Below are 45,062 nucleotides of genomic sequence, written 5' to 3'. Positions count from 1 at the left end.
CGGTGATGCATGAGTACCTGTATTGCCTGAAGGAACGGCGCCAGGACAGGTTGCCGGCGATAGGGCCGTCACAGCCAATACAAAATCTGCCTATACCACTATCACCGGCTTTTGCCTTAAAGCCACAGAACCTTCGCACAGCCTTCCTAGCATGGTCCCATCTCTTCGATGAGGCCCTGCCATGAACCACACCACCCCCGGCGCGCAGATGAAAGTGCGCAACATCCACAAGCGCTTCGGTGCCTTTACGGCGCTCAACGATGTCTCGCTGGACATCGCCGCCGGCGAACTGGTGTGCCTGCTCGGCCCGTCCGGCTGTGGCAAGACCACGCTGCTGCGCTGCATCGCCGGCCTGGAGCGCCAGGACCGCGGCACGCTGTATATCGGCGAGCGCGATATCTCCGAGCTGCCGCCCCAGGCCCGTGACTACGGCATCCTGTTCCAGTCCTACGCGCTGTTCCCCAACCTTACCGTCGAAGCCAACATCGCCTACGGCCTGACCGGCAGTGGCCGCGAGCAGGCCCGCCAGCGGGTGGCTGAAATGCTCGAACTGGTAGGCCTCTCTGGCAGCGAGAAGAAATACCCAGGCCAGCTCTCCGGTGGCCAGCAGCAACGTGTGGCCCTGGCCCGTGCGCTGGCGCCGTCGCCATCCCTGCTACTGCTCGACGAGCCGATGTCGGCGCTGGACGCCCGGGTCCGCGAGCACCTGTGCACCGAGCTGCGCCAGCTGCAACGCCAGCTGGGCATCACCACCCTGATGGTGACCCACAACCAGGACGAAGCCATGCTGATGGCCGACCGTATTGCGGTGATGAACAACGGCCAGGTCGAGCAGTACGCCACCCCGCAGGAAATCTACGACCAACCGGCCACGCCGTTCGTTGCCGAGTTCGTCGGCCAGGGTAACTGGCTGCCATTCCAGCGAAGCGGCGACAGCCATGCCCAGGTTGGCGACATGAACATGCGCCTGGCGCCGGGGTCGGCCCAGGCCAGCAGCGGCCGGCTGTTCTGTCGCCCGGAGGCGATCACGGTCAACCCGGTGGTACACGAAGAAAACCTGTTCCCGGCCATGGTCCGCGAAATCACCTTTCTCGGTAACCGCTGCCGCATGAGTTTTGAACTCAAGGCCCTGCCAGGCCATGCCCTGCTGGCCGAGGTGGCCCCCGAGGCCATGCCGCGCCTGGGTTCGCAGGACATCTGGGTGGCATTGCCACCGCAGAGCCTGCAGGTGTTTGCCTAAGATGGCCGCGCCAATGTCCCTGCCGCTGAGCCAGGCCAAAGCCGCGCCGCGTGCTGGCGTTGCGGTGGGCGATCGGTTGTTCGTCGTCGGCGGCAAGAGCCTGCTGCTGATCCTGTTGGTGCTGGCCGTGCTGATGCCGCTGCTGGCGATCTTCTGGCGTGGCTTCAGCGCAGACGCGGGCCAGGGTGGCGGCTTGCTGGCAGCCCAGGAGCTGTTCGCCAGCGACAACTTCCACTGGTTGCTGGGCAACAGCCTGTCGGTGGCTTTCACCGTCGCGGCCATCGTGGTGCCGTTGGCCTACCTGTTTGCCTATGCCCTGCAACGTACGTTGATCCCGGCCAAGGGCCTGTGGCGGGGGATTTCGCTGCTGCCGCTGCTGGCGCCTTCGATGCTGCCGGCCATCGCCCTGGTCTACCTGTTCGGTAACCAGGGGCTGTTACGCGGGTTGCTCAGCGACAACATCTACGGCTTCTGGGGCATCGTGCTGGGGGAGGCCATCTACACCTTCCCGCATGCGCTGATGATCCTGCTATCGGCGCTGTCGCTGGCCGATGCTCGGCTGTTCGATGCTGCCTCCAGCATGGGCGCTGGCCCAGGTCGGGCGTTCACCAGCATCACCTGGCCGGCCACGCGCCAGGCGGTGTTTGCGGCGTTCTGCCTGGTGTTCACCCTGACCATCACCGACTTCGGTGTGCCGGTGGTGGTCGGTGGCGACTATCAGGTGCTGGCGCTGGAGGCCTACAAGGCGGTGGTCGGCCAGCAACAGTTCGGCCGTGGTGCACTGATCGGCATGGTGCTGCTGTTGCCGGCCCTGTTCAGCTTCAGCGTCGACGCCTGGCTGCGCCGGCGCCAGGGCGAGGCCATGAGCGGCCGCGCCCAGGTGTTCGAACCCAAGCCATCGCGTGGCCGCGATGCCTGCTTCCTGGCCCTCGTGCTGCTGGTGTGCGCGGCATTGCTGCTGGTGATTGGCATGGCGGTGTATTCGTCGCTGGTCACTTTCTGGCCATACAACCTGTCGTTGTCGCTGCGTCACTACATGTTCGAAGACACCGCCGGTGGCGGCTGGCTGGCCTACCGCAACAGCGTGACCATGGCCATCGGCACCGCGCTGATCGGCAGCATCGTGATTTTCACCGGTGCCTACCTGATGGAGAAAACCCAGGGCCAACGCCTGCTCAACCAGGCGCTGCGCCTGCTCAGCTTCATCCCCATGGCCGTGCCGGGCCTGGTGCTGGGCCTGGGCTACGTCTTCTTCTTCAACCTGAACGGCAACCCGCTGCATGTGCTGTACGGCAGCATGGGGCTGTTGGTGGTGTGCACCATCGCCCATTACCTGACCACCGCGCAGATGACCGCAACCACCGCGCTGCGCCAGCTTGATGGCGAGTTCGAGGCCGCTGCGCTGTCGTTGAAGGCGCCGCTGTACAAGCACTTCCTGCGGGTGACCGTGCCGATCTGCCTGCCGGCGCTGCTGGACATCATCCGCTACCTGTTCGTTTCGGCCATGACTACTGTGTCGGCGGCGATCTTCCTGTACAGCCCCGACACCATCCTGGCGGCCGTTGCCGTGCTGAACATGGACGATGCCGGCAACGTTGGCGGTGCTGCTGCCATGTCCACCTTGATCCTGCTGACCAGTGCCGGCGCTTCACTGCTGCTGGCCGCAGCCTCACGCGGCCTGCTGCGCCGCTCCCAAGCCTGGCGCCAACGCGCCGCGACCGTCTGACCTGTAAGGAACCTACCCATGTACAAGCACCTTGCACTTGCCGCTGCCGTTTCTGCCGTATTCAGCCTGCAGGCTTCGGCCGCGGGTACCCAGCTGACGGTCTACACCGCGCTGGAAGCCGAGCAGCTCAAGAGCTACAAGCAGGCCTTCGAGAAGGCCAACCCGGACATCGAGATCAAGTGGGTACGCGATTCCACCGGCATCATCACCGCCAAGCTGCTGGCCGAAAAAGACCGCCCGCAAGCCGACGCGGTGTGGGGCCTGGCGGCGTCCAGCCTGGCCATTCTTGACCAGAATGGCATGCTCGAAGCCTATGCACCCAAGGACTTGGGCAAGATTTCCGGCAACTACCGCGACGCTGCCAACCCACCAGCCTGGGTGGGTATGGACGTGTGGGCCGCGACCATCTGCTTCAATACCATCGAGGCCGAGAAGCAGGGCCTGAGCAAGCCGGTGAGCTGGCAGGACCTGACCAAGCCGGAGTACAAAGGCAAGATCGTCATGCCGAACCCGGCCTCGTCGGGTACCGGCTTCCTTGACGTGAGCGCCTGGCTGCAGACCTTTGGCGAGCCGCAAGGCTGGGCCTACATGGACGCGCTGCACCAGAACATCGGCCAGTACGTTCACTCCGGCTCCAAGCCATGCAAGCTGGCGGCTGCGGGCGAGTTCCCGATCGGTATCTCGTTCGAATACCCGGCTGTGCAATTGAAGCGCCAGGGCGCGCCGCTGGACATCGTGTTGCCGAAGGAAGGCCTGGGCTGGGAGATCGAGGCGACTGCTGTGATCAAAGGCTCGCCCAAGGCGGATGCAGCCAAGCGCCTGGCTGATTTCTCGGCCAGCCCGGCGGCGATGGAGCTGTACAAGGAAAACTTCGCCGTGCTGGCCGCGCCGGGCATTGCCAAGCCACAGACCGAGCTGCCGGCGGACTATGAACAGCGCCTGATCAAGAACGACTTTGCCTGGGCATCGAAGAACCGTGACCAGATTCTGGCCGAGTGGCGCAAGCGCTACGACGGCAAGTCGGAGAAGGTTGCCCAGCAGTAACCTGTACCGGCCGCTTCGCAGCGCAAGGCTGCTCCTACAGGGCGCGCGATACCTGTAGGAGCAGCCTTGTGCTGCGAAGAAGCCAACTCATCATCAAGCCAGGATCAGCTACCGATGCCCACCCCAGCACAGATCGTCGACAGCACCTTCGCCCTGTACGCGCGCCATGGCAGCGACGACTACATCGGCGAAGCCATCACCCAGCTCGAACACATGTCACAGGCCGCGCAACTGGCCATGGCCGAAGGCTTCGACGATGAGGTGGTGCTGGCGGCGTTCTTCCACGACATCGGCCACCTGTGTGGCGGTGAGGCCAGCATGGGCGGCTACGGCGTGGTCAGCCATGAACGCATCGGCGCCGAGTATCTGCGCCGTTGCGGCTTTGGCGAGCGCATGGCGCAACTGGTGGAGTATCACGTGGAGGCCAAGCGTTACCTGACGTTGCGCCAGGCGGGGTATTACCAGCGCCTGAGCGAGGCGAGCCGGCGGACCCTGGAGTATCAGGGGGGTGTAATGGGTATCGCGTCCGCCTGTAGGAGCAGCCTTGTGCTGCGAAGAGGCCAGGCCTGCTGACTCAAAATTGTGAAACCAGTGCCTCCAGCTGTTCCTGCCGCTCAGCCTGATTCAGCTTTGCCCCTGGGTTGAGCGTCGACCATTGCGGATGCGCCCGCGCCTTCACCAGTGCCTCTGGCAACTTGCCCTCGCGCCAGGCCTTCTCATCCAGCTCACCCAGCCTGATGCTGTCTTGCGCCGCATGCCCGCGGTTATCCAGCGCCACCATCAACTGCTGCTGACGCAACGCCAGCAGGCGCAATACCGTGTCGTCCACGGTCAGCTCGCGTTTGCCCTTGAGCTTGCCCATCAACCGTGAGCCGTAGTTACGCGCCGTCTGCAGCGCACCGCCGGCAATCGCCCCGGCCAGCGCTGCCGCGCCGAGGGTAAGCCCGCCGACCAGCAGATCGACCCCGGCCCCGGCTGCAGCGCCGGCCGCCACGCCGCTGCCCAGGCGCACGCCCAGCAGCTTCAGGGTTTCAGGATTGAACAGGTCATCGCCCCAGCGGCCATCCAGCAACGGCAGGTCGCTGGCATGGGCATCCTCGCGGCGGAAGGCATACAGCTTGAGCAAGGCTTCGACGCAACGCTGTTCACGTTGGCGTATGTCCCGGCGCAGCGCCTCTATGGCCTTGGCTTCGGCCGCTGGCTCGGCCTCGACGCTACGCCGGCAGGCGGCGCAGTCCAGCAGCAACTCGGCAATCAGCCGCTTGCCACTGTGCTGGCGGGCCAGGCGCTGTGCCTGCTGGTCGTCGATCAGCCGCTGCAGGGCCGGGCGGGCGTCCTCCAGCAGCAGGGCCAGGCTTTCGTACAACCGGCGCTCGCCATCCTCGGGCGGGGCCACGCTGTCGAACCGCACCAACGCGTGAAGCCCAAGCCGGGCAAGGGCTTCACGCCATTGCGGCTCGCGGTGCTGGTGGCTGGCGACGAAGTTGAGCACCGGCAGCAACGGCTTGCCGCAGCTGGCCAGCACTTCCAGTTCATCGCGATACTTGGCCAGCACCGGCTCGCGCGCGTCGATCACGTACAGGCCGGCATTGCTGGCCAGCAACTGGCGCAGCACCTTGGCCTCCTGCTCGAAACGCTGGCGCGCTTCGCTGCCCTGCAGAAAGCGCTCCAGGCGGGCCGGGCCATCCAGGCGCTCGCCCGGGCGTTCCAGGCGTTCGAGGTAGTCGAGCAACGCGATGGCGTCCTCCAGGCCTGGGGTGTCGTACAGCTCCAGCAAGGGTTCGCCGTCCACCGACAAGCGCGCACCTTCTACATGGCGGGTGGTGCTGGGGCGGTGGGACACTTCGCCAAAGCCAACGTCGCGGGTCAGCGTGCGCAGCAGCGAGGTCTTGCCGACGTTGGTATGGCCGACCACGGCCAGTTTCAGTGGCTCAGTCATGGCCATGCTCCAGCCAGGTCAGCGGTGAGGTGTCGGCATGCTGCAGGCCAAGGCGGTCAAGGGCTTCGTGCCAATCGCCGAGGCGCTGGGCATCGACGGCCTGGCCCGGTGCAGCCTGCAGCAGCCAGATACGGGTTGCGCCGGCATTGCGCGCCAGTTCGGCGAGCAACGCCAGGCTGCCGCGGTCGGGCGAGCGCCGGGGGTCGCAGGCGATGGCCAGGCGTGCCGGGGGGAAGCGGCTGAGTTGTTCGAGCAGCCGGTTGCGCGACTCGCGGCTGTCGAGCACGCCAGCATTGATCACGCTTTTCGGCAAGGCGGGCGGCCAGGGGCGCTGGTCGTCCAGTTCCAGGCCCACCAGCAGGGCACCGCTGCTGCCGCTTTCCAGCTGGCCGGCGGCAAACTGTGGCAGGGCCTCGGGTGCGGCATCCTGCACGCCGATGCGTTCGCTGCGCGGCATCAGTGCATCACGCAGTTGCGCGTAGCCGGGCAGGCTCAAGTCCAGTGCCAGGCGCTCGCGGCCCTGGCACCAGCGCCACAGGCACAATGCGGCCAGTACCAGGCGTGGTAACAGGCCATACACCAGCACCACCCCCAGCAACCAGCTGGCCCAGGCCTGCCGGGCTTGCTCCAGGGCCGGCAAGGTGTCGCCGCTGGCGCGGATCATGGCTTCGTCAGGCACGGCAAAGCCCAGCAGCGAAGGCAGGGCGCCCAGGGCTTGGGTCAGGTGGATGAACGGGTCGGCGGCGAGCAGCGTGGTTTCCCAGACAAAGCCATAGCGCCGGGTCGCCAGCAAGGCCAGCAGCATGCCCAGGGCGGTGAGCATGGCCAGCAGCCACAGGCCATGCACCAGCAGGCCGAGCAGCCAGCGGTTCAGGCGTTGGCGTTGCAGCAGCACCAGCAGCGCAGGTGCCAGGTGTGCGGCCTTGGCATCGCGGGCAAAGCGTTCACTCAGCCATAGCCACAAGCGGCCCAGCCCTGCGCCATGCTCGCCGCTTACGGCAAAACCGATGGCCCAGCCCAGCAGCATCAGCAGGTTCAGCCCGAGCAGGCTGCCCAGGGCCCAGAACACGTTCACCGGCCGCTGCCCGTCGCCCAGGGCGGCCAGGGCCAAGCCCGCGCCGCTGAGCACGGCCATCAGCAGCAAGGCCAGCAGCGCCAGGCGCGCGCCTTGCTTCCAGTGGCGCAGGGCGGTGCTCATGCCATCGCGTTCGGCCAGGAACAGTGCACGGGTTTCGATGCGGGCCGCCAGGTCGCCGCCCAATTGGCGGGCGCGACGGTTGGCTTCCTGGTCTTCCAGGGGGCCGGCGTGTTCCTCGCGCAGGCGTACCGCTTCGGTGAGCCAGCGCTTGTCCAGTGGAGTCGGTTCAGTCACATGGTCTTCCATTGCACAGGTCAGGGCAGAAGCATAACCCACACGCCCGGTGCTATCCTCGCTGGCATGAATACATCACTCCCCCTCAGCCTGATCGCGGCGTACGCCGAGAACCGCGTGATCGGCATCGACAATTCCATGCCCTGGCATTTGCCGGGGGACTTCAAGTACTTCAAGGCCACCACCCTGGGCAAGCCGATCATCATGGGGCGCAAGACCTGGGACTCGCTAGGGCGGCCGCTGCCTGGGCGGTTGAATATCGTCGTCAGCCGCCAGCCGGGCCTTGAGCTGGCGGGTGCCGAGGTGTTTGCGTCGCTTGAAGAGGCGCTGCTGCGGGCCGAGCAGTGGGCGCACGAGCAGGGCGTTGAAGAGCTGATGCTGATTGGCGGCGCGCAGCTGTATGGGCAGGCGCTGGAGAAGGGGCTGGTCAGCCGCATGTACCTGACGCGGGTGGAAATGGCGCCGGAAGGGGATGCCTGGTTCCCTGCGTTTGATGAGGCGCATTGGACGCTGGAGTCGAGTGAGGCACAGGTTGAGGAAGGTAAGCCTGCTTATCACTTCGAGGTTTGGGACAAGGTTTGAGATTGTCGGGGGGCGCGAAGCGCCCCCGGCGATCTGTCAGGAGTGGCTCAATTCGGCATGTTCATCGCCGGCCAGCACATCCTTGTCGGTCTCTTTCAACAACTGGCTGGTCACCACGCCCGCCGTCATCGAACCGTTCACGTTCAACGCGGTACGCCCCATGTCGATCAGCGGCTCTACGGAAATCAGCAACGCCACCAGCTCCACCGGCAAGCCCATGGCCGGCAGCACGATCAGCGCGGCAAAGGTGGCACCGCCACCCACGCCGGCAACCCCAGCGGAACTCAGCGTGACGATGGCCACCAGGGTAGCGATCCACAGCGGGTCGAAGGTGTCGATGCCCACCGCTGGCGCCACCATCACCGCCAGCATGGCGGGATAGAGGCCGGCGCAGCCGTTCTGGCCAATGGTGGTGCCGAACGATGCGCTGAAGCTGGCAATCGACTGCGGCACACCCAGGCGGCGGGTTTGCGCTTCGATGTTCAGCGGAATGCTGGCGGCGCTGGAGCGGCTGGTGAAGGCGAAGGTCAGCACCGGCCACACCTTGCGGAAGAAGCGCAGCGGGCTCACACCGGTCGCCGCCAGGATGAGGGCATGCACCACGAACATCAGCCCCAGGCCCAGGTACGACACCACTACGAAGCTGCCCAGCTTGAGGATGTCTTCCATGTTCGAGCTGGCAACCACCTTGGTCATCAACGCAAGCACGCCATACGGGGTCAGTTTCATTACTACCCGCACCAGGCGCATCACCCAGGCTTGCAGGGTGTCGATGGCCGACAGGGCGCGCTCGCCTTTCTCGGCATCGTCCTTGATCAGCTGCAGCGCGGCCAGGCCGACGAACACGGCGAAGATCACCACGCTGATGATCGACGTCGGCTTGGCCCGCGCCAGGTCACCCACCGGGTTGCTGGGGATGAACGACAGCAGCAGCTGCGGGATGTTGAGGTCGGCGACCTTGCCGGCGTAGTCGCTGTGGATAACCTGCATGCGGGCGCTTTCCTGCACACCGGCCACCAGGCCTTCTGCACTCAGGCCGAACAGGTTGGTCAGCACGATGCCGATCAGCGCGGCAATGGCGGTGGTCAGCAGCAGGGTGCCGATGCTCAGCACGCTGATGCGGCCCAGCGACGAGGCATTGTGCAGGCGCGCCACGGCACTGAGGATCGAGGCGAAGATCAGCGGCATGACAATCATCTGCAGCAGGCCGACATAGCCGTTGCCGACCAGGTCGAGCCAAGCGATGGTGGCCTTGAGCACCGGGTGGCCGGCGCCGTAGATCGTGTGCAGGGCCAAGCCGAAGACTACGCCCAGCACCAGGCCCAGCAGTACCTTCTTGGCCAGGCTCCAGTCGGTGCGGCGGGTTTGTGCCAGGCCCAGCAACAGGGCCAGGAACGCCAGCAGGTTAAGTGACAGCGGCAGGTTCATTGAAGCTCCGAAAATCAGAAAATGAGTCATCGCCTCTGTGTGCGATTTCGAACAGAAATGCTAACAGCGTGAAATTGCATGCATTTATACCTAAATGGTATTTAGTTATTCCTTTATGGAATATTCGACCTAAGGTATGTGCAAAGTAACCCTGTAGCTGCCTGTTGAAACAGGGTTACCCTCGCTATCGAGGAGCGCGAATTCCGAACCTGCCGCAGTATATTCGTGCACCACACTGAGCGACGCTCTAGAGAAGACGTCCACGGCCTCTACGTGGGGCGTGCTGACTTTGGAATCCAGGGCATCAGGGCATTCTCTGGTCTGTACGCGCTCATGCTCGGCATTCCAGGCCGAGCGGCAGCCGGGGGTGGTGATCGAACCACTGAAGGAAACGGTTCCAGTGCTTTTACGCTCCTGGCCTTGGGCCAGAGGCGTGAGCAAAAAAAAACACCCCAAGGTCAGCATGTAGAGCGAGCCTGCCCAGTGCATAACAGCCACTGCCTCTGGTTTTCATAGTGGCCAGAAGTATGTGCGCGACTGACAAAAAAAACCGGCGCACAGGGCGCCGGTGGGTCTTTTTCAGAGGCTTCCTACAAGCCTTCCAGCATCGCCTTGTTGCGCACCGCACCCTTGTCGGCACTGGTCGCCAGCAGGGCGTAGGCCTTCAGCGCGGTGGTCACTTTGCGTGGGCGTACTTCAGCGGGTTTCCAGCCCTTCTTGTCCTGCTCGATGCGGCGCTCGGCCAGCTCTTCGTCGCTGACCAGCAGGTTGATCGAACGGTTAGGGATGTCGATCAATACCTTGTCGCCGTCGCGCACCAGGCCGATGGCGCCGCCGGCAGCCGCTTCCGGCGAGGCGTGGCCGATCGACAGGCCCGAGGTACCGCCCGAGAAGCGGCCGTCGGTGAGCAGGGCGCAAGCCTTGCCCAGGCCTTTGGACTTCAGGTACGAGGTCGGGTACAGCATTTCCTGCATGCCCGGGCCGCCTTTCGGGCCTTCGTAGCGGATGATCACGATGTCGCCGGCCTTCACTTCGTCGGCGAGGATGCCGCGCACGGCGCTGTCCTGGCTCTCGAAGATCTTGGCATTGCCTTCGAACACGTGGATCGATTCGTCAACACCGGCGGTTTTCACCACGCAACCGTCGAGGGCGATGTTGCCGTACAGCACGGCCAGGCCGCCCTCTTGCGAGTAGGCGTGCTCGAAGCTGCGGATGCAGCCGTTTTCGCGGTCGTCGTCGAGGGTTTCCCAACGGGTCGACTGGCTGAACGCAGTCTGGGTCGGGATACCGGCAGGGCCGGCTTTGAAGAAGGTGTGTACGGCTTCGTCATCGGTCTGGGTGATGTCCCATTTGGCGATGGCTTCTTCCATGCTGGCGCTGTGCACGGTCGGCAGGTCGGTGTGCAGCAGGCCGCCACGGGCCAGCGAACCGAGGATGCTGAAGATGCCGCCGGCGCGGTGCACGTCTTCCATGTGGTACTTCTGGATGTTCGGCGCCACTTTGCACAGCTGCGGCACTTTGCGCGACAGGCGGTCGATGTCACGCAGGTCGAACGCGACTTCGCCTTCCTGGGCTGCGGCCAGCAGGTGCAGGATGGTGTTGGTCGAGCCGCCCATGGCGATGTCGAGCATCATGGCGTTTTCGAACGCCTTGAAGTTGGCAATGTTGCGCGGCAGTACCGACTGATCGTTGTCGCCGTAGTAGCGCTTGCACAGCTCGACGATGGTGCGGCCGGCGGTGAGGAACAGCTGCTCGCGGTCGGCGTGGGTGGCCAGGGTCGAGCCGTTGCCCGGCAGGGCCAGGCCCAGGGCCTCGGTCAGGCAGTTCATCGAGTTGGCGGTGAACATGCCGGAGCACGAACCGCAGGTCGGGCAGGCGCTGCGCTCGTATTCGGCGACTTTTTCGTCGGAAGCCGTGGAATCGGCGGCGATGACCATGGCGTCGACCAGGTCCAGGCCGTGGCTGGCCAGCTTGGTCTTGCCGGCTTCCATCGGGCCGCCGGAAACGAAGATCACCGGGATGTTCAGGCGCAGGGCGGCCATCAGCATGCCGGGGGTGATCTTGTCGCAGTTGGAGATGCACACGATGGCGTCGGCGCAGTGGGCGTTGACCATGTATTCCACGGCGTCGGCGATGATTTCGCGGCTTGGCAGCGAGTACAGCATGCCGTCGTGGCCCATGGCGATGCCGTCATCGACCGCGATGGTGTTGAATTCCTTGGCCACGCCACCGGCGCGCTCGATCTCGCGGGCAACCAGCTGGCCCAGGTCCTTCAGGTGCACATGGCCCGGGACGAACTGGGTGAACGAGTTGGCGATGGCGATGATCGGTTTCTTGAAATCTTCGTCCTTCATCCCGGTTGCGCGCCACAGGGCACGGGCGCCGGCCATGTTGCGGCCATGGGTGGAAGTCTTGGAACGATAATCAGGCATGAAACACTCCTGGCGGCTTAATCAGGTCACATAAAGGGGAGTGAGCTTCTCTTTTCCTTTGTGCCGCAGGCCTGTTGCCACTGGCACGGATGGGGCCGAAGACACCACGGGATCGCCGCGTGCTTGGCCAGAGCTCATAAACCCGCCGGGGATGACTGGCGATGAATAGGCCGATTCTACACCGCTGGCGCGGTGAGGGAATGCAGATGTGGATGGTTGGCGGGGAGATTGCAGCAGGAAAGGGCCGCCAGGCGGCCCTTTGCAGCAGATTTCAGCTGTTTGGCAGCAAGCGGCAGGTGATGCTCTTGATGTAGCGGGTCTCGGCGATGGCCGGGTGTACCGGGTGGTCCGGGCCCTGGCCGCCGCGCTCGAGCAGCTGCAGGTTGCGGTCCAGGTGGCGGGCGCTGGTCAGCAGGATGTTGTTCAGATCGTTCTCGGGCAGGTGCATCGAGCACGAGGCGCTGACCAGGATGCCGTCCTTGTTCAGCATGCGCATGGCCTGTTCGTTCAGGCGGCGGTAGGCCGCTTCGCCGTTTTTCAGGTCTTTCTTGCGCTTGATGAAGGCGGGTGGGTCGGCAATGATCACGTCGAAGCGTTCTTCTGCAGCCTTGAGCTCGCGCAGGGCTTCGAACACGTCGCCTTCGATGCAGGTCAGCTTCTCGCTGATGCCGTTCAGGGCAGCGTTACGCTCCACGCCATCCAGGGCAAAGCCCGAGGCATCGACGCAGAATACTTCGCTGGCGCCGAACGCGCCGGCCTGCACGCCCCAGCCACCGATGTAGCTGAACAGGTCGAGTACACGCTTGCCCTTCACGTACGGCGCCAGGCGCGCGCGGTTCATGCGGTGGTCGTAGAACCAGCCGGTCTTCTGGCCTTCACGCACCGGGGCTTCGAACTTGACGCCGTTCTCTTCCAGCGCCACCCAGTCCGGCACTTCGCCGTAGACGGTCTCGACATAGCGCTGCAGGCCTTCGGCGTCACGCGCGGCGGAGTCGTTCTTGAACAGGATGCCGCCAGGCTTGAGCACCTGCACCAGGGCAGCGATCACGTCGTCCTTGTGCGCTTCCATGGTGGCCGAGGCCAATTGCACCACGAGGATGTCGAAGAAGCGGTCGACCACCAGGCCCGGCAGCAGGTCGGAATCGCCGTAGACCAGGCGATAGCACGGCTTGTCGAACAGGCGCTCGCGCAGCGACAGGGCGACGTTCAGGCGGTGTACCAGCAGCGACTTGTCCAGCGGCAGCTTGATGTCGCGCGACAGCAGGCGGGCGCAGATCAGGTTGTTGGGGCTGAGTGCGACGATGCCCAGCGGCTTGCCGTTGGCCGCCTCGAGAACGGCCTGCTGGCCGGCCTGGAAGCCTTGCAGCGGGGTCGCGGTGACGTCGACTTCGTTGCTGTAGACCCACAGGTGGCCGGCGCGCAGGCGGCGGTCGGCATTGGCTTTGAGGCGAAGGCTGGGCAGGGACATGACGTCGCTCCGGGAAAAAAGAGCGGGAGTATAGCGTGTCTGCGGTGCTTTCGCCTTTAGTGGTGCAGCGCCTGGGAGATCGAGCGCCGCCCGCGCGGCGCATCGCCGGCAAGCCAGCTCCTACATTTGTTTCGGGCCAATATCGCCAGTGCTATTGCGCGCGACCGCCTTGTTTGTTCGACGAGATATCCAGATGAACGCCAAGGGGCCGCGCGCCTATACCTCAGGAAAAACTGGCCCGAAACAGATGTAGGAGCTGGCTTGCCGGCGATGCGCCGCGTGGGCGGCGCTCGATTTCCCAGGCGCTGCACCTGTCACGGCGAGCGCTTAGAGGGTTAAAATCGCCGGTCCTAAACGAGTGTGCACGTATGTCCCAAGAACTCAGCGCCGAACAGATCCAGCAAGCCTTGCAAGGCATCACCATTCCGCCGCAACCGCAGATCATGGTCGACCTGCAGTTCGAGCAGTACATGCCTGACCCGGACCTGGAAACCATCGCCAAGCTGATTTCCCAGGACCCGGGCCTCTCGGGCGCCTTGCTCAAGCTGGTCAACTCCCCGCACTTCGGCCTGTCCAACAAGATCGGCTCGATCCAGCGCGCGGTAAATTTGCTGGGCAGCCGTTCGATCATCAACCTGATCAACGCCCAGTCGATCAAGGGCGAGATGAGCGACGAGACCATCGTTACCCTCAACCGCTTCTGGGATACCGCCCAGGATGTGGCGATGACCTGCCTGACCCTGGCCAAACGCACCGGTGTCCAGGCCGCAGACGAGGCTTACACCCTGGGCCTGTTCCATGACTGTGGGGTGCCGCTGATGCTCAAGCGCTTCCCGGACTACATGGATGTGCTGGTGCAGGCCTATGCCCAGGCCGACGAAGAAACGCGCGTGGTCGACACCGAAAACCGCGTGTTCAACACCAACCATTCGGTGGTCGGCTATTTCACCGCCAAGTCCTGGCGCCTGCCCGAGCACCTCACGGCAGCCATCGCCAACCACCACAACGCCCTGGCCGTGTTCCGGGACGAGAGCGCGCGCAATACCCAGAGCCAGCTGAAAAACCTGCTGGCGGTGCTGAAGATGGCCGAGCACATCTGCGCGTCCTACCGGGTGCTGGGCAACCAGGCGGTGGACCACGAATGGAACGTGGTCGGCCCGCTGGTGCTCGATTACATTGGCTTGTCGGAATACGATTTCGAAAACCTCAAGCAGAACATTCGCGAGCTGAGCGGGCACTGACACATGCCGGAATTGCCAGAAGTAGAAACCACCCGGCGCGGTATTGCGCCCCATCTGGAAGGCCAGCGCGTCAGCCGCGTGGTGGTGCGCGACCGGCGCTTGCGCTGGCCGATCCCGGAAGACCTGGATGTGCGCCTGTCGGGCCAGCGCATTGTCAGTGTCGAGCGGCGCGCCAAGTACCTGTTGATCAATGCCGAGGTCGGTACGCTGATCAGCCACCTGGGCATGTCGGGCAACTTGCGGCTGGTCGAGCTGGGTTTGCCGGCGGCCAGGCATGAACATGTCGACATCGAGCTGGAGTCGGGGCTGATGCTGCGCTACACCGACCCGCGCCGCTTTGGTGCCATGCTGTGGAGCCTGGACCCGCTGAACCACGAGCTGCTGCTGCGCCTAGGGCCTGAGCCGCTGACGGACCTGTTTGACGGTGAGCGCCTGTTCCAGCTGTCCCGCGGGCGGTCGATGGCGGTCAAGCCGTTCATCATGGACAACGCGGTGGTGGTGGGGGTGGGCAACATCTACGCCACCGAAGCGCTGTTTGCCGCAGGCATCGACCCACGGCGCGAGGCGGGCGGGATTTCACGGGCGCGCTACCTGAAGCTGGCAATCGAGATCAAGCGGGTGCTGGCGGCGGCGATTGAGCGCGGTGGTACCACCCTGCGCGACTTCATCGGTGGCGATGGGCAGCCGGGGTACTTCCAGCAGGAATTGTTCGTCTACGGGCGTGGCGGGCAGCCGTGCAAGGTGTGCGGCACGGAGTTACGCGAGGTGAAGCTGGGACAAAGGGCGAGCGTGTATTGCCCGCGCTGCCAGCGGTAAGGCTGGGGGCCGCTTTGCGGCCCAATTCGCGGGTAAACCCGCTCCCACAGGTACGGTGCAGGCCTGTAGGCCAGTGAGTTACCTGTGGGAGCGGGTTTACCCGCGAACAAGGGCGAAGCCCTTGCCAGGCGCCGATCAGTCCTTGCCGGTAATGCGGCGGTACTTGGCCATCAGCTGTTCTTCGGACTCCGGGTGCGCCTCATCCAGCGGGATGCAGTCGACCGGGCAGACCTGTTGGCACTGCGGCTCGTCGTAATGGCCCACGCACTGGGTGCACAGGTTAGGGTCGATCACGTAGATCTCTTCGCCTTGGGAGATGGCCTCGTTCGGGCACTCGGGTTCGCAGACGTCGCAGTTGATGCAATCGTCGGTGATGATCAGGGACATGGGGACTCCGGCCGGGGCTCATGGCCCGGGCATGTTCAACGCAGTGGGCACAATTGTGCCGCATTCGCGCCCGCAGTGCACGCGGGCGCGATAATCAGGCGATCGGGCTTACTTCTTGAAGCGTTCAGTCAGCGCTTCGGCCACCACCGGGTGGACGAATTTGCTGATATCACCGCCCAGAGCGGCGATTTCCCGGACCAAAGTCGAGGAAATGAACGAATAACGTTCCGAAGGCGTCAGGAACAGGCTCTCGACATCGGGGGCCAGTTGCCGGTTCATGTTCGCCAGCTGGAACTCGTACTCGAAGTCGGACACCGCACGCAGGCCACGCAGGAAGACGTTGGCGCCCTGTTCCTTGGCGAAATGCGCCAACAGGGAGGAGAAGCCGATGACTTCGACATTGGGCAGGTGCTTGGTGACCTCACGGGCTAGCGCCACCCGCTGTTCCAGGGGGAACAGGGGGTTTTTCTTCGGGCTGGCCGCCACCGCGATGATCACGTGGTCGAACAAGCGCGAGGCGCGCTCGACCAGGTCTCCATGGCCTTTGGTAATGGGGTCGAAAGTACCCGGGTACAACACTCGGTTCATCGCGTCATCCTGGCTGGAGTGCGTTGGGGAGTCGGATGGTAGCGCAGCGATTGCGCCCGGCCAAGTCATGCGGCCAGCTGATGGCACTATAAACAGGCGCCATATTCGTTGTCATGCGCTGTGTGCCAGGCGGCCAATCAGGGCTTCGGTGAGCCTGGCGCTGATGGCATACACCGACAGTTGCGGGTTGGCGCCGATGCTGGTGGGGAACAGCGAGCCGTCGTGCACCGACAGGTTTTCCAGCTGGTGATGGCGGCCCAGGCTGTCGCACACGGCCTGACGCGGGTCTTCGCCCAACGCACAGCCACCCATCACATGAGCGCTGCCCAGGCGCGCCCTGAAGGGCTCCAGGCGCAAGGCGTCGATCATGCCCAGCGCCTGTTCCAGGCTGGAAGCAGCGCTGGCGTCGCTGTGCACGGGGGTCACCTGCATGGCCCCGGCCGCGAACTGGATCTGCGCCATGCTGTGGTAGGCGCGACGCAAGCCGTCGCGCAGGTAGTCGGTGACCGGGTAATCGAGCACCGGTGAACCGTCGCCACGCAGCTCCACGGCGCCACCCTGGCTCTCGGGGTGGAAACCGTCGCGCAGCAGCGCGAGCATCACATGGGTGTGCGGCAGCTCGGCCATGCGCCGGGCATTTTCGTGGCCGTGCCCACCCAGCAGGGTGCTGGCCAGCGCAGGGTGCAGCGGTGGCACTTCCAGTTTGTAGCCGACCGGGCCATCTGTGCCGCCTTGCCACTGGAAGTGGTCGCTGTAGATGGACTGCGGGGCGCCGTAGTAGGGGTCGATACGGTCTGTGAAACGCGCTGCGCTGAAGTTCACCAGGTGCAGGAACGTGCGTTTGCCCAGCCGGCCATGCGGGTCGGGCGCGGCGGAGCGCAACAGCAGGGCCGGGCTGTTGATGCCGCCGCCAGCCAAGAGGTAATGGCGTGCGCGTACGCTGACCTGCCTGCCGGTGGGATGTACGCCTTGGGCATCCAGGGCCTGGCAGGTCAGGCCCTGGATGCGCTCGCCGTTGTGCGTGAAGCGCTCGGCCCGGGCCAGGTACAGCAGTTCGCCGCCTTGTTCGAGGGTGGCGGGAATGCGCGTCACCAGCATCGATTGTTTGGCATTCACCGGGCAGCCCATGCCGCAGTAGCCCAGGTTCCAGCAGCCACGCACGTTGCGCGGGATCACCGCCCAGCGGTAGCCCAGCTGCTCACAGCCCCGGCGTAGCACGTCGTTGTTGGCATTCGGCGGCAGGGCCCAAGGGGTAATGCCCAGTTCCTGCTCCATGCGTTCGAACCAAGGCCGCAGCTCATCTTCACCCAGCCCAGTCACGCCGTGGGCTGAAGCCCAGTGCACCAGGGTCTGGGGAGGGGTGCGAAAGCTCGAGGTCCAGTTCACCAGCGTAGTGCCGCCCACGGCGCGGCCCTGCAGGATGGTGATGGCGCCATCCTTGCTCAGGCGCCCCAAGCCCTCCTGATACAGGCTGGCGTAGGCTTCGCTCTCCAGCAGGTGGAAATCGTTGCTGGTCTTGAGCGGGCCTTCTTCGATCAGCAGCACCTTGAAGCCTGCGGCGCTGAGCATCTGCGCGCTGGTGGCACCGCCGGCACCGCTGCCGATCACGGCAACGTCGGCCTCCAGGGCAAGTTCCTGCGCCAGACGCGAAGCGTCATGGGTGATCCAGCCGCGTTCGAGGCCTTGGCGAAACGGGTCGGGGACAGGCATTGGCGATGCTCTTGTTGTTTTCAGATTTTTGGTGGCCCGGGGTAGCCGCAGGCGGCCCAGGACTCGGGGCATTCGTACCAGGCCATCTGCATCAACTGCAGCAACGAGGCGTGGCCCATGCGCAGCAGGTTCAGCGAACTGTCCTGCCAACGCTGCAGGAAGGCCGTGACTTGCGCAGGGCTGGCCTGTGCCCAGGCGCCCCATACACCGGTCAGGGGGCCACGGGTGAGTGGCAGGCTGAGCACGTCGAACAATTGCCGGGTGAGCTTGAGCATTTCCGGCGACAGCGCCGCCAGCTTGTGGTCGAGGCTGTGCAGCACCAAGTGCTCGGAGGCCTGCGTACCGGCGAGTACCACCGGGATCAGCGCCCGCAGCAGCGGCAGGTCGTCGTCGCGCAGTACCTGATAGCCCGTCGCCGCTGTTTGTGCGCTGCAGCCAACCAGGCTGGCGCCCGCCAGAAAGGCGCTGGCGCCAAGGCTGAAACGCAGCAGGTCGCGGCGGTGCACAGGCCGGCGCTCAGCGGATGAACAGCTTGTAGACCAAGCGCTGCAAGGCTTTGCCATAAGGCGGGTAGATCAGCCGTGCGGCGTTGAAACGTTGCTTGGCAAGTACGGCCTTGGCCTTGCTGAAGGTCAGAAAACCGTCGTGGCCATGGTAGTGGCCCATGCCCGAAGGGCCGATGCCGCCGAAGGGCAGGTCGTCCTGGGCCACATGCAGCAGGGTGTCGTTCAGGCATACCCCGCCGGAGTGGGTGTGGCGCAGCACATGCTCTTGGCCGGCCCGGTCATAACCGAAGTAGTACAGCGCCAGCGGGCGCGGGCGCTGGTTGATGTAGGCCAGCGCCTGGTCGAGGCTGTCGTAGGGCACCAGCGGCAGCAGCGGGCCGAAGATTTCGTCCTGCATCACCTGCATGCTGTCGTTCACGTCCAGCAGCAGGTGCGGTGGCAGGCGCCGCCCCTGGCGGCTTTCGCCTGGGTACAGGTCAAGCACCTGCGCACCTTTGCTGTGGGCATCGTCCAGCAGGTGCTGCAGGCGCTGCAGCTGGCGGGGGTTGATGATGGCGGTGTAGTCGGGGTTGTCGGCAATGCGCGGGTACAGGCGGCGCACGGCGCGCTGGTAGGCGTCGCTGAAGGCTGCCAGCCGTTCGCGCGGCACCAGCACATAGTCGGGGGCGACGCAGGTTTGCCCGGCGTTGAGGGTCTTGCCGAAGGCGATGCGCTCGGCAGCGCTGTCCAGTGGCACGTCGGCCGACACGATGGCCGGTGACTTGCCGCCCAGCTCCAGGGTAACCGGGGTCAGGTTCTGCGCCGCCGCCAGCATGACCTGCCGGCCCACGCTGGTGGCACCGGTGAACAGCAGGTGGTCGAAGGGCAAGCGGGCGAAGGCCTGGCCCACCGCTACCTCACCCAGCACCACGCTGACCAGATCGGAGGGAAACACCTGCTCCAAGAGTTGCTTCAAGGCCTGGGCACTGGCGGGCGTGGCTTCGCTGAGCTTGAGCATGACCCGGTTGCCGGCGGCCAGGGCGCAGGTCAGCGGGCCGATGGCGAGAAACAGCGGGTAGTTCCACGGCACGATGATGCCCACCACCCCCAGCGGCTGATAACGCACCTGCGCGCTGGCCGGCTGGAAGGCCAGACCGACTCGTCGCCGGCTGGCGCGCATCCAGCGATGCAGGTGCCTTTCGGCGTGGCGCAGGCCCTGTACCGAGGGCAGCAGCTCGGCCAGCAGGGTCTCGTCGGCGCTGCGCCCGGAAAAATCCTCGTTGATGGCCTCGATCAACCCTGCCTGGTTGGCCAGCAAGGCTTCGCGCAGGGTTCTCAGCCATTGCAGTCGCTGGGCCGCAGGCGGCAGGGAGTTGTCGGCGAAGGCCTGGCGCTGCGCAGCGAACATCGCCGCAAGGTCGAGGTCGGATTGCACAGGGGTCAAGGCACTGGGCGCGTTCATGGCGGCGTTTGATCCGGGCAGGAAATGTCTAGAGCCTATACTCTAATCGGGACGATGGTGCGATTTTTTCCGCGCCGCCGAACGGTGCATTCCACCTGTAATACGCCGTAAGATGACCCTTTGATGAAAGCCCGCAGACTGGGAGCTGAGCATGGCCCCGCGCATGAAGACCCGAGAGCGCATCGTGCAGAACAGCCTGGAGCTGTTCAACCAGCAGGGCGAACGCAGCGTCAGTACCAACCACATTGCCGCGCACATGGAAATCTCGCCCGGCAACCTGTATTACCACTTCCCCAACAAGCAGGCGATCATTGCCCTGTTGTTCAGCCAGTATGAAGAACTGGTAGACAGCTTCCTGCGCCCGCCGCAAGGCCGCCAGGCAACCGTGGAGGACAAGCGCTTCTACCTCAAGGCCTTGCTCGCGGCGATGTGGAACTACCGCTTCCTGCACCGCGACCTGGAGCACCTGCTGGACAGCGACGCGGAGCTGGCGGCCCGTTACCGGCGTTTTTCCGAGCGCTGCCTGCGCCAGGGCCAGGCGATCTACCGCGGCTTTGTCGACGCGGGCATCCTGGCCATGGTGCCGGCGCAAATCGAATCGCTGACCATCAATGCCTGGATCGTGCTGACATCCTGGGTGCGGTTTCTAAGCACCACGCGTGAACATTCCGCGCACCTGGGTGAAGAAGCCTTCAAGCGGGGCGTCTACCAGGTACTGGTGTTGGAACTCGGCTACGTCACCGACCGTGCGCGCAGTGCTGTGGACGCCCTGTGCCAGGAATTCCATGTACCGTTCAACCAGGCTCTGGAACATTGACCCAGGGCCCTAGTGCCATCGATCAGGAGATTGTCATGCCCCTTGCGCAATTGATCACCCCGCAGCAGTTGGCCGAGCGTCTGGGCTCGCCCAAGTTGGTGATCCTCGACTGTCGCTTTGCCCTCGAGGATGTGGACTATGGCCAACGCAGCTATGCCCAGGGGCATATTGCCGGGGCGCATTTTGCCGACCTGGACCGCGACCTCAGCGGGCCGGTGAGCAAGGGGCGCACCGGGCGCCATCCACTGCCCGATGCGCACCGGCTGGTAGAGCGCCTGCGCGAGTGGGGCCTGGACAACGACAGCGAGGTGGTGCTGTACGACGACGGCCCTGGCGCCTTTGCCGCCAGGGCCTGGTGGCTGCTGGCCTGGCTTGGCAAGCGCAACGGGGTGGCGATCCTCGATGGTGGCCTGAAGGCTTGGCATGCGGCGCACCTGCCGTTGAGCCTGGACTCACCGTCCAAACGCGAAGGCACCTTCAGTGGTGAGCCGGATGCCAAGCTGCTGATCGATGCCGAGCACCTGGGCAAGCGCCTGGGCAGCACTGACCTGACCTTGATCGATGCGCGTGCCTTGCCGCGTTTTCGCGGTGAAGTAGAGCCGATCGACCCGGTGGCGGGGCATATTCCCGGGGCCCAGTGCGCGGCGTTTACCGACAACCTGGGGGCTGATGGGCGCTTCTTGCCTGTGGATCAACTCAAGCAGCGCTTTGCCGAAAAGCTGGCCGGGCGGGCACCGGAGCAGTTGGTGTCTTACTGCGGGTCTGGGGTGACGGCTTGCCATAACCTGTTTGCGATGGCACTGGCGGGGTACCCGCTGGGCAAGCTGTACGCCGGGTCGTGGAGCGAGTGGATCAACAACCCGCAGCATGCCGTGGCCACCGGCGAGTAAGCAGGCCCGGCCTCATCGCCGGCAAGCCAGCTCCCACAGGTACATCACTGCCCATCAGGGCTGTGCCATACCTGAGGGAGCTATTGCCTTGCTCACATTCCAAAGCTTGCGCGATCCCTGTGGGAGCTGGCTTGCCGGCGATGAGGCCGGTACTGCCAATGAAAACTGCGGTTCTTACTGGCCTTCGACCAGCCACTGCGGAATCCGCCGCTCCAGGTAGTACCCCGGGTTGCGCAGGCTGCCATCGACAAACCCCACATGGCCACCGCGGCGGTGCAGTTCGAAGCGGGTCTGGGGTGCCAGTTCACGGGCCGTAGGCAGGCTCTGGCCGGCCACGAACGGGTCATCGCTGGAATGGATGATCAGCGTCGGCGTGCGGTTCTGGCCGAGGAAGAAGTGACTCGATGAGCGGCGATAGTAGTCGTGCGCATCGCGAAAGCCGTTGAGCGGTGCAGTGACCTTGCCGTCAAAGTCCCAGAACGTGCGCAGGTTGCTCAGCTGCCCCAGGCGCTCCAGCGCCGCCAGCCGTTCATGCTGACCCTGGTCGTGGAAGTGGCGCTGCTTGAGCTGAACATACGCCAGCATCTCGCGCATGAAATGTGCCTGGTACACCTTGGAAAAGCCCTGGCCGATACGGTCGGCACAGTGGTCCAGGCGAAAGGGCACCGACACGGCAACTGCCGCCTCCAGCTGGCTGGCAACGCCGCTCTCGCCCAGGTATTTCAACAGCACATTGCCACCCAGTGAGTAACCCACCGCATACAGCGGCGCCAACGGGCGCTGGGCACGCAGGTGGCTGACAATTTCTGCCAGGTCTTCGCTGGCGCCGGAATGGTAGCTGCGCGGCAGCAGGTTGGGTTCGCCTGAGCAACCACGCCAGTTCACCGCCACGCTGGCCCAGCCGCGGTTTTGCAGCGCTTGCTGCAAGCCTTTGACGTAGGGTGAATGGGACGAGCCCGTCAGCCCATGTAGCACGAGCACCAGTGGCGCCTGTGCCTGATGCGGGCCATGCCAGTCGAGATCGATGAAATCGCCGTCGGCCAGCCACAGGCGCTCGCGGTTGCGCTGCAGTTCAGGCAGCTTGCGCCACAGAGGGCCCCACAGCGTCTGCAGGTGGGGGTTGGACAGGCCGATGGCCGGACGGAAGGTGGCGCTTGGGCTGGGCATGCTGGGCAACTCATGATGTGCTTGCCTAGAGTGCCATGAAAAAGCGCCACGGTACCTGCGCTATTGGTCGGTAGCCGGCAGTGGTTGTTGCTCGGTGGGTGGGCCGACACTGACGCGCACTGCCTGGCTCAAATCGAGCTGACGCTGCATGACGGCGCGGATATCTGCCGGTGTCAGCCTGGCGAGGCGCTCGATGTAGCTGTCGAGAAAGTCGGCGGGCTGGCGTTGATGGGTAATTTGTGTGAGCAAGGCTGCCAGGTGCTTGTTCTGTGCCACATCGCGCAGCAGTTGCCCTGCCAGTTGCTTGCGCGCCACTTGCAGCTCGGCCTGGGTTGGCCCTTGTTCGATGAACTCGCGCAGCAAGGTTTCAACCAGTATTTGAGAGCCTTCGACGTACTCTGGCGCGATATCCCATTCGGCGCTGAACAGGCCACCTGCGCTCAAGGCATTTACCCGTGTGTAGATGCCATATGTCAGCCCGCGGCGGTGTCGCAGCTCATTCATCAAGCGTGACGCGATTCCCGACCCCAATACTTCACTGGCCAACACCAGGGCCGGATACTGCGGATGATTGGCGGGCATGCTCATGGGTAATGCAATCAGGACGGCAGTGCTTGCGCCAGGCTGTTCGACATTGAGCGTGGCGCCGGCTGCTGGAGCAGCGGCCGGCAGCTCGATTGCGGACCAGCCTTGGGGCAGCGCCTGACTGATCTGTTGTGAAACGGCCTGAGCCTGTGCAAGGGAAAGGTCCCCCACTACTACGATGTCCAGGTTACTTGCGCAGTAAGCACGCTGGTGGAAGCGCCTCAGATCCTCCGGGGTAACCTGGTCTATCCCTTGCTGAGTGCTGCCCGCTGGGTTGCCATATGGATGACCACTGAACATATGACGAAAGGCTTCGCTACGCGCCCTCAAGCGGGGGTTTTGCTCGCGAGATGCATTGTGCCGCAGCAGTTGGCTTTTTATCTTGGCTAGCGCGTCAGCGGTAAAGGCAGGGCGTGCCACAAGGTCGATGAAAAGCGCCAGTGCCGGGTCGAACAGTGCTTCGGTGCTCAGGCTTCGCAGGCTCAGGGTCGCGTGCTCCAGGCGGATCTGCTTTTCCATGACAGCGCCCAGGCGCTCCAGTTGCTCTGCTTGCTGGGTGGCTGTGTGCTGCTGGCTGCCCTCGTCGAGCATGTAGAACGCCAGGGATGCCAGGCCGGGGAGCACGGTGTCCTGGGTTGTACCGGCCTTGAATTGCAGCACGATATCGACTATTGGCAGCCCTCGGGCTTCGACGAACTTCACGGCTGTGCCGCTATCCGTTGTCCACGCCTGCACGTGGGTATCAATGGGTTCGAAGAGGTCCAGATCAACCCCCAGGGCCGACACCAGACCACCATGAACAGGGCTGGCTGCAGCGGGGAATGAATTCGAGTCATTCATCAGCGCTTTCCTTGTGATGCGTAAAGGTGATGGTGGTCCGGGATTCGGTCAGGAAGTCATAAGCGGCCAGGCCTACCTGCTCGGCTGTCACGGCTTCGATGGCTTGCCGTTCATCCTCCAGTGCAACAGGGTCCAGGCCGCAGGCGGCCTGCTTGCCTATGGCTTCTGCCTGCTTGCCGATATCGTCCCGGTCGAATAATTGCTCGGCCAGAAGCCGTGCCTTGGCGCGCTGGAGGTCTTCTTTGCTGGGTGCTGACTGGCGGAACGCTTCGATTTCCATCAGCAGCCGTTCTGCCGCCGCCTGGGGTGCAACCTGCGGGCTGCAGAACGCGTAAAACGTCAGCAGGCTGTCCCCTCGTTGCCAGGGCTCATAGTCCGACCACACACCTTGCAGTACCGTTTCTTCGCGCACGAGCAGGCGCTGGAGGATGCTGGCCTGGCCTTGGGCAAGAATCTGGGGCAGCAGACGCAGTGCATACGCTTGTGAGTCAGACCGGGCGGTGCATTGACTGGGTAGGTTGAAACTGATGATCACGCCCGTATGCAGGCCGTGCTGGCGCAAGGTTTGAACGCGCCGAACCAGGCTGGAGGGCTCTACAGGTATTTGCCGGGCCGGCAGGCGATGAGCGGGGATCGCTGCAAAGTGTCGCGTTACCAGCGTTTGCAGTTGCGCCAATGTAATGTCGCCGGCCACTGCCAGTGTCGCGTTGTTGGGGTGGTACCAGGTCCGGTACCACGTGCGTGCCGCGGCAGGTGTCATGTGGCCGAGGTCAGTCTTGTAGCCGATCGTGGGCGTGCCATAGCCGCGGTTGTCATAGGCCAGCAGCAGGTGATGTTCCAGGGCCTGCGACCACGGGTCGTTATCGACGTCCTCGCGTCGTTCAGCCATGACAACCGCCAGTTCGCGGGCAAAAGGTGCATCGCTGAGGGTGGCGCTGGCCATGATATCGGCCATGGCTTCCAGGGCGATCTCCAGGCGGCTGGCTGGCAACGTGAGCGGAAAGGCTGTGGCATCGGGGAGGGTGAATGCATTTGCCTCACCACCCAAGTGGGTCATGAGGGAGGAGTATTGCCCCCCAGGCAGTTTGCTGCTGCCTTCGAACAGCAAATGCTCAAGGGCATGTGAAAGGCCGGTATGGCCTTCGGGCTCGTAGCTGGAACCCACGTGATACCACAGCTGCGCGCTGACCAGCGGGGCGCGGTGGTCTTCGCGCAGAAAGACGCGCAAGCCATTAGCGAGGGTAAAAGCACTTACCCGGCTAGCCGGTGTGGGCGAGGAGGGGCGTTCGGTCATGGTTGAAGTGCTCCTTCAAGAAACAAAGGAGCAGCTTCAGCCACGCAGGCGGCGGCAGTGCGGTAACTAAGTAAGCCAAACCCGGTTTACCGGGTCATCCTCGCTGCCAGAGCGCGTAATGTACTTGGCCGGTTTTCTTCTCGCGGTGCAGGCGCCAGTTGCCGGGCATTGGCAGCGTTGACGGCGCCGCTTCGCTTTCGGTGTAGATCAGCGCCTGTTCGCCCAGCCACTGGTTCTGCTCCAGCAGGTTGCAGGTATTGGCCAGTAGGTCCTGGTGGAACGGCGGGTCGAGGAACACCACGTCGAACTGTTGCTTGGCCGGGCCTTGCAAGTAGCGCAGGGCATCGGTTTGCAGGATTTGCCCGCGCGGGCAACGCAGGATCTCGAGGTTGTTCTTCAGGTTGCCGATCGCCGCCGGGTTGCTGTCCAGGGCCACGGCATCCTTGGCGCCGCGAGACAGGGCTTCGAGCACCAGGGCACCGCTGCCGGTGAAGGCATCCAGCACGCGGGCACCCTCGATGTGCGGCGCCAGCCAGTTGAACAGGGTTTCGCGCACGCGGTCAGGCGTTGGCCGCAGGCCTTCGCCTTCCGGTACCGCCAGGCGGCGGCTACGCCACTCGCCGGCGATGATGCGCAGGTGGCCCTGGCCCTTGCTTTGGCCCGATTGCGGGCGGGCGGGAGGGGTGGATCTTGGCATTAGTGCTCCGGTACCCCGAGCGCTTGCTCGGAGGGCTTGTCAGTGGGTGCTGGCAGCGGTTTTTGTGGCACTTTCGGGCCTACGGTGACGATCACCAGTTTATCGGCTGACAGGTGTTTGTTCATGGCCGCCTTGACCTGCTCGACGGTGAGGGCCTGGGACTGCTGCATGAAGTCCTCCAGCCAGGTCAGTGGCAGATTGTAGAAGCCGATTGCGTCCAACTGGCCGACGATGCTGGCGTTGCTGGCATTGGACAGCGGGAAGCTGCCGGCCAGTTCGCGCTTGGCATCGTCCAGCTCTTGCTGGGTGGGGCCTGTCGTGAGGTAGTCGGCAAGAATGTCCTGCACCAGCTTGAGCGTGCCTTCACTGAGCTCGGCACGGGTCTGCAGGTTGATCATGAACGGGCCGCGCACCTGCATGGGGCTGAACACCGAGTACACGCCGTAGGTCAGGCCACGCTTTTCACGCACTTCGCTCATCAGCCGGGTACCGAAGGCGCCACCACCGAGGATCTGGTTACCCAGCGACAAGGCTGGCCAATCCGGGTCCTGGCGGTCGATACCAAGCTCAGCCAGCATGAGGTGGGTCTGTTTGGACGGGAAGTCGATGTGGGTCAGGCCGGCCTTGGCTTCGCTGGGCTGGGCTGGCGCGGCAAGCGCCGGGCCCTTGGGCAGGCCCGCCGAAACCTGGGCGGCAATGGCTTCGGCTTCGGCACGGCTGAGGTCGCCGACCAGGGCGATTACTGCGTTGCCGCCGGTATAAGCCTTGGCGTGGAAGGCGCGCAGTTGTGCCAGGGTAATGCCGTTGATGGTTTCTGCGGTGCCATCGCTTGGGTGGGCGTAGGGGTGGTCGCCATAGAGGTTGCCGAACAGCGCTTTGCCCGCGATTTTGCCGGGGTTCTGCTTCTCGTATTCGAAACCGGCCAGCATCTGGTTCTTGATGCGCTTGAGGGCGTCCTCGGGGAAGGTCGGCTTGCCGGCCACTTCGGTGAACAGCTTGAGCGCAGGTTCGCGCTTGTCCTTGATGCTGAGGCTGCGCAGCGACGCCACGGCCATGTCACGGTAGGAGCCGTTGCCAAAGTCTGCGCCCAGGCCTTCGAAACCTTCGGCGATGGCGGTGACGTCCTTGCCGGCCACACCCTCGTTGAGCATGGCGTTGGTCAGCGCCGCTACGCCGGGGGTTCCGGCGTCCTGGCTGCTGCCGGCGGCAAAGGTGACGCGCAGGTCGAACATCGGCAGTTCGCGGGCTTCCACGAACAGCACACGGGCGCCCTCAGCGGTGCTCCAGTGCTGGATGTTCAGCTGGCGCCGGCTGGGTGCCTTGCCATCCAGCTCGGCCAGCGACTGCAAGGTGTTGGCCGGGCGGGCGGCGCTGGTGTCCGCCTTGGTGGCGTTGTCGGCCATGGCCGGGGCGGCCAGCACTGCCGCCAGCGCCAGGGCGCGGATGCCCGTGGCCAGCAAGGTTGGGCGCGGTGCGCGACGATCACTCATGAGCGGACTCCTCGGGCAGTACATGGGCAACGCTCAGGCGTTCGCGGGTGAAGTAGGTGCGCGCGGCGTCCTGGATGTCCTGCGGGGTGACGCGCTTGAGCTCGTCCAGCTCGCTGTCGATCAGTTTCCAGGACAGGCCGACGGTTTCCAGCTGGCCGATGGTGGTGGCCTGGCTGCTGATGGAGTCGCGGTCGTAGACCAGGCCGGCAATGACCTGGGCGCGTACGCGTTCGAGCTCTTCGGCGCTGGGCGGGGTGGTCTTGAGTTCTTCAAGCAACTGCCAGATGCCTTTCTCCACATCGTCGAGGGTTTTCTGCTTTTGCACGTTCGGCGTGGCCGAGATCAGGAACAGGCTGTCGCCGCGGGTGAAGGCGTTGTAGCTGGACGAGGCGCCAGCCACCAACTCCTGGCCACGCTCCAGGCGTGCCGGCATACGGGCGCTGTAGCCGCCGTCGAGCAGTGCCGAGATCAGGCGCAGGGCATGCACGGTGCGCGGATCCTTGGCGGTGGGCAGGCCGGGCACGTTGAAGCCATAGATCAGGCTGGGCAGCTGGGTGCGTACGTGCAGGGTCAGCTGGCGCTGGCCAGGTTCGGCCAGCTCCAGTGGCAGCTTGGCCGGCGGTACGGCGCGCTTTGGAATGCTGCCGAAGTACTTCTGCGCCAGGCCCTTGACCTCGTCGGCGGTGACATCGCCGACCACCACCAGGGTGGCATTGTTGGGGGCGTACCAGGACTCGTACCAGTGGCGCAGTTCTTCGACCTTCATGCGCTCCAGGTCCGCCATCCAGCCGATGGTCGGCGTGTGGTAGCCGCTGGCCGGGTAGGCCATGGCGCGGAACAGCTCGAACGCCTTGGAGTTGGGCTGATCGTCGGTGCGCAGGCGGCGTTCTTCCTTGATTACCTCGATTTCGCGGCTGAACTCGTCGGCCGGCAGGCGCAGGCTGGCCAGGCGGTCGGCCTCCAGCTCCAGGGCGACCGGCAGACGGTCGCGGGCCAGTACCTGGTAATAGGCGGTGTAGTCGTCGCTGGTGAAGGCGTTTTCTTCGGCACCCAGGTCACGCAGGATGCGCGAAGCTTCGCCGGGGCCGACCTTGGCGCTGCCCTTGAACATCATGTGTTCCAGCGCATGGGACAAACCGGTCTGGCCCGGGGTTTCATAGCTGGAGCCGACCTTGTACCAGATCTGCGAGACCACCACCGGGGCGCGATGGTCTTCGCGCACGACCACCTTCAGGCCATTGTCGAGGATGAATTCGTGGGTGGGTTGCACATCGGCGGCGAAAGCCGCGAGCGGCAGGCAGAGCGTGCCGAGCAACAGGCCAGCGGCGCGGCGGGCTAGAGCATTCATAAGGTGTTTAACCTGTTCGGCGGCCCGCTGGGTTTAGCGTCGGCGGGCCAGGAGGTGCTAGGATACTGATCCGGTTGCCTGGCGACCATGCCTGTCGCCGTTCTGGCCCGCAGGACACTAAGACAAAACGTTGCGCATGAACCAGCAGGCTTCAAGATAGTCTGTTCTGCGTAGAGAGAATTCCCGATGGGCCATTGCTGGCTCATCGCTACCCTGAGATAGCCGTCCTCCATGTTTGGTTCCAACGACGACAAGAAAGCGCCGGCCGAGGCTGGCGAGAAGAAAGGCCTGTTCAGCTGGTTTCGCAAGAAGCCGCAGCAACCTGTCGCCGAACAGCCACAAGCCCCCGAGCCCCAGGCTGCAGAGCCGGTAGCGCCGCCATCCGCCGTCGAGCAGCCTGAAGCTGCTCCGGTCGAACCGGTGGTTGCTGAAGCACCCGCAACTGCAACTGAGGTTCCTCGGGCTGCTGAGCCAGCACCTGCCCCGGTGGTTGCCCCAGTCCTTGAGCCAGCACCTGCCCCGGTGGCCGCCCCAGTCCTTGAGCCGGCACCTGCCCTGGTGGTTGCCCCGGTCCCTGAGCCTGCACCTGCCCCAGTGGTTACCCCAGCTTCGGAGCCTGCCCCGGCCCTTGTGGGAGCGGGCGTGCCCGCGAATGCGGAGCCTGCCGCCCCGCAGCTCGAAACCCCTGCGGCAGTAGCAGCCCCGGCCATTCAAGCCGTCGAACCCCCGATCAGCAACCTGGTACTGCCCGTTGCCGAGGAGCCCGTCGCTCTCGTCCCTGATCTTGAGCCAAAAGCCCCGCCAGCGATCCCCGAGCGTCCGGTAGCAGAGCCCGTGCAACCAGAGCCCGAGCCTGTGTCTGCCGTCGCAACCGTTACCGAACAAGCCAAACCCGGCTTCTTCGCCCGCCTCAAGCAGGGCCTGTCGAAGACCAGCGCCAGCATCGGCGAGGGCATGGCCAGCCTGTTCCTCGGCAAGAAGGTCATCGACGACGACCTGCTCGACGAAATCGAGACGCGCCTGCTGACCGCCGACGTCGGTGTGGAAGCCACCTCGGCCATCGTCCAGAACCTGACCCAGAAGGTTGCCCGCAAGCAGCTGGCCGACGCCGATGCGCTTTACAAGTCGCTGCAGGAAGAGCTGGCCGCGCTGTTGCGCCCGGTCGAGCAACCGCTGAAAGTGCAGGCGCAGAACAAACCCTATGTGATCCTGGTGGTTGGCGTGAACGGCGCCGGCAAGACCACCACCATCGGCAAGCTGGCGAAAAAGCTGCAGCTGGAAGGCAAGAAAGTCATGCTGGCTGCCGGTGACACCTTCCGTGCCGCCGCTGTCGAGCAGCTGCAGGTGTGGGGCGAGCGTAACCAGATTCCGGTGATCGCCCAGCACACCGGCGCCGACTCCGCGTCGGTGATCTTCGACGCCGTGCAGGCCGCCAAGGCCCGTGGCGCCGATGTGCTGATCGCCGACACTGCCGGCCGCCTGCACACCAAAGACAACCTGATGGAAGAGCTGAAGAAGGTCCGTCGGGTGATCGGCAAGCTCGACGCCGATGCGCCACACGAGGTGCTGCTGGTACTCGACGCCGGCACTGGCCAGAACGCCATCAGCCAGGCCAAGTACTTCAACCAGAGCGTCGAACTGACCGGCCTGGCCCTGACCAAGCTGGACGGCACTGCCAAAGGCGGGGTGATCTTCGCCTTGGCCAAGCAGTTCAACATCCCGATCCGCTTCATCGGTGTTGGTGAAGGCATCGACGACCTGCGTACCTTCGAAGCCGAGCCGTTCGTCAAGGCTCTGTTCGCCGAGCGAGACTGACCATGATCCGATTCGAACAGGTTGCCAAGCGCTATCCCAATGGTCATGTGGGTTTGCATGAGCTGAGTTTCCGGGCGCGCCGGGGCGAATTCCTGTTCGTCACCGGCCATTCGGGCGCCGGCAAGAGCACCTTGCTGCGCTTGTTGCTGGCCATGGAACGCCCGACCAGCGGCAAGCTCATGCTGGCCGGTCAGGACCTGGGCCAGATCAGCAACGCGCAGATCCCGTTCCTGCGTCGGCAGATCGGCGTGGTGTTCCAGAACCACCAGCTGTTGTTCGACCGCACGGTGTTCAACAACATCGCCTTGCCACTGCAGATTCTCGGCTTGTCCAAGGCCGAGATCGCCAAGCGCGTGGATTCGGCGCTGGAGCGTGTGTCGCTGTCCGACAAGGGCGAACTGTTCCCGGCCGACCTGTCCACCGGGCAGCAGCAGCGGGTGGGTATCGCCCGCGCCATCGTGCACCAGCCGGCCCTGCTGCTGGCCGACGAACCCACCGGTAACCTCGACCCGCGCCTGGCAGCAGAGATCATGGGCGTGTTCGAGGACATCAACCGCCTGGGCACCACGGTATTGATCGCCAGCCATGACCTGGCACTGATTGCGCGCATGCGCCACCGTATGCTGACCTTGCAGCGCGGCCGCTTGATCGGCGATGGGGAGGCCGGGCAATGAGCACTATACGTACGCCAAAGGTTTCCGAGCGGGTTGCGCCAAAGCCGGCCGACCCGCAACCGGAGAAGAAAAAGCGCGGCGAGGACGATGACGGCCCGGATTTCCGCACACTGCTGCATGCCTGGCTGGAAAGCCACCGTGCCAGCATGGCCGACAGCCTGCGTCGTCTGGGCAAGCAGCCGATCGGCAGCTTTTTCACCTGCCTGGTAATGGCGGTGGCGCTGAGCATGCCCATGGGCCTGTCGTTGCTGCTGAAGAACGTCGAGCAGCTGGGCGGTTCGTGGCAGCGCGCTGCGCAGATTTCGCTGTACCTCAAGCTCGATGCCGGCAGCCGCGATGGTGAAGCGCTGCGCGACGAGATCAAGGGCATGCCCGGGGTGGCGGACGCGCAATTTGTCAGCCGCGAGCAGGCGCTGGAGGAATTCCAGCAGCAGTCCGGGCTGGGCGAGGCCCTGCGCGAACTGCCCGACAACCCACTGCCTGGCGTGGTGGTAGTGACACCGACCGAGGTCGACAAGCCCGCCCTGGATGCCTTGCGTCAACGCCTGTCGGAGCTGCCGCGGGTGGAAGTGGCGCAACTTGACCTGGTGTGGGTCGAGCGCCTGGCGGCCATCCTCAAACTCGGTGACCGCTTCGTCTTCGGCCTGGCCGTGATGCTGATTTCTGCCCTGCTGTTAGTAATCGGTAACACAATTCGTCTACACATTGAAAACCGCCGTGTCGAGATCGAAGTGATCAAGCTGGTAGGCGGCACTGACGCCTACGTGCGCCGGCCTTTCCTGTACATGGGCGCCTTGTATGGCCTGGGTGCGGGGCTGCTGGCGTGGGGTATCCTGGCGTTTGGCCTGAACTGGCTCAACGACGCGGTTGTAGGGCTTTCCGGGCTGTACGGCAGTGACTTCGCTTTGGGCGGGGTGCCGGCGTCCGATGGTCTGTCGCTCTTGATCGGAGCGGTGCTGTTGGGGTATATCGGTGCATGGATTGCCGTCGCTCGTCATCTGAACGAGCTGGCGCCGCGATAGTTTTTACGTGCCAGCATTGACATTTTGTTCACTACGGAACTTGTACCGTCGTTCCAGGTCTATGTTGGCAGCGCCCACAAGGCGCGAGTTTTGTAAGTCGGAGGTTCTTGAATGACCACATCGTTGCAACCTGCCTATGCCCTGGTACCCGGTGCAAACCTGGAAGCCTATGTGCACACGGTCAACAGCATCCCGCTGCTGACGGTCGAGCAGGAGCGTGATCTGGGCGAGCGTCTCTATTATGAGCAGGATGTCGAGGCCGCTCGTCAAATGGTGATGGCCCACCTGCGTTTCGTCGTACACATCGCCCGTAGCTATGCAGGCTACGGTCTGGCACAGGCTGACCTGATCCAGGAAGGCAACGTCGGCCTGATGAAGGCCGTCAAGCGCTTCAACCCGGAAATGGGCGTGCGCCTGGTGTCGTTCGCCGTGCACTGGATCAAGGCAGAGATCCACGAGTTCATCCTGCGCAACTGGCGCATCGTCAAGGTGGCCACCACCAAGGCCCAGCGCAAGCTGTTCTTCAACCTGCGTAGCCAGAAGAAGCGCTTGGCGTGGCTGAACAACGACGAAGTGCACCGCGTGGCAGAAAGCCTTGGCGTCGAACCGCGTGAAGTGCGTGAGATGGAAAGCCGCCTGAGTGGCCAGGACATGGCCTTCGACCCGGCAGCGGAAGCTGACGACGACAGCGCCTTCCAGTCGCCTGCGCATTACCTGGAAGACCACCGTTACGACCCGGCGGTGCAGTTGGAGGATGCCGACTGGAGCGATAACTCCACCAGCAACCTGCACGAAGCGCTGCAAGGGCTGGATGAACGTAGCCGCGATATTCTCTACCAGCGCTGGTTGGCGGAAGAGAAGGCCACGTTGCATGAGCTGGCCGACAAGTACAGCGTATCGGCTGAGCGGATTCGCCAGCTGGAGAAAAATGCGATGAACAAGGTCAAGGCATTGATCGCTGCCTGATCGAGCCTGGCTGCAAACAAAGCCGCTTGCCTGGATAAGGTGAGCGGCTTTTTTTTGCCGGTGAGATGCGGCCGCTTTGCGGCCCATCGCGACACAAGGCCGCTCCTACACGGGGCCGCGGTCGCCTGTGGGAGCGGCCTTGTGTCGCGATGGGCTGCGCAGCAGCCCCAAAAAGCTCAAAGCTTGCGCGAAGTATCGAGCTGCATCAGGTAGCTGGGCCCGCCCAACTGGCTCATCTGCCGGCGAATCCACCCCGCCCGGCTAGCCACATAGGCGCTCGGCCGGCTGGCACTCCACTTGATCGGGCTTGGCAGCACCGCGGCCAGTTGTGCGGCCTGCTGGCGGCTGAGCCGGCTGGCATCGACACCAAAGTGATAACGCGCCGCCGCCTGGGCACCAAACACGCCCTTGCCCCATTCGGCACTGTTCAGGTAAACCTCGAGAATGCGCTCTTTCGACCAGAACAGCTCGATCAGCGCGGTGAACCAGGCCTCCAGCCCTTTACGGAACCAGCTGCGCCCGGACCACAGGAACAGGTTCTTGGCCACTTGCTGGGTCAGGGTGCTGGCACCGCGCACACTGCCGCCACGCTCGTTGTAGGCCAGTGCGGCCTGGATAGCCGGGATGTCGAACCCCCAGTGGCTGGCGAACTTCTGGTCCTCGCCCGCGATAACGGCAACCTTCAGCTCATCGGAGATGTTCTCCCACGGCTCCCAGTCGCGCTGCAGGTCGATGGATTCTCCATTCACCCAAGACTGCACCTTGCGCTCCACCATCAGGGCCGTGCCGGGCGGTGGCACCCAGCGGAACACCAGTACCAGCACAATGCTGCCGGCAGCGAACCAGAGCAGGGCACGGGAAAGGCGGCGGAGAAGGGTTGGCAGCATGTCGATGGCTTGGCCGTACGGGTGGAAGGGGCCATTATACAGACCCGATACAAGGAGTCGTCCCATGCTTCGCAGCTTCCTGATGCTTGCCGCCTTTTTCGGCTTTACCGGGGTCGCCCTGGGTGCCTTCGCTGCCCACGGCCTGAAAAGCCGGTTGACGGCAGACTACCTGGCGATCTTCCACACGGGCGTGACCTACCAGCTGGTGCATGCCTTGGCGATCTTCGGTGTCGCCGTGCTCTCGGTGCACCTGCCCGGGCGCCTGGTCGGCTGGGCTGGCGGCCTGTTTGCCTTAGGCATCGTGCTGTTCTCCGGCAGCCTGTACCTGCTGACCCTCAGCGGCCTGGGCAAGCTGGGCATCATCACGCCGATCGGCGGCCTGTGCTTCCTGGCCGGCTGGCTGTGCCTGGGCCTGGCAGCCTGGCGGCTGGGCTGACCGAGTGGTCCACAATCGCGACTAATGGCGTGCACCGGCCTTGGGTTGCAGGTGGGTTCGGCGCTAGAATGCGGGCCCCAAAGAACAATGGTGGCCGTGCGCATGCGCATTCAACTGAACGGTGAACCTTACGAACTGCCTGCTGGCGAAAGCGTTGCAGCCCTGCTGACGCGCCTGGAGCTGACCGGGCGCCGTGTGGCAGTAGAGCTGAACCTGGACATCGTGCCGCGTAGCCAGCACGACAGCACGCTGCTGAACGACGGCGACCAGGTCGAAGTGGTCCACGCCATCGGTGGTGGCTGACAGCAGCCCGGCGGTTTACAAGCAAGCCCAGCAACCTATTCCCGAGGAACAACGATGAGCAACGTTCGTAGCGACAAGCCCTTCACCCTGGCCGGGCGTACTTTCCAGTCGCGCCTGCTGGTCGGCACCGGCAAGTACCGTGACATGGAAGAAACCCGCCTGGCCACCGAGGCCTCGGGTGCCGAAATCGTCACCGTCGCCGTACGCCGCACCAACCTGGGTCAGAATGCGGGCGAGCCGAACCTGCTCGACGTACTGTCGCCCGACAAGTACACCATCCTGCCGAACACCGCAGGCTGCTTTGACGCGGTTGAAGCGGTGCGCACCTGCCGTCTGGCTCGTGAACTGCTGGACGGGCGCAAGTCGCACGAATCCCGCACGCTGGTGAAACTGGAAGTGCTGGCCGACCAGAAAACCCTGTTCCCCAACGTGATCGAAACCCTCAAGGCCGCCGAAGTGCTGGTCAAGGAAGGTTTCGACGTGATGGTGTACACCAGCGACGACCCGATCATCGCCCGTCAGCTGGCTGAAGCCGGCTGCATCGCGGTCATGCCGCTGGCTGGCCTGATTGGCACCGGCCTGGGTATCTGCAACCCCTACAATCTGCAGATCATCCTGGAAGAGTCCAAGGTGCCGGTGCTGGTCGATGCCGGTGTGGGTACCGCTTCCGACGCCACCATCGCCATGGAAATGGGCTGCGAGGCGGTGCTGATGAACTCGGCCATCGCCCACGCTCAGCAGCCGGTGCTGATGGCCGAAGCCATGAAGCACGCCATTGTCGCCGGTCGCATGGCCTACCTGGCCGGGCGTATGCCGAAGAAACTCTATGCCAGCGCCTCTTCGCCGCTGGATGGTCTGATCAAGTAAGAGCTCCTGATGACTGAATCGCACGATACGCCGATCACCCCCGACGGCGAAGCCCGCCCACACCGCCGCATCAAGAGCTTCGTGATGCGCGCCGGGCGCATGACCGAAGGCCAGCAACGCGGCCTGGACCAGGGCGGCCCGCTGTACATCCTGCCGCTGGCTGACAGCCCGGTGGACTACGACCAGGTGTTCGGCCGTTCGGCGCCGCGTACCCTGGAGATCGGCTTCGGCATGGGCCATTCCCTGCTGGAAATGGCGGCTGCCGCGCCTGAACAGGACTTTATCGGTGTAGAAGTGCACCGCCCGGGTGTTGGCGCGCTGCTCAACGGTGTTCTGACCCAGGGCCTGAAGAACCTGCGGGTGTACGACTGCGATGCCATCGAAGTGCTGAACCGCTGTGTGGCGGACAACAGCCTCGACCGCCTGATGCTGTTCTTCCCAGACCCTTGGCACAAGGCGCGTCACCACAAGCGCCGCATCGTCCAGCTGGAGTTTGCCGAGCTGGTACGTCGCAAGCTCAAGCCCGGTGGCGTGTTCCACATGGCCACCGACTGGGAGCCGTATGCCGAGTACATGCTGGAAGTGATGAGCGCCGCCCCGGGCTATCGCAACCGTGCAGCCGACGGCACCTACGTGCCACGCCCCGAAGAGCGCCCGATCACCAAGTTCGAACGCCGCGGCGAGCGGCTGGGGCATGGGGTGTGGGACTTGAAGTTCGAGAAGGTGGATTGATCGGCTGGGTAAGCCTTTCGATGTGCTGAGGTCTGCTGAAACTGCAGACAAAAAAACCGCTCTGAGAAGAGCGGTTTTTTGTGAGCGGTAGGACTGAGTATCCGTCGCTCAGGTCTTCACTGAAAACTCACACGGTCCACGGATCATAGGAAGGCTTGGATGCCGCGTCAATGCCCGGAAATCTTTAGCATCACGTGTGTCGGAGTGGTTAACAGTCTTGATCGGAGAATGCGAGTACCATCGCGCTGCTCCCGTTTAAGGGTATTCAGTGATGGGCCGGGTAGGAGAAGAATTCTGCTTTCGGCCCCTTCGACGCGGCTTGAGAACCGTGCCGGTGATGCTTTTCGAAGGGCCATTGACCTGGCCACTTCACTGAAGACTTACACGGTTTTCGAAGGCATCGAAGTGCCGGTTAGATGCTGGAAGATTGGCCCGCCAACACGGAGGCCAAGGCATATGAAGCGTTTGCTTGATGCGCTGAGCCGCGTCTGGAAGCTCATTCGGATCTTGATTGTGCTCAAGACCGTTCGGGACTTCATGCGTGACCACTTCGATGATGCCCGTTAAGGGCTAGTCAGGTGGTAGGGCTGCCCTGGTTTCCCGGGGCAGCTTTTTGCAACCCTTACCCTCGGCGATCAGCCACCACACCAATCAACACCAGCACCACCAGCAACACCGGCGCCAGCGCGTAGTTGTTGAACTGGCCCAGCCCCTTCACCACCCACGGCGTGGCGTAGATCAGTGCCGCACCGCTGCCGATCATCACCATCAGTGCCATGAACGGCACCCGCAGTGCACCCGCCAGGCCACCCAGGCGTTGTTCGGCCCAGGCTTTCACATCGCTGCCGAACAGCACCAGCAGGCAGCCTACCAAGGCCAGTGAAATCTCCGACAGGTTGCCGCGGCTCCAGCGGGAAACCGTCGCGAGTAGATCAAGTACCAGATCCATGGGTCATCCTTAGGTCAAGAAATACTGCAGCAGGTCGTTGAGGAACAACTGGCCCCTTGGCGTGGCTACCAGTCGATCCGGTTCGACCTGTAAAAGGCCTTTTTGTTCGGCGGCGCGGCGTGCCTCGCGCAGTTGTGCAAGCGGCAAACCAGTGCGCTGGGTGAACAGTTCGGCTTCCACGCCATCGGTCAGGCGCAAGGCGTTCATCAGGAACTCGAACGGCAGTTCGTCGACCGGCAGCAGCTTTTCGCCGGCCTTGAACGGCTTGGCCAGGTTCAGGTAGTCCTTGGGCAGGCGGGTTTTCCAGGTGCGCAGGATGCGGCCGTCGGCGAAGGTCAGCTTGCCGTGTGCACCGGCACCAATGCCGATGAAGTCGCCAAAGCGCCAGTAGTTGAGGTTGTGCCGCGCGGCGCGGTCCGCCTGGGCATAGGCCGAAACCTCATACTGGCGGAACCCGTGCTCGGCCATCAGTGCCTGGCCCGCCTCCTGGATGTCCCAGAGGATGTCGTCCTCGGGCAGCTCTGGCGGCTGGTTCCAGAACACCGTGTTCGGTTCCACGGTCAGCTGGTACCACGACAGGTGCGTCGGCCCCAGGTCGATGGCCTGGCGCAGGTCACCCAGCGCGTCATCCAGCGACTGGTCGGGCAGGCCGTGCATCAGGTCCATGTTGAAATTGTCGAAGCCGGCAGCACGCGCCATGCCGGCAGCACGGACCGCTTCGTCGCCATTGTGGATGCGTCCCAGCGCCTCCAGCTTGGCTGGCTGGAAGCTCTGTACGCCGATGGACAGGCGGTTGATGCCGGTTTGCCGGTAGGCCTTGAACTTGTCCTGCTCGAAGGTACCCGGGTTGGCCTCCAGGGTGATTTCGATGTCTGGCGCGAACGGGATGCGTTGTTCCACGCCGCGCAGCAGCCGCCCCAGGGCGTTGGCACTGAACAGGCTGGGCGTACCGCCACCAAAGAAGATCGAGCTGATCGGGCGGCCCTGTACGGCGGCCAGCTCCTGGTCGAGGTCGTCCAGCAGGGCCGTGACGTAGGCGTCTTCCGGCAGTTCAGGCCCGGCAGCGTGGGAGTTGAAGTCGCAGTATGGGCATTTGCGTACGCACCACGGGATGTGGATGTACAGCGCCAGCGGCGGCAGGCTGGTAAAGGCTGCCGCGCCGGGAGAGGACAGCATTTCGATCATGCCAGGCCCAGACGTTGGCGCAGCAGGGCCATGGCACGGGCGCGGTGGCTGAGCTGGTTTTTATCTGCCGGGGCCAGGTCGGCGCTGGAGCAGTTGCGCTCCGGTACCCAGAACAGCGGGTCGTAGCCGAAACCGTGCTCGCCGCTGGCTTCGAACAGGATGCTGCCGTGCCACAGGCCTTCGCACAGGATCGGCAACGGGTCGTCGGCATGGCGCACCAGCGCCAGGACGCAGACGAACTGCGCGCCGCGCTCGCCTTCGGGCACGTCTTTCAGGGCCTCGAGCAGCTTGGCGTTGTTCGCTGCGTCACCCTTGCCGTCGGCATAGCGTGCCGAGTAGATACCCGGCGCACCACCGAGGAAGTCCACGGCCAGGCCAGAATCGTCGGCCAGGGCCGGCAGGCCGGAAATGCGCGCGGCGTTGCGTGCCTTGAGGATGGCGTTCTCGACAAACGACAGGCCGGTTTCTTCCGGCTCGACCTGGCTGAACTCGCCAATCGAGCGCAGCTGCACGGACTGGCCGAGCATGGCCTGGAGTTCCTTGAGTTTGCCGGCGTTATGGCTGGCCAATACGAGTTGCTGGAAATTCATCATTCGCCTGGGAACACTTCCTGGTTGAAGCTGAGGGAGTTACTGATGCCGCCTGTTTCGATGTTCAGGTCGAAGGTGACGGTTTCTGGCTGGTCGATCTTGAACTGGGCGATGTAGTACACCGCGCCCTGTTCGGTAACCTGCTTGAAGGACAGCGGGCTGCTGCGCCCGGTCAGGTCCTTGACCGTGCCGCTGACCACCGCCATGGCAGGTTTGTCGGCCTTGAGCACGGCAATGTTGAGCACGCCCTGGTTCTTGCTGCGTACCAGGCCGGTGGCTGCGGCCACCTCGGGTGTCAGCATGCTCGACGTGAATGCGCTGTAATGCACCGTCACGTTGCCAAACACTTCCTTGCGCTCGGGCCGGGCGGCATCGGCAGCCAGTACTGGCAATGCCAGGCACAGGCTGATCAGGAACAGGGCTAGGCGACGCATGGGGCAATTCCTCCGGTGGGCGTCAGACAGCGAGCTGGTGCTCTGGCAGGCCCGGGCTGCTGACGCGGTAGATGCCGATCTCACCTAGAAGATTAGGCCAAAGCCGGCCACCCCACCCGTTGCGGTGCAAGTGGTCGACGGCCAGGCGGTCAAGCACCTTGGCCCTGCGTTCGTGCACCAGCTCCTCGAAGTCGGCGAAGGTGCAGAAGTGGATGTTCGGCGTGTTGTACCAGGTATACGGCATGAAGTCCGATACCGGCATGCGGCCTTTGGTCGCCAGGTACCAGCGGCAGCGCCAGTGGCCGAAGTTGGGGAAGGTGATGATGCACTGGCGGCCCACGCGCAGCATCTCGTCGAGGATGCGGTCGGGGTACTCCACGGCCTGCAGGGCCTGGGTCATGATCACTACGTCGAAACTGTTGCTGGCGAAGTTGCCCAGGCCCTTGTCCAGGTCCTGCTCGATGACGTTGACGCCCTTGGCCACGCAGGCGGCGATGTTGTCGGCGTCGATCTCCAGGCCATAGCCGGTGACCTGCTTGCGGTCACGCAGCGAGGCCAGCAGTTCGCCGCTGCCGCAGCCCAGGTCGAGTACCCGGCTGCCGGCGGGGATCCAGTCGTGGATGATTTCCAGATCGGCTCTCATGCTGTCCTCAGATGGCAATGCGGTTCATGTAGTTCGAGAAACCCTGCATGTAGCGAGGCGTGGGGATAAGGAAGGCATCGTGCCCGTAAGGCGATTCGATCTCCAGGTAGCAGACGTTCTTGCGCGCAGCCATCAGCGCGTCGACGATCTCGCGCGAACGGGCCGGCGAGAAGCGCCAGTCGGTGGTGAACGACATGATGCAGTATTGCGCCTTCACGTGGGCCAGGGTGGCGGCCAGGTCGCCGCCCTGGGCTGCGGCCGGGTCGAAGTAGTCCAGCGCCTTGGTCATCAGCAAATAGGTGTTGGCATCGAAACGGCCAGAAAACTCCTCGCCCTGGTAGCGCAGGTAGCTTTCGACCTGGAACTCGACGCTGTGGAAGTCGTAGTTGAGCTTGTCGCTTTTCAGCTCACGGCCAAATTTTTCACCCATCGAGTCGTCGGACAGGTAGGTGATGTGGCCGACCATGCGTGCAAGCATCAGGCCGCGCTTGGGAATGACGCCTTGGTCCTGGAACGAACCCCCATGGAATTCGGGGTCGGTGAGGATGGCCTGGCGAGCCACTTCGTTGAAGGCGATGTTCTGCGCCGACAGCTTGGGTGCCGAGGCGATGTCGACGCAGTGGCGCACACGCTCCGGGTAGCTGATGGTCCATTGCAGTGCCTGCATGCCGCCCAGGCTGCCGCCGACGACAGCGGCCCATTGCTGGATGCCCAGGCGCTCGCCCAGGCGCACCTGGCTGTGTACCCAGTCCTCCACGGTCAATACCGGGAAGTCGGCGCCGTAAGGCTTGCCCGTGGCCGGGTTGACGCTGCTGGGGCCGGTGCTGCCGTTGCAGCCGCCGAGGTTGTTAAGGCTGACCACGAAGAAGCGGTTGGTGTCGATCGGCTTGCCAGGGCCAATGCAGCTGTCCCACCAGCCCGGTTTGCGGTCGGTGGCGGCATGGTAGCCGGCGGCATGGTGGTGGCCGGACAGGGCATGGCAGATCAGCACGGCGTTGCTCGCGCTGGCGTTCAGGGTGCCATAGGTCTCGTAGACCAGCTCGTAACTGGCCAGGGAGCGGCCACAAGCCAGTGCCAGCGGTTCATCGAACCGGGCGGTTTGCGGTACTACCAGACCGACGGAATCTTCGGGAAAGACAGTGGACATCGACCCTGCTCACGCTTGACGGAGGCGTAAGTCTAAAGAGCGCTACCCCCAGCGGCAAGCAAAGGCTTGCCGCTGGAAGCAACCAGGGTCAGATCATGCGCCACAGTTCTTGTGGCATGCCCGCGTAGGCGGCCAGCGGGGGCATGACGAACGACTGGATCACCTGGATCGCCAGGAAGGCGAAGATCGGCGAGATGTCCATGCCGCCCAGGTTGGGCACGATGCGGCGGAACGGTGCGAGCACCGGTTCGCTGATCTGGTAGGCCAGTTCGGCTGCCGGGTTGTGGCTGTTGGGGGCGACCCACGAGACGATCACCATGACGATCATCGCCACCCAGAAGATCTTCAGGAACAGCGAAGTGATACCAATGATCGCCCACATCAGCAGGTGCAGGACATCACCGAAGGTGCCGTAGGTGACCATCAGCACGAAGCCCATCAGCAGGGCCTGGATGATGACCGCCAGCAGCAGCGACGAGGTGTCCAGCCCACCGACGCTGGGGATGATCCGGCGGATTGGCTTGAGCAGCGGCTGCGTGGCGCGCACTGCGAACTGGCACAGCGGGTTATAGAAGTTGGCTTTGACCAGTTGCAGGACAAAACGCAGCAGGACGATCACCAGGTAGAGGCTGACCAGGGTTTGCACCACGAAGATCGCGGCGCCGGACAGTGCATTCATCTGAAGCTCCTTATTTGCCCAGTTGTTCGGCCAGTTCGGCGGAGCGCGTAGCCGCAGCCTGCAGCGCCTGCTCGACGATGGCTTCGAAGCCGCTGGCCTGGAACGACTTGATCGCAGCTTCGGTGGTGCCGGCGGGCGAGGTGACGCGGCGGCGCAGCTCGGCGGCATCGACATCGCTGGCAACCGCCATGCGGGCAGCACCAAGGGCGGTCTGCAAGGTCAGCTGGGAAGCGGTTTCACGTGGCAGGCCGAGCTTTTCGCCAGCTGCGGTCATGGCCTCGATCAGCAGGAAGAAGTACGCAGGGCCGCTGCCGGATACTGCGGTCACGGCGTCCAGTTGTTGTTCCTGATCCAGCCACAGGGCTGTGCCCACGGCCGACAGCAGTTGTTCGGCCTGCTGGCGCTGCTCGTCCGACACTTCAGCAGTGGCATACAGGCCGCTTACGCCCTGGCGCAGCAGCGCAGGGGTATTGGGCATGCAGCGCACCACCGGGCGAGCGCCCAGCCAGCTTTGCAGGCTGGCGCAGGTGATGCCGGCGGCGATGGAAACGATCAGCTGGCCATCCTGCAGGTTGGGTTGCAGCGCCTGGCACACGGCTTTCATGACTTGCGGCTTGACCGCCAGCACGATCACGTCGGCGCCGTCGATGGCCTGGGCGTTGTTCTCGAACGTTTCGATGCCGTGCTCGGCCTGGATGCGGGTGCGGGTCTCGGCGCCCGGGTCGCTGGCGCGGATCTGCGAGGCGTCCAGGCCCTGGGCACGCAAACCACCGATCAGGCTGGCGGCCATGTTGCCGGCGCCGATAAAGGCAATACGTGTCTTGCTCATGTCAGGTCCTTGTGGGGAAGAGTGAGTAAAGCATGGAGTCAGTTTTGGCCGTAGTCGCGGGCACCGAACAGGGCGGTGCCGATGCGTACCCAGGTCGCACCCTGTGCGATAGCCGCTTCCAGGTCGTGGCTCATGCCCATGGACAGGGTGTCCAGGCCAAGGCCCAGGCTTTCCTGCAACTGGCGCAAGCGGGCGAAGGAAGCTTCCTGGGCGGCGCGGTCGTCGGTGGGCTCGGGGATTGCCATCAACCCCCGCAAGCGCAGGTTGGGCAGCCCGGCCACGGCCTTGGCCAGGGCCGGAAGGTCTGCGGGGGCGCAGCCAGACTTGCTGTCTTCGCCGCTCACGTTCACTTGCAGGCAGAGGTTCAGTGGCGCCAGGCCGGCAGGGCGCTGCTCGGACAGGCGTTGGGCAATTTTCAGGCGGTCCACGGAATGCACCCAGTCGAAATGCTCGGCGATGGCTTTGGTCTTGTTCGACTGAATGGGGCCGATGAAGTGCCAGATCAAGGGCAGGTCGCTTAGCGCCTGCTGCTTTGTCAGCGCTTCCTGTAGGTAGTTTTCCCCGACATCGCGCACGCCAGCGGCGTGGATTTCGCGAATGGCGCTGGCGGGCTTGGTCTTGCTCACGGCCAGCAACTGGACGCTGGCCGGATCGCGCCCGGCAGCCTGGGCAGCGCTGGCGATGCGGGCGGAAATAGCGGAAAGGTTGTCTGCTAGGGTGGACATGGACGGATGCCGGCGGCTAGAGGGTCTGCGGCATTCTACCTACTTGAAGGCCTTTGGGGAGTCTCATGGATGTGACCGACCTGTTGGCCCGGGCCATGGATGCGGGGGCTTCGGACCTGCACCTGGCGGCGGGCCAGATCCCGATGCTGCGCATTGAGGGTGACTTGCAACGCATGAATTTGCCGGCTCTGGTGCCGGCAGACCTGGCCGAAGGCATGGCGCCCTTGCTGGCTGAACACCAACGGCGGCAATGGGCCCAGGGCGATGAGCTGGACCTGGCGCTGGAGTTGCCTGCGCTTGGCCGCTTTCGGCTGAACCTGTTTCGCCAACTGAACGGCGCTGGGGCTACCTTTCGGCTGATCCCGGGGCGGATCGCCACGCTGGATGAGCTCGACCTGGGGGATGTGTATCAAGCTGTTGCGCAATGCACTGATGGCCTGATTCTGGTCGGTGGGCCTACCGGCAGTGGCAAGTCCAGCACCCTGGCGACGTTGATCGACCAGCTGAACCGCGAACGGGCGCTGCACATCATCACCCTCGAAGACCCGGTCGAAGTTATCCACAGCAGCCAGCGCAGCCTGATCAACCAGCGTGAGATTGGCCGCCATAGCGGCGGCTTCGCCCAAGGGCTGCGCAGTGCGCTGCGCCAGGACCCGGATGTGATCATGATCGGTGAGCTACGTGACCTGGAAAGCGTTCGCCTGGCCTTGCGCGCAGCCGAGACCGGGCACCTGGTGCTGGCGACCGTGCATACGCGATCGGCGGCCAGCAGCGTTGACCGGTTGGTGGAGGTGTTTGCTGCCGAGGAAAAGCCCTTGGTGCGGGCAATGTTGGCCGAGTCGTTGCGCCTGGTGGTGGCGCAGGTACTGGTCAGGCGTGTGGGCGGTGGGCGGGTGGCGGCGCGGGAAGTGCTGGTGGCGACGCCGGCGGTGCGCAACCTGGTGCGGGAGGGGCGAATGGCGCAGTTGTGTTCGGTGATGCAGGGCGGGGCGGCGCAGGGGATGCGGACGATGGAGGGGGCGATGCGGGAGTTGAAGCAGAGGGGTTTTATCGGGGATCTCTAGTGCTTGTTCGGCCCTATCGCCGGCAAGCCAGCTCCCACAGGTTCACCACAATTCTCGAAAGTTGTGG

At 64.1% G+C, this 45,062-nt stretch carries 44 protein-coding genes and 1 pseudogene; 19 read left to right on the top strand and 26 right to left on the bottom strand.

Annotation, left to right across the window (positions count from 1 at the left end; genetic code table 11):
- The 5 genes and pseudogenes from ACN6NG_RS28390 to ACN6NG_RS28370 form a co-directional block, all read left to right on the top strand.
- A pseudogene (locus ACN6NG_RS28390) lies at positions 1 to 185 on the top strand (LysR family transcriptional regulator); the annotation flags it as partial.
- Positions 182 to 1,240, top strand: a complete 1,059-nt coding sequence (locus ACN6NG_RS28385; RefSeq protein WP_353456607.1) for a putative 2-aminoethylphosphonate ABC transporter ATP-binding protein — start codon at positions 182 to 184, stop codon at positions 1,238 to 1,240. The pseudogene ACN6NG_RS28390 and the gene ACN6NG_RS28385, both read left to right, overlap by 4 nt.
- Before the next feature lies 1 nt (position 1,241).
- Positions 1,242 to 2,966, top strand: a complete 1,725-nt coding sequence (locus ACN6NG_RS28380; RefSeq protein WP_353456608.1) for a putative 2-aminoethylphosphonate ABC transporter permease subunit — start codon at positions 1,242 to 1,244, stop codon at positions 2,964 to 2,966.
- Between the two features lie 18 nt (positions 2,967 to 2,984).
- Positions 2,985 to 4,010 (top strand): putative 2-aminoethylphosphonate ABC transporter substrate-binding protein, encoded by a 1,026-nt coding sequence (locus tag ACN6NG_RS28375; RefSeq protein WP_043198828.1) that lies wholly within the window; start codon positions 2,985 to 2,987, stop codon positions 4,008 to 4,010.
- Between the two features lie 114 nt (positions 4,011 to 4,124).
- Positions 4,125 to 4,583, top strand: a complete 459-nt coding sequence (locus tag ACN6NG_RS28370) for an HD domain-containing protein (protein ID WP_353456609.1) — start codon at positions 4,125 to 4,127, stop codon at positions 4,581 to 4,583.
- Between the two features lies 1 nt (position 4,584).
- On the opposite strand, the gene ACN6NG_RS28365 is transcribed toward ACN6NG_RS28370, so the two are convergent.
- Positions 4,585 to 5,949, bottom strand: a complete 1,365-nt coding sequence (locus tag ACN6NG_RS28365; protein WP_353456610.1) for a GTPase/DUF3482 domain-containing protein — start codon at positions 5,947 to 5,949, stop codon at positions 4,585 to 4,587.
- Entirely contained in the window at positions 5,942 to 7,333 is a 1,392-nt protein-coding gene (locus ACN6NG_RS28360; RefSeq protein ID WP_353456632.1) for a DUF2868 domain-containing protein, read from the bottom strand. Before ACN6NG_RS28360 ends, ACN6NG_RS28365 begins: the two co-directional genes overlap by 8 nt.
- A gap of 54 nt (positions 7,334 to 7,387) precedes the next feature.
- Between ACN6NG_RS28360 and ACN6NG_RS28355 the strand changes: the two genes are divergently transcribed.
- Entirely contained in the window at positions 7,388 to 7,903 is a 516-nt protein-coding gene (locus tag ACN6NG_RS28355) for a dihydrofolate reductase (RefSeq protein WP_353456611.1), read from the top strand.
- Positions 7,904 to 7,939: 36 nt separating this feature from the next.
- Here the strand turns inward: ACN6NG_RS28355 and ACN6NG_RS28350 are convergent, their stop codons facing one another.
- From ACN6NG_RS28350 to ACN6NG_RS28340, 3 genes are all read right to left on the bottom strand, one after another.
- On the bottom strand, positions 7,940 to 9,331 hold the full coding sequence (locus tag ACN6NG_RS28350; protein ID WP_059394485.1) for an L-cystine transporter: 1,392 nt from the start codon (positions 9,329 to 9,331) through the stop codon (positions 7,940 to 7,942).
- A 590-nt stretch (positions 9,332 to 9,921) separates the two neighbouring features.
- The gene (gene ilvD, locus ACN6NG_RS28345) at positions 9,922 to 11,763 is read right to left on the bottom strand and encodes a dihydroxy-acid dehydratase (RefSeq protein WP_016502088.1); all 1,842 of its coding nucleotides are present in this window, start codon (positions 11,761 to 11,763) and stop codon (positions 9,922 to 9,924) included.
- Positions 11,764 to 12,034: 271 nt separating this feature from the next.
- Positions 12,035 to 13,231, bottom strand: coding sequence for a class I SAM-dependent rRNA methyltransferase (locus tag ACN6NG_RS28340; protein WP_474317347.1), 1,197 nt, complete (start codon positions 13,229 to 13,231; stop codon positions 12,035 to 12,037).
- A gap of 422 nt (positions 13,232 to 13,653) precedes the next feature.
- Here ACN6NG_RS28340 and ACN6NG_RS28335 point away from each other — a divergent pair, with 422 nt between their 5' ends.
- A complete protein-coding gene (locus tag ACN6NG_RS28335; RefSeq protein ID WP_169725196.1) occupies positions 13,654 to 14,472 on the top strand; it encodes an HDOD domain-containing protein in 819 nt (272 codons plus the stop codon).
- Between the two features lie 3 nt (positions 14,473 to 14,475).
- Positions 14,476 to 15,288, top strand: a complete 813-nt coding sequence (gene mutM / locus ACN6NG_RS28330; protein WP_049276511.1) for a bifunctional DNA-formamidopyrimidine glycosylase/DNA-(apurinic or apyrimidinic site) lyase — start codon at positions 14,476 to 14,478, stop codon at positions 15,286 to 15,288.
- Between the two features lie 135 nt (positions 15,289 to 15,423).
- Here the strand turns inward: mutM and ACN6NG_RS28325 are convergent, their stop codons facing one another.
- From ACN6NG_RS28325 to ACN6NG_RS28305, 5 genes are all read right to left on the bottom strand, one after another.
- A complete protein-coding gene (locus ACN6NG_RS28325; protein ID WP_016502084.1) occupies positions 15,424 to 15,675 on the bottom strand; it encodes a YfhL family 4Fe-4S dicluster ferredoxin in 252 nt (83 codons plus the stop codon).
- Between the two features lie 108 nt (positions 15,676 to 15,783).
- Positions 15,784 to 16,263 (bottom strand): pantetheine-phosphate adenylyltransferase, encoded by a 480-nt coding sequence (coaD, locus tag ACN6NG_RS28320; RefSeq protein ID WP_016489662.1) that lies wholly within the window; start codon positions 16,261 to 16,263, stop codon positions 15,784 to 15,786.
- A gap of 111 nt (positions 16,264 to 16,374) precedes the next feature.
- A complete protein-coding gene (locus ACN6NG_RS28315; protein ID WP_474317343.1) occupies positions 16,375 to 17,973 on the bottom strand; it encodes a GMC family oxidoreductase in 1,599 nt (532 codons plus the stop codon).
- 20 nt (positions 17,974 to 17,993) lie between these two features.
- Positions 17,994 to 18,479 (bottom strand): twin-arginine translocation pathway signal protein, encoded by a 486-nt coding sequence (locus ACN6NG_RS28310; RefSeq protein WP_474317340.1) that lies wholly within the window; start codon positions 18,477 to 18,479, stop codon positions 17,994 to 17,996.
- A gap of 10 nt (positions 18,480 to 18,489) precedes the next feature.
- Entirely contained in the window at positions 18,490 to 19,920 is a 1,431-nt protein-coding gene (locus ACN6NG_RS28305; RefSeq protein ID WP_474317337.1) for a coniferyl aldehyde dehydrogenase, read from the bottom strand.
- A gap of 151 nt (positions 19,921 to 20,071) precedes the next feature.
- Between ACN6NG_RS28305 and ACN6NG_RS28300 the strand changes: the two genes are divergently transcribed.
- Both ACN6NG_RS28300 and ACN6NG_RS28295 read left to right on the top strand, forming a co-directional pair.
- On the top strand, positions 20,072 to 20,737 hold the full coding sequence (locus ACN6NG_RS28300) for a TetR/AcrR family transcriptional regulator (protein WP_063423288.1): 666 nt from the start codon (positions 20,072 to 20,074) through the stop codon (positions 20,735 to 20,737).
- A 35-nt stretch (positions 20,738 to 20,772) separates the two neighbouring features.
- Positions 20,773 to 21,627, top strand: coding sequence for a sulfurtransferase (locus tag ACN6NG_RS28295; protein WP_049276516.1), 855 nt, complete (start codon positions 20,773 to 20,775; stop codon positions 21,625 to 21,627).
- 174 nt (positions 21,628 to 21,801) lie between these two features.
- Here ACN6NG_RS28295 and ACN6NG_RS28290 read toward each other — a convergent pair whose 3' ends face one another.
- The 6 genes from ACN6NG_RS28290 to ACN6NG_RS28265 all read right to left on the bottom strand — a co-directional run bounded on the left by ACN6NG_RS28290 (position 21,802) and on the right by ACN6NG_RS28265 (position 29,048).
- Entirely contained in the window at positions 21,802 to 22,794 is a 993-nt protein-coding gene (locus tag ACN6NG_RS28290; RefSeq protein WP_474317334.1) for a hydrolase, read from the bottom strand.
- Positions 22,795 to 22,854: 60 nt separating this feature from the next.
- Entirely contained in the window at positions 22,855 to 24,219 is a 1,365-nt protein-coding gene (locus tag ACN6NG_RS28285) for a M16 family metallopeptidase (protein ID WP_474317332.1), read from the bottom strand.
- Positions 24,212 to 25,513 carry a M16 family metallopeptidase gene (locus tag ACN6NG_RS28280; protein ID WP_063423291.1) on the bottom strand — a complete coding sequence of 434 codons (1,302 nt, stop codon included), beginning with the start codon at positions 25,511 to 25,513 and terminating at the stop codon, positions 24,212 to 24,214. The genes ACN6NG_RS28285 and ACN6NG_RS28280 overlap by 8 nt, the downstream gene beginning before the upstream one ends.
- 94 nt (positions 25,514 to 25,607) lie before the next feature.
- Positions 25,608 to 26,210 (bottom strand): 16S rRNA (guanine(966)-N(2))-methyltransferase RsmD, encoded by a 603-nt coding sequence (gene rsmD / locus ACN6NG_RS28275; protein ID WP_019473221.1) that lies wholly within the window; start codon positions 26,208 to 26,210, stop codon positions 25,608 to 25,610.
- Positions 26,210 to 27,700, bottom strand: a complete 1,491-nt coding sequence (locus tag ACN6NG_RS28270; RefSeq protein WP_474317329.1) for a M16 family metallopeptidase — start codon at positions 27,698 to 27,700, stop codon at positions 26,210 to 26,212. The genes rsmD and ACN6NG_RS28270 overlap by 1 nt, the downstream gene beginning before the upstream one ends.
- Positions 27,693 to 29,048: a M16 family metallopeptidase gene (locus ACN6NG_RS28265; protein ID WP_049276522.1), complete on the bottom strand. Its 1,356-nt coding sequence runs from the start codon at positions 29,046 to 29,048 to the stop codon at positions 27,693 to 27,695. Before ACN6NG_RS28265 ends, ACN6NG_RS28270 begins: the two co-directional genes overlap by 8 nt.
- Before the next feature lie 231 nt (positions 29,049 to 29,279).
- Here ACN6NG_RS28265 and ftsY point away from each other — a divergent pair, with 231 nt between their 5' ends.
- The 4 genes from ftsY (at position 29,280) to rpoH (ending at position 33,525) form a co-directional block, all read left to right on the top strand.
- Complete coding sequence (ftsY, locus tag ACN6NG_RS28260) at positions 29,280 to 30,863, top strand: signal recognition particle-docking protein FtsY (RefSeq protein ID WP_063423293.1); 1,584 nt, start codon at positions 29,280 to 29,282, stop codon at positions 30,861 to 30,863.
- A 2-nt stretch (positions 30,864 to 30,865) separates the two neighbouring features.
- Positions 30,866 to 31,537: a cell division ATP-binding protein FtsE gene (ftsE, locus tag ACN6NG_RS28255; protein WP_012274659.1), complete on the top strand. Its 672-nt coding sequence runs from the start codon at positions 30,866 to 30,868 to the stop codon at positions 31,535 to 31,537.
- Complete coding sequence (gene ftsX, locus ACN6NG_RS28250; protein ID WP_019473971.1) at positions 31,534 to 32,559, top strand: permease-like cell division protein FtsX; 1,026 nt, start codon at positions 31,534 to 31,536, stop codon at positions 32,557 to 32,559. Before ftsE ends, ftsX begins: the two co-directional genes overlap by 4 nt.
- Before the next feature lie 111 nt (positions 32,560 to 32,670).
- On the top strand, positions 32,671 to 33,525 hold the full coding sequence (gene rpoH, locus ACN6NG_RS28245) for an RNA polymerase sigma factor RpoH (protein ID WP_003249083.1): 855 nt from the start codon (positions 32,671 to 32,673) through the stop codon (positions 33,523 to 33,525).
- A 176-nt stretch (positions 33,526 to 33,701) separates the two neighbouring features.
- On the opposite strand, the gene mtgA is transcribed toward rpoH, so the two are convergent.
- Positions 33,702 to 34,412 carry a monofunctional biosynthetic peptidoglycan transglycosylase gene (mtgA, locus tag ACN6NG_RS28240; RefSeq protein WP_063423436.1) on the bottom strand — a complete coding sequence of 237 codons (711 nt, stop codon included), beginning with the start codon at positions 34,410 to 34,412 and terminating at the stop codon, positions 33,702 to 33,704.
- A 64-nt stretch (positions 34,413 to 34,476) separates the two neighbouring features.
- On the opposite strand from mtgA, the gene ACN6NG_RS28235 reads away from it, so the two are divergent.
- From ACN6NG_RS28235 to trmB, 4 genes are all read left to right on the top strand, one after another.
- Complete coding sequence (locus ACN6NG_RS28235; protein WP_016502068.1) at positions 34,477 to 34,848, top strand: DUF423 domain-containing protein; 372 nt, start codon at positions 34,477 to 34,479, stop codon at positions 34,846 to 34,848.
- A 102-nt stretch (positions 34,849 to 34,950) separates the two neighbouring features.
- Positions 34,951 to 35,151 carry a sulfur carrier protein ThiS gene (gene thiS, locus ACN6NG_RS28230; protein ID WP_033692437.1) on the top strand — a complete coding sequence of 67 codons (201 nt, stop codon included), beginning with the start codon at positions 34,951 to 34,953 and terminating at the stop codon, positions 35,149 to 35,151.
- A 54-nt stretch (positions 35,152 to 35,205) separates the two neighbouring features.
- Positions 35,206 to 36,018 (top strand): thiazole synthase, encoded by an 813-nt coding sequence (locus tag ACN6NG_RS28225; protein ID WP_016489647.1) that lies wholly within the window; start codon positions 35,206 to 35,208, stop codon positions 36,016 to 36,018.
- A 9-nt stretch (positions 36,019 to 36,027) separates the two neighbouring features.
- The gene (trmB, locus tag ACN6NG_RS28220) at positions 36,028 to 36,750 is read left to right on the top strand and encodes a tRNA (guanosine(46)-N7)-methyltransferase TrmB (RefSeq protein WP_004575478.1); all 723 of its coding nucleotides are present in this window, start codon (positions 36,028 to 36,030) and stop codon (positions 36,748 to 36,750) included.
- Between the two features lie 622 nt (positions 36,751 to 37,372).
- On the opposite strand, the gene ACN6NG_RS28215 is transcribed toward trmB, so the two are convergent.
- The 9 genes from ACN6NG_RS28215 to ACN6NG_RS28175 form a co-directional block, all read right to left on the bottom strand.
- Entirely contained in the window at positions 37,373 to 37,699 is a 327-nt protein-coding gene (locus tag ACN6NG_RS28215; protein WP_086978608.1) for a DUF3392 family protein, read from the bottom strand.
- 9 nt (positions 37,700 to 37,708) lie between these two features.
- Positions 37,709 to 38,884 carry a radical SAM family heme chaperone HemW gene (hemW, locus tag ACN6NG_RS28210; RefSeq protein WP_474317321.1) on the bottom strand — a complete coding sequence of 392 codons (1,176 nt, stop codon included), beginning with the start codon at positions 38,882 to 38,884 and terminating at the stop codon, positions 37,709 to 37,711.
- Positions 38,881 to 39,477 (bottom strand): RdgB/HAM1 family non-canonical purine NTP pyrophosphatase, encoded by a 597-nt coding sequence (gene rdgB / locus ACN6NG_RS28205; protein ID WP_353456619.1) that lies wholly within the window; start codon positions 39,475 to 39,477, stop codon positions 38,881 to 38,883. Before rdgB ends, hemW begins: the two co-directional genes overlap by 4 nt.
- Positions 39,474 to 39,908: a DUF4426 domain-containing protein gene (locus ACN6NG_RS28200; RefSeq protein ID WP_063423296.1), complete on the bottom strand. Its 435-nt coding sequence runs from the start codon at positions 39,906 to 39,908 to the stop codon at positions 39,474 to 39,476. Before ACN6NG_RS28200 ends, rdgB begins: the two co-directional genes overlap by 4 nt.
- A gap of 22 nt (positions 39,909 to 39,930) precedes the next feature.
- Positions 39,931 to 40,551, bottom strand: a complete 621-nt coding sequence (gene metW, locus ACN6NG_RS28195) for a methionine biosynthesis protein MetW (protein ID WP_016502060.1) — start codon at positions 40,549 to 40,551, stop codon at positions 39,931 to 39,933.
- 7 nt (positions 40,552 to 40,558) lie between these two features.
- Positions 40,559 to 41,698 (bottom strand): homoserine O-succinyltransferase MetX, encoded by a 1,140-nt coding sequence (gene metX / locus ACN6NG_RS28190; RefSeq protein WP_016502059.1) that lies wholly within the window; start codon positions 41,696 to 41,698, stop codon positions 40,559 to 40,561.
- A gap of 88 nt (positions 41,699 to 41,786) precedes the next feature.
- Positions 41,787 to 42,377, bottom strand: coding sequence for a YggT family protein (locus ACN6NG_RS28185; protein WP_474317317.1), 591 nt, complete (start codon positions 42,375 to 42,377; stop codon positions 41,787 to 41,789).
- A 10-nt stretch (positions 42,378 to 42,387) separates the two neighbouring features.
- Positions 42,388 to 43,206: a pyrroline-5-carboxylate reductase gene (gene proC, locus ACN6NG_RS28180; protein ID WP_474317314.1), complete on the bottom strand. Its 819-nt coding sequence runs from the start codon at positions 43,204 to 43,206 to the stop codon at positions 42,388 to 42,390.
- Between the two features lie 38 nt (positions 43,207 to 43,244).
- A complete protein-coding gene (locus tag ACN6NG_RS28175; protein ID WP_063423297.1) occupies positions 43,245 to 43,931 on the bottom strand; it encodes a YggS family pyridoxal phosphate-dependent enzyme in 687 nt (228 codons plus the stop codon).
- 65 nt (positions 43,932 to 43,996) lie between these two features.
- On the opposite strand from ACN6NG_RS28175, the gene ACN6NG_RS28170 reads away from it, so the two are divergent.
- On the top strand, positions 43,997 to 44,995 hold the full coding sequence (locus tag ACN6NG_RS28170; RefSeq protein ID WP_353456620.1) for a type IV pilus twitching motility protein PilT: 999 nt from the start codon (positions 43,997 to 43,999) through the stop codon (positions 44,993 to 44,995).
- The last annotated feature ends 67 nt before the right edge of the window (positions 44,996 to 45,062 follow it).

Source organism: Pseudomonas sp. TSO6 (assembly GCF_056098905.1).
The sequence above is the reverse complement of the archived record's forward strand: the minus strand, read 5'-3'. Positions and strand labels throughout refer to the sequence as shown.

Bases quoted from the DNA above. Each gene is read 5' to 3' on its own strand.
- ACN6NG_RS28200 (WP_063423296.1), bottom strand. From the start codon at position 39,908: ATGCGTCGCCTAGCCCTGTTCCTGATCAGCCTGTGCCTGGCATTGCCA.
- ACN6NG_RS28375 (WP_043198828.1), top strand. From the start codon at position 2,985: ATGTACAAGCACCTTGCACTTGCCGCTGCCGTTTCTGCCGTATTCAGC.
- metW (WP_016502060.1), bottom strand. From the start codon at position 40,551: ATGAGAGCCGATCTGGAAATCATCCACGACTGGATCCCCGCCGGCAGC.
- trmB (WP_004575478.1), top strand. From the start codon at position 36,028: ATGACTGAATCGCACGATACGCCGATCACCCCCGACGGCGAAGCCCGC.
- ACN6NG_RS28285 (WP_474317332.1), bottom strand. From the start codon at position 24,219: ATGAATGACTCGAATTCATTCCCCGCTGCAGCCAGCCCTGTTCATGGT.
- ACN6NG_RS28355 (WP_353456611.1), top strand. From the start codon at position 7,388: ATGAATACATCACTCCCCCTCAGCCTGATCGCGGCGTACGCCGAGAAC.
- ACN6NG_RS28315 (WP_474317343.1), bottom strand. From the start codon at position 17,973: ATGCCTGTCCCCGACCCGTTTCGCCAAGGCCTCGAACGCGGCTGGATC.
- hemW (WP_474317321.1), bottom strand. From the start codon at position 38,884: ATGATCGAAATGCTGTCCTCTCCCGGCGCGGCAGCCTTTACCAGCCTG.
- ACN6NG_RS28365 (WP_353456610.1), bottom strand. From the start codon at position 5,949: ATGACTGAGCCACTGAAACTGGCCGTGGTCGGCCATACCAACGTCGGC.
- ACN6NG_RS28225 (WP_016489647.1), top strand. From the start codon at position 35,206: ATGAGCAACGTTCGTAGCGACAAGCCCTTCACCCTGGCCGGGCGTACT.
- ACN6NG_RS28340 (WP_474317347.1), bottom strand. From the start codon at position 13,231: ATGTCCCTGCCCAGCCTTCGCCTCAAAGCCAATGCCGACCGCCGCCTG.
- ACN6NG_RS28370 (WP_353456609.1), top strand. From the start codon at position 4,125: ATGCCCACCCCAGCACAGATCGTCGACAGCACCTTCGCCCTGTACGCG.
- ACN6NG_RS28170 (WP_353456620.1), top strand. From the start codon at position 43,997: ATGGATGTGACCGACCTGTTGGCCCGGGCCATGGATGCGGGGGCTTCG.
- ACN6NG_RS28300 (WP_063423288.1), top strand. From the start codon at position 20,072: ATGGCCCCGCGCATGAAGACCCGAGAGCGCATCGTGCAGAACAGCCTG.
- ACN6NG_RS28235 (WP_016502068.1), top strand. From the start codon at position 34,477: ATGCTTCGCAGCTTCCTGATGCTTGCCGCCTTTTTCGGCTTTACCGGG.
- metX (WP_016502059.1), bottom strand. From the start codon at position 41,698: ATGTCCACTGTCTTTCCCGAAGATTCCGTCGGTCTGGTAGTACCGCAA.
- ACN6NG_RS28295 (WP_049276516.1), top strand. From the start codon at position 20,773: ATGCCCCTTGCGCAATTGATCACCCCGCAGCAGTTGGCCGAGCGTCTG.
- ACN6NG_RS28290 (WP_474317334.1), bottom strand. From the start codon at position 22,794: ATGCCCAGCCCAAGCGCCACCTTCCGTCCGGCCATCGGCCTGTCCAAC.
- proC (WP_474317314.1), bottom strand. From the start codon at position 43,206: ATGAGCAAGACACGTATTGCCTTTATCGGCGCCGGCAACATGGCCGCC.
- thiS (WP_033692437.1), top strand. From the start codon at position 34,951: ATGCGCATTCAACTGAACGGTGAACCTTACGAACTGCCTGCTGGCGAA.
- ACN6NG_RS28175 (WP_063423297.1), bottom strand. From the start codon at position 43,931: ATGTCCACCCTAGCAGACAACCTTTCCGCTATTTCCGCCCGCATCGCC.
- ACN6NG_RS28305 (WP_474317337.1), bottom strand. From the start codon at position 19,920: ATGAACGCGCCCAGTGCCTTGACCCCTGTGCAATCCGACCTCGACCTT.
- rdgB (WP_353456619.1), bottom strand. From the start codon at position 39,477: ATGATGAATTTCCAGCAACTCGTATTGGCCAGCCATAACGCCGGCAAA.
- ftsX (WP_019473971.1), top strand. From the start codon at position 31,534: ATGAGCACTATACGTACGCCAAAGGTTTCCGAGCGGGTTGCGCCAAAG.
- ACN6NG_RS28265 (WP_049276522.1), bottom strand. From the start codon at position 29,048: ATGAATGCTCTAGCCCGCCGCGCCGCTGGCCTGTTGCTCGGCACGCTC.
- ftsE (WP_012274659.1), top strand. From the start codon at position 30,866: ATGATCCGATTCGAACAGGTTGCCAAGCGCTATCCCAATGGTCATGTG.
- ACN6NG_RS28360 (WP_353456632.1), bottom strand. From the start codon at position 7,333: ATGGAAGACCATGTGACTGAACCGACTCCACTGGACAAGCGCTGGCTC.
- coaD (WP_016489662.1), bottom strand. From the start codon at position 16,263: ATGAACCGAGTGTTGTACCCGGGTACTTTCGACCCCATTACCAAAGGC.
- rsmD (WP_019473221.1), bottom strand. From the start codon at position 26,210: ATGCCAAGATCCACCCCTCCCGCCCGCCCGCAATCGGGCCAAAGCAAG.
- ACN6NG_RS28215 (WP_086978608.1), bottom strand. From the start codon at position 37,699: ATGGATCTGGTACTTGATCTACTCGCGACGGTTTCCCGCTGGAGCCGC.
- ACN6NG_RS28380 (WP_353456608.1), top strand. From the start codon at position 1,242: ATGGCCGCGCCAATGTCCCTGCCGCTGAGCCAGGCCAAAGCCGCGCCG.
- mutM (WP_049276511.1), top strand. From the start codon at position 14,476: ATGCCGGAATTGCCAGAAGTAGAAACCACCCGGCGCGGTATTGCGCCC.
- ACN6NG_RS28185 (WP_474317317.1), bottom strand. From the start codon at position 42,377: ATGAATGCACTGTCCGGCGCCGCGATCTTCGTGGTGCAAACCCTGGTC.
- mtgA (WP_063423436.1), bottom strand. From the start codon at position 34,412: ATGCTGCCAACCCTTCTCCGCCGCCTTTCCCGTGCCCTGCTCTGGTTC.
- ACN6NG_RS28350 (WP_059394485.1), bottom strand. From the start codon at position 9,331: ATGAACCTGCCGCTGTCACTTAACCTGCTGGCGTTCCTGGCCCTGTTG.
- ACN6NG_RS28280 (WP_063423291.1), bottom strand. From the start codon at position 25,513: ATGACCGAACGCCCCTCCTCGCCCACACCGGCTAGCCGGGTAAGTGCT.
- ACN6NG_RS28270 (WP_474317329.1), bottom strand. From the start codon at position 27,700: ATGAGTGATCGTCGCGCACCGCGCCCAACCTTGCTGGCCACGGGCATC.
- ftsY (WP_063423293.1), top strand. From the start codon at position 29,280: ATGTTTGGTTCCAACGACGACAAGAAAGCGCCGGCCGAGGCTGGCGAG.
- ACN6NG_RS28325 (WP_016502084.1), bottom strand. From the start codon at position 15,675: ATGTCCCTGATCATCACCGACGATTGCATCAACTGCGACGTCTGCGAA.
- ACN6NG_RS28385 (WP_353456607.1), top strand. From the start codon at position 182: ATGAACCACACCACCCCCGGCGCGCAGATGAAAGTGCGCAACATCCAC.
- rpoH (WP_003249083.1), top strand. From the start codon at position 32,671: ATGACCACATCGTTGCAACCTGCCTATGCCCTGGTACCCGGTGCAAAC.
- ilvD (WP_016502088.1), bottom strand. From the start codon at position 11,763: ATGCCTGATTATCGTTCCAAGACTTCCACCCATGGCCGCAACATGGCC.